Genomic DNA, 57,671 nt, shown 5'->3' with positions numbered 1-57,671 from the left:
CATATCGCTCCTCCCGTCGCTTCGGACCGCGCGGCAAGCCCCACCGCAACCCGTGCCGCAACCACCGCCACAGCCTCCCGCGCCCGACACCCCGCGGTAGCTCGTAAAAGGCGGCAATTGTTACTGATTGGTTTAATAACTTTGGCGATAATCACTTGCGCGTCTATTGCTATTGGAGCACGTTCGGTACCGCTAAATACCGTGCTGGATGCCCTGCTGGACAGGCCCGTAAGTGAACTAGATGCACACGCGGTTCTCGATTCACGCCTGCCGCGCACCGCCGCCGGGTTACTGGTGGGATGCGCGCTGGGCATGGCCGGCGCGGTGATGCAGGGCGTTGCCCGCAATCCCCTCGCTGATCCCGGCATCCTCGGCATTTCCGCCGGCTCCGCCTTCGCCGTCACGCTCGGCATTGGCCTCCTCAACTGGCATACCCCCTCGCATTACACCTGGCTGGCGATGCTGGGCGCGGCCCTCGCCACCGGATTAGTACTTGTTATCGGCACCCGCGGGGCCGGGCGCGCCGACCCCGTCCGCACCCTCCTCACCGGAGTCGCCCTCTCCGCTGTTCTGCAAGGTTTCACCACCGCATTGCGCCTCGCTAACCCGCGTACCTTCAACGAAACCCTCGTGTGGCAAGCCGGCACTCTGGAAGGTCGCGGCTGGGCGCCCCTGCTGGCGGCTCTCCCGTTCCTCGCGGTGGGCGTGGCAATCGCCGCGCTCATTTCCGGCCCGCTCAACGGCATCGCTTTGGGCGACGACGCCGCCGGCGGCCTAGGAATTCAGGTGGGCGCGGTGCGGCTGTGGGCCGCGCTGGCGGTAACGCTTCTGGCCGGAGGAGCGGTGGCCATCTGCGGGCCCATTGCTTTTATTGGGCTAATGGCTCCGCATCTGATTCGTAACCTGATTGGCCCAGACCAACGCTGGATACTCGGCCTATGCGCGCTGTGGGCCCCCATCATCCTCCTCACCGCCGATATTTTGGGCCGATTTATTCTCCCCAGCGGGGAGATGCCGGTGAGCGTGGTTGCGGCATTCGTCGGCGCGCCGGTCCTCATCGCCGTCGTGCGCCGGAAAGGAGCGCTTTCATGAGCCAGCGGCGTTTGCGCACCATCGCCTCCGCGCTCGCGCTCGCGGCGGCGGCCAGCTTGCTTGCCATGTGGGCACTGACCTTGGGAAGTCTGCAACTTAGTTTTGCGGATGTGGCGCGCTCATTCTTCGGGGCGGACGGCTTTGCGGCAGAAGTGGTGCGCGAATGGCGCGCCCCACGGGTGGTGGGATCTCTGGTGTTTGGCGCGGCGCTGGGAATCGCCGGCGCGCTTTTCCAAACCATCACCCGCAACCCTCTGGGCTCGCCGGACATTATCGGGTTTTCCGCCGGGTCCTACACCGGGGTAATCCTCGCTCGCACCATCCTCGCCGGCTCCTTCCTTTCCGATTCCCTGGGCGCCTTGCTGGGCGGTTTCGCCACCGCCGCCGGTGTTTACCTCCTCTCTTATCGCGGCGGAATTGCCGGCAGCCGCCTTATTGTGGTGGGAATCGGCGCCACCGCCATGCTTTCCTCGATCAACACCTGGCTACTCTTGCGTGCCCGCCAAGAAGTGGCGCTCGGGGCGGCCATGTGGGGCGCGGGAAGCATTAACCTCGCCAGCTGGTCAGATGTGGCCAGCCCCCTGGTCCTGCTCGCCGCGTCCATCCCGCTGCTGTGCGCGGCGCTACGGCCCTTGCGGCAACTAGAGTTGGGCGACGACGTCGCCGCCGCTCACGGACTGCGGGTTGAACCCACGCGCCTGGGAATTCTTGGGCTGGGCGTAGCGCTCACCGCGGCGGTCACCGCGGCGGCCGGCCCTATCTCCTTCGTGGCCCTGGCCGCTCCGCAGATTGCCCGGCGCACCGCCCGCGGGGCCGGAATCCCCATTTTCCATTCCGCGCTCACCGGCGCAATCATTCTTTTGGCCGCGGATATGATCGACCAACACGTGCCCGCTCAGCCCGTTCCCGCCGGCGCGGTCACGGTGATTTTCGGCGGGCTCTACCTGCTTTGGTACCTCATAGGGGAAGGACATCGGCGTGGTCGATAAAAGCTCAAGCACCGCGCGGCTTCGCGCCCACCAGCTCGAGTTGGGCTATGCGGAGCGTTGCGTGGTTCGCGGCGTGGAGGTGGAAATCCGCGGCGGCTCGTTCACCGCGATTGTGGGAGCGAACGGGTGCGGAAAATCCACCCTTCTGCGCGGCCTGGCGCGGCTCCTTACCCCGAGACGCGGAGCTGTTTTGCTCGACGGCGCCTCCATCTCGCATTTGAAAACCCGCGCGGTAGCTCAGCAAATTGGCCTTCTGCCGCAATCCCCGATCTCTCCAGAGGGGATTACCGTACGCGAGCTGGTGGCGCGCGGGCGCTATCCGCACCAGGGCCTTCTTTCCCGGGCCAGCGCTGAAGATGAGGCGGTGGTCAACCGCGCGATGGAAGTTACCGATACCGCCACGCTCGCCGACCGCCTCGTCGATGAACTTTCCGGCGGGCAGCGCCAGCGGGTGTGGGTGGCCACCGCTATCGCGCAAGACACCCCCATCATGCTCCTCGACGAACCCACAACCTTCTTGGACCTTGCCAACCAGATTGAACTTATGAACCTTTTTCGCGACCTCAACCAGCAGGGACGCACCATGGTGGCGGTACTTCACGAGCTCAACCAGGCCGCCCGCTACGCCACCGACGTGATTGCCATGAAGGACGGAGAGGTGGCGATAACGGGCACACCCGAGCAAGTTTTTACGGCCGCGAATCTCGCGGAGATTTTTGGATTGAACTGCCTGGTTATTGAGGATCCGGTAACCGGCGGTCCGCTCATCGTTCCCAGCGCCTAACATGGGCCTATGGCAGAAAAGTTCGAGCAAATAACCCCGCAGGTTGCCTTCCATGCCGAGGGCCCGGTCTGGAGTGAGGAGTGGGGCGGGCTACGGTTTGTAGATATGCTCGCCGGGGATCTGCTCACCATGGATCCTTCCGGTAGCGTCTCGCGGCTAGAAACCGGCGCGAGAATCGCCGCCTTTGTGCGCCCGCGTGCCGGCGGCGGTTACCTGCTTGCCACCGAACGGGGCCTGGCTCTGGCCGATTCCGCGTTCGCGGCCCCCGAGCAACGCCTTGAGCTCTTCACCTCCCCTGCCTATCGCCTCAACGAAGGCACCGTGGACCCGTGGGGATACGTTTACGCCGGATCAATGCCCTACCAGCGCAATGAGGAGACCGTCGGGACCGCAAAGCTCTGGCGCGTGTCTCCCGACTTTGAACCTCAGGTGATGCTCGACGCCGTCACCACCTCAAACGGCATCGCGTTCTCGCCCGACCTTTCGCGCGCTTACTACAACGACACCACCACCCGCGTCACCGATATTTTCGACGTCGATGCCGCCGGCAACCTCTGCAACCGCCGCCAGTTCCACGGTGCCGATGGCTTTTCTCCCGACGGGCTCACCGTCGATAGCGAGGGCAATATCTGGGTGGCCCTCAACCGCGCCGGAAAGATTCGCGTCTACTCGCCGCAGGCGGAAGTTCTGCAGGAATACCAGCTAGCGGGGGTGACGGGAACAACCGCCGTCACCTTGGGCGGAGCGGACGGGCGAGATGTTTTTGTGACCGTATCGCGCGAAAACGACGATTCCAAGGGGGCCGGGGCGGTGTGGTGGATGCGTTCGCCGACGCCGGCGCAACCCGTCGTGCCTTTCCCGGGCTAAAGCGTGCCGCCAGGCATTGCGTTGCCCGATGTGGGCCTGCCTGCGCGAGCGCGCGGTTTTCGATAGCGTGGGCTTTAGCATTTTCCGCGCCCGAGGGAGGTACCTTGGCTCACCGTCCTAGTTTTTTGCTGGTGCAAACACGCCCCGGCACCGAAGCGGCCTTCCGCGAGCGCCAGTCCGTTGCGCATATCGCCGGCCTCTCCCTCCCTCAATTAGCGGAGTGCCGCTTAGATGAAGAAGTGCTGCACGGCAACACCGGCATTGACTGGGAGGCCCTGAGCGCCGGTCACAAGGGGATACTGCTAGGAGGGAGTCCTTTCGACGCCGGGGCCGCCGTCAAGGATGATTTCCAGATCGCGGTTGAGACCGAGCTAGCGCGTTTACTGGATTTCGCCTTCCACCGCGATATCCCGTTCCTTGGCTTGTGCTACGGGGTGGGCGCCATCGGCACATATTTGGGCGGCGTCGTCGACACAACATACGGGGAGGACGCCGGGCCGGTGACGATTACCCTTACCGACGCCGCGCGCCGCGACCCTGTTTTTGCGGGTCTGCCGCGCGAGTTCACGGCCCTGGTGGGCCACCACGAGGCGCTACGCGAAACCCCGCCGGGAGCGGAGCTTTTGGCCACCGGCGAGGCGGCACCGGTGCAGGCTTTCCGCGCTGGGGAATGCATGTACGCCACGCAGTTCCACCCCGAGCTTGATGCCGACGCCATTATTTATCGGCTCGAGCTTTACGCGGACCGCGGCTATATGGATCTATCCCGCAAAGCCGAGATTTACGCGGTGATCCGCGCCGCGAACCTCACCCATTCGCATCGCGTGCTACGTAACTTCGCGCGCACCTTCGGCTAGGCGAGGCGGTTTTCGATCTCTTCGCCGGCCAGGAACGCGGCGAGATTGCGCGCCAGCAATTTCTCCCAGCCCACCGGGCGGTTACCCGCGATATGTGGAGTAATAAGGGTAGCTAGGTCCCACAGCTCGGAATCTTCCGGCAACGGCTCGGGGTCAGTGACGTCAAGCGCCGCGCCGGCAATCTCACCGTCTCGCAGTGCCTGTGCCAGTGCGGCCTGATCCACGGTGGCCCCGCGGCCCACATTAATCACATAGGCGCGGGCCGGAAGTGCGGCAAATACACCGGCGTCGAAAATACTCTTGGTTGCCTCGCTGGCGGGGAGGATATTCACCAAAACGTCGGTATCCGAAAGCACATCGTTGCGCGCCGGGCTTGGTTCTTCGCGCGTACCGGCAGCGTAAACCCGCACGCTCCCTTCCTCGCGATCGGAGCGAGCCAGCCCGCGTACCCGTGCCCCGAAGGCCTCAAGCTTGGGCGCGAGCTCGCGCCCAATATTGCCGTAGCCCCAGATGGTTACTCGCGCGTCAATCAATGTGGTCACCGAATCGGCGGTGTTCAGCTGCGGCTTTGGCGCCCCACGCTTCCACTGATGCCGCGCTTGGGCAGCGCGGCATTTCCCCAGGCCCCGTACGCAGTAAAGAATCATGGCCAGGGCGTGCTCGGAAACCGTCACGTCATGCAGGCCACTTCCCCCGGACACCACAACGCCCTCCGGGTAATCACCTTTCAGCGTTGCCTCGGCGCCCGCGGCCAGGCCCTGCACAAAGCGAAGCTGGGGAAGCTGGCGCGCCTGCGCGGCGAGGTCGCGATTAGCCCACACCACCAGGCCTTCCGCATCGCTGTGCTTGGCGGGAATAGGCGCGGCTACGTCATACCGCACGTAGCTCACGCCCTCAACGGCGATCGGTTCGACATCGGGCAATTCCTGCGGAACTAGTACCTTCACGGCAGTTTTCCTTTCCCTTGCTCTACCTAACCGGTAGAGCTTTGGTTAAGTTTTCGCGCCAGATCCAGGGGCGGGTTGTGTTCTAGCCTCGAAGCGGCGCCGATTCGACGATTCGCGAAACCGCCTCTTCCATTGCGGTAACGACTTCTTTGACGTGCTCGTCGGTGACGGTGCTCAGCGCCATCGAGCACGAGATCGCGTCAGTAACCTCATCGGAATACGGAAGGGCGAAGCCCACGCAGTGAAGTCCGAGGGTGTTCTCCTGATCATCAATTGAATAACCCCGCTCGCGGGTGCGCGCCAATTCTTCCTCTAACTGCGCGCGGTCAGTAATCGAATATTCGGTGAGAACGACCAATTCATCGGGTATGAGGTCGGGCCGGTAGGCCAAAACCGCTTTACCAAGGGAGGTGGCGGTGGTGGGCAAGCGCCGTCCAACCCGCGAATAGGTACGCATGACGCGATCGGATTGCTGGGTCAAGAGATAGACGACGTCGCCGTGGTCCACTCGACCCAAGTGGAAGGTCTCCTGCAACGATGAGGCAAGGTCAGCCAAGATTGGGCGAATGATCCGAACATAGGGATCGGCATCAATATAAGCAGTTCCGACGGTCAGGGCACGAATCCCCAGAGAGTATCCATCCGATCCGTTGTCGATAACCCACTCCGCTTGCCCCAGCGTCCGTAGCAACGCATACGTCGAAGAGCGCGGAGTTCCCAGAGCTTCGCATATCTCGGCCAGGCGTGGCGGATTCGCTTTCCGCTCCGCCAAGAGCTCTAAAAGCTCAATGGTTCGCGACGCCGATTTAACCGGCTTGACGCCTCCGCTCACTGACCTAGCGGCGACCTTTTCATCATTACTCATAGAACCCCCGACACCGTTGAAACTTAACCAACCCTATCACTAAAAGGGCTCGAAAAAACGACTCTCTTTTCGCGACCCTCACCCAAAGAACGGCACGGGCGAAAGGCGAAAAGTAAACCCGAGACGAAATCTCGCCAGATAAGCCTTAAGTCCCTGTCGCTATACCACTATCTTTGCTGTAATACTTATTGTACACATATGTAGACCCCAATCTACAAAATAGTTCGAAGAAGAACGGATTGAAATGGACTGGAAACCCACCGGCGTTATTCCCGCCTTAGTTACGCCGCTCGATCACGAGGGGAACCTCCTCGAGCAGGGCTTGCGCGATGTTCTCGATTACGTCATCAATAATGGCGTCCACGGCGTTTTCGTTCTCGGATCGTCAGGCGAAATCTACGGCCTGTCCGAGGAGCAGAAGCGCCGCGTTGTTGAAATCACAGTGGAGCATGTGAACGGCCGCGTACCCGTCTACGCTGGCGCCTCCGAGATCACCACCCGGGACTGTGTTCGCACCGCGCACATGATTCAGGAAGTTGGCGGAGTCACGGCCCTGTCCGTTTTGACGCCCTACTTCATGACGCCCACCCAGCCGGAGCTCATTGACCACTACCGCAACATTGCTTCGGAAACCGACTTGCCCATCCTGGTTTACTCCAACCCCGGACGCACCAAGGTTCCGGTCGCCCTGTCCACGGTTCTCAACCTCGCGGAAGTGCCGAACATCGTTGGAATTAAGGACTCCGCCGGCGATATGACTCTCACGTCAGATTATCTGCGTGAGGTACCCGATGACTTCTCGGTCATTATCGGGCGCGACACCCTTATTTTCCCGGGCCTGTGCATGGGCGCCGCCGGAGCTATTGCCTCCACGGCGAACATTGCACCGCGCCTGGTCTCTGAAATCTACAACTCCTTCCAAGCGGGAGATTTCGAACGCTCCTTGCGGCTTCAGAATGCCCTGACGCCGTTGCGCAACCTGGTGGATATCGCAACATTCCCGGTTGTGCTCAAGGAGGGTCTGCGCATGGCCGGCGTCGAAGCGGGCTACTGCTTTGCCCCCGCGCGCGAACTCGATCCGCGCTTCCGCCCTGCCCTGCAGGACGCCGTCGCGCAGGCGACCGCTATCGAGGATTTCGACGTCCTCTAACCCCCAAGTAAAAGAAACCAATCCACGATCTCAGTGCGGAGATAAAAATGCCATTACTCATTCTTGCGCTCGGAATTGCGCTCCTCCTGATCTTGATGATTGCTTTCAAGGTCAATGGATTCATTTCTCTGATCATTGTTTCCCTCGTCGTCGGTATCGCCCAGGGCATGCCGCTTCTCGACGATAAGGAAGCAGAAATAACCGGCCTGCTCAACGTTATTAAGGGTGGCGTTGGAGGCCAGACCGGAAAGCTCGTCCTCCTCCTCGGATTCGGCGCCATGCTCGGCGTATTCATGGCGGATATGGGCGCAGCCAACCGCCTGGCCACCACCCTGATCAACAAAGTTCGGCGTCAAGCACTCCCAGCTCGCGATCATTATCGTCGCGTTCCTGGTCGGCGTCGTCCTCTTCTGGGAGACCGCCTGGGTTATCCTCATCCCGATCGTCTTCGCCGTTTGCCGGTCGTACAAGATACCGGTGATGTGGTTGGCAATGCCGCTGGCTATTGCCCTTTCGACCATGCACTCCTTCCTCCCGCCGCACCCCGGCCCCTCGGCCGTTGCCGGCATCTACAACGCTTCTATCGGCCTGGCACTGCTGTGGGGTTTGATTATTTCTCTGCCGATCGGCACGGCTGTTGCGCTTATTTGGCCGCGCCTCGGCTTCGTCAAGAAGATCACCGCTAACCCGCCTGCCGGCCTCGCTTCGGACAAGGAGTGGACTGACGAAGAGATGCCCGGATTCTGGATGTCTCTGTTCATCACCGCAATGCCCGTACTCCTCATCGGCGGTCACGCGATCCTCGAGGTAACGCTCGGTAAGAACAACGCGGTAACGAAGGTCTTCTCCTTCATCGGCCACGACTGGTTCGCCCTGCTCCTCTCGCTCATGTTCGCGGTCCTTTACTTCACCTTGGTTCGCAAGGTTCCGATGGACACCATCATGGCGTCCTGCTCGAAGTCCGTGAAGTCGATCGCCATGATCGTGTTCATTATCGGTGGCGGCGGCGCCTTCGCCGCGGTGCTTCGCCAGGGCGGCATCTCCGACTACATCGTTGAGATCACCCAGTCCGTCAACCTCTCCCCGATCATCCTCGCCTGGGCCATCGCCGCGATTATGCGCGTTGCGCTTGGTTCGGCTTCAGTCGCCGTGGTGACCGCGGCCGGCATCGCCGCTCCGCTTATCGCCGCTGGCACCGTCAGCCCCGAGATCATGGTGCTCGCAACCGCCTGCGGTTCCGTTATGGCGTCGCACGTGAACGATCCTGGGTTCTGGATGTTCAAGGAATTCCTCGGCCTTTCGCTTAGCGATACGCTCAAGGTGCGCACTAGCTACACCACCGTTCTCTCGTGCCTGGGCCTCATTGGCTGCCTGATTATGGGCGCGATTGTTCCGGCGTAGTAGATCAACACTCATCACTATCGTCCGATAATTCGAAACCTATCTTCCGCATTTGAACGCGGTAACAATAGAAAGAGAGAAAAATGAAAATTGGATTCGTAGGCCTAGGAATCATGGGAAAGCCCATGGCGCTCAACCTCGTCAAGGCCGGTCACGAACTCTTCGTTAACGACAACAACGCGGAAAACATCCAGGCGCTCGTGGATGCGGGTGCAGTCAAGGTAGCGAACGGCAAGGAAGCGGCTGAGAACGCTGACCTCGTTATAACGATGCTTCCGAATTCGCCGCAGGTGAAGGAAGTGGCTCTCCAGGAAGACGGCATCGTCGCTGGCGCCCATGAAGGGTTGATCTACGTTGACATGTCCTCCATCGCCCCGCTCGCTGCCCGCGAAGTTGCCGAGGCCCTCGCCGAACACAATGTTCCGATGCTCGATGCGCCGGTCTCCGGCGGCGAACCGAAGGCCATTGACGGATCGCTGTCCGTGATGGTCGGCGGCGATGAGAAGGTATTCGAATCGGTAAAGGACGTCCTCAACGCCATGGCTGGATCGGTAACCTACGTTGGACCGATCGGCGCTGGCAACATTGCCAAGCTTGCTAACCAGGCTATCGTCGCCGTCAATATCGCCGTATGCGGTGAGGCCTTCACGCTCGCGCAGAAGGCCGGTGTCGATCCCGAGTCCGTGTACAACGCGATCCGCGGCGGCCTGGCCGGTTCCACCGTTATGGACGCCAAGGTTCCGATGATGCTGGCCCGCAACTTCAAGCCGGGCTTCCGCATCAACCTCCACATCAAGGATCTCAACAACGTCCTTGAGACGGGTCACGGCGTGGATTCCCCGCTTCCGCTCACCTCCTTGGTGCGCGACATGATGTCCGTGCTCAACGGTGATGGCCACGCTACCGAGGATCACTCCTCGCTGGTGCGCGTCTACGAGAAGCTCGCCAATATCGAGCTTCACCCCGGACTGCCCGAGGAAAAGTAAAATCCCCTCGCCAATGAATAATCGACCCCGACTTCATTGGCGAGGTAACCAAATCTGGAATTGTGTGGTGGCGGAGACGCATCCACGTCTCCGCCACCACACAACATAGTTTCTGTTTTCACTATCAAGATTCATTTGGGACCGGCACAGCCGCATTCAGTCCCACAGCAAACGCTTATAACGAAAGAGAAGACAATGACGTCAGTTCCCACAATCAAGAAAATTGATGTTTACCCTGTTGCCGGCCGCGATTGCATGGAGCTCAACCTATCCGGGGCTCACGGCCCGTATTTCACCCGCAACGTCGTCGTCATGGAGGATTCCTCCGGTAACGTCGGTGTAGGCGAGGTTCCCGGTGGCGAAAAGATCACCAAGACAATTGAAGACGCGAAGGACATCGTCCTCGGCCGGTCTCTGGCTGAACATAAGAACTTCCTCAACGAGGTGCACGCTCGGTTCGCGGATCGCGACTCGGGCGGTCGCGGGCTACAGACCTTCGACCTGCGCACCACGGTACATGCCGTTACCGCTCTGGAAGCGGCAACTCTCGATTTATTCGGCCAGTTCCTCGGAGTCCCCGTCACCGCCCTCTTGGGCGACGGCCAGCAGCGCGATCAAGTCCGTGCGCTCTCCTACCTCTTCTACGTAGGCGATCCGGACAAAACCGATCTCGAGTACTACCGCGAGAAGGACTCGGACGTTGATTGGTACCGTCTGCGCCACGAAGAGGCGCTCACCCCGGAAGCCATCGTCCGCATGGCGGAGGCCACTCACGATCTTTATGGCTTCGAAGATTTCAAGCTCAAGGGTGGCGTGCTCTCTGGCGAAGAGGAAATGAAGGCGATCGTAGCGCTGAAGGAGCGCTTCCCCAACGCGCGCATTACCCTCGATCCCAACGGCGCCTGGTCACTCAAAGAAGCGATTGAGCTGTGCAAGGACAAGGTTGGAATCCTCACCTACGCCGAAGATCCGTGCGGTGCGGAAGGCGGATTCTCGGGTCGCGAGATTCTCATGGAGTTCCGCCGAGCAACGGGACTTCCCACCGCGACCAACATGGTCAACACGGATTGGCGCCAGATGATGCATTCCATCATGTTGCAGTCGGTAGACATTCCGCTGGCCGATCCTCACTTCTGGACCATGAGCGGTTCGGTTGAGGTAGCCAAGCTGTGCCACGAGTTCGGCATGACGTGGGGTTGCCACTCCAACAACCACTTCGATATTTCCCTCGCGCAGATTGCCCATTGCGGCGCTTCCGCTCCCGGGGAATACAACGCTCTCGATACCCACTGGATTTGGCAGGAAGGCGTGGAACGTCTCACCAAGGAACCGCTCAAGATCGAAGGCGGCAAGCTCACCATCCCGAACAAGCCGGGTCTGGGTATCGAGCCGGATATGGATCAGATCCTCGCGGCTAACGAGCTGTACAAGGAGAAGATCGAGGGCGGCGGCGGCCGCGACGATTCGATCGGGATGCAGTACCTCATCCCCGGTTGGAAGTTCGACAATAAGAAGCCTGCCCTCGTGCGCTAAGCATCTTTGATGCTCCCCATAGGTATTAGGTAGCGTGTGGCGGTGAGAGGCTAAGGGCTCTCACCGCCATTTCGCACCCTGACGCCCCACTCACGAAACAAACGAAGGAATCACCGTGAAGATTTTGTGTGCTCCCGATAGCTTCAAAGAGTCTATGACAGCAGGCGAAGCCGCGAGCGCGCTCGCCGAAGGCGTTCGTCGCGTATTCCCGGAAGCTCAGTGCGTTGAGGTTCCGATGGCGGACGGCGGTGAGGGTTTCACCGTATCCCTGGCAGAAGCCCTCAACGCTGAGCTGGTGAAAGTGCCGGTGGTCGATGCGTTCGGCGCAGATGCGCGCGGAGAAATCGCCGCAACTAAGGATTTGGCCGTTTTCGAAATCGCCTCCGCGGTTGGCATCGGAATGGTGGAGGAAAAGGATCGCCGCATCCGCCAAATGTCGTCTGCCGGGGTGGGGATGCTTTTGCGGGCCGCCCTGGATCGCGGCGTTTCTGAAATTCTGATCGGCCTGGGCGGTTCCGGCACGAATGACGGCGGAGCAGGTATGCTTCGAGCACTCGGAGTCACATTCCTCGACGCCGCCGGCAACGAACTCAACGGTTCCCCCGAGGAAATGGAGAACCTCGAGAGCGTCGATGTTTCAAAGCTCGATCGCCGGGTATTCGATGTGAATATTCGGATTGCCTGCGACGTCGACAACCCGCTTATTGGCCCCAAGGGCGCCTCGGCGATTTTCGGGCCGCAAAAGGGGGCAAGCGAAGAGGACGTTGAGTTCCTCGACAGCGTGCTTGAGCGCCTTGCCACCGTCTCCGGCAAAGAGGACTACATAGAAATGGAAGGCGCCGGGGCAGCGGGAGGCCTCGGGTTTGCGCTCGTCGCCTTCCTGGGCGGAAAACTCGAGCGCGGTATCGACGTCGTCGTCGACACCGTGGAACTGCGCAAACACGCCGAGGGCTGCGACTTCGTATTTACGGGAGAAGGCGGGATCGACGAGCAGACCCTGATGGGTAAGACTCCGGCCGGAGTCGCCAACGTAGCGAAAGAGTTTGGAATCCCCGTCATTGCTTTCGCCGGGAAGCTCGGGAAAGGTGCCGATGTGCTGCTCGAGCACGGCTTTGACGCGATTGAGCCGATTGTGCAAAGAGTTTCAACCCTGGAGGAATGCCTCAGGGACGGCAAGAAGAACCTCGCGGACGCCGCTGAGAGAACCTGCCGGATCCTGAAAATCGGCGCAAATATGTAGCGCGTAGCTAACGCGGGGCTCGCCTACAGGAACGCGGCGCAATACTAAAAAGCGCCGGGCTCACACAAAAAATCGGAGCGGCTAAGTCTCAGCCGCTCCGATTTTTTGCTTAGGCTCACGCTCAAACGCCCCTCACGCTTTATTTGGCGCCGACCTCGAAGGTGTTGACCGTCCAGTCACGCAACTGCCCCGAGAGGGTTACGCCGAGGCCGGGACGCTCGGAGACGATCATGCGCCCATCCTTGATTTCCATATGCTCGTTGAAAAGCGGATCCAGCCAGGTGAAATGTTCCACCCACGGCTCGAGTGAATAGGTCGCGGCCAGGTGGGAGTGAATCTCCATGGCGAAGTGCGGCGCAAGCATTAGGCCAGCCTGTTCCGCAAATTTCGTGAGCTTCAGGAACTCGCTAATTCCACCAATTCGCGGGGCGTCGGGCTGGATGTAATCGCAGGAATGATGCTCAATGAGCTTCTCGTGCTCCGCCACCGAGGCGAGCATCTCTCCGGTGGCGATGGGAGTATCGATCACGCGAGCTAGCTCGGCGTGCCCTTCGTAGTCATAGGCATCGAGCGGCTCCTCAATCCACACCAGGTTGAAACGCTCAAGGAGCTTGCACATCCGCATACCGGTCGGGCGATCCCACTGCTGGTTCGCGTCGACCATAAGCGGGAAGTCGTCTCCCACGTGCTCTCGCATAGCCGCGGTGCGTTCCAAATCCACGCGGTGATCGGGGTGACCAACTTTGATCTTGATGCCACCGATCCCCGACTCAATGGATTTCGTGGCGTTGTCGAGCACTTCTTCAAGAGGCGAGGAGAGGAAGCCACCAGAGGTGTTGTAGGTCCGAATGGAATCGCGGTGGGCGCCAATGAGCTTGGAGAGCGGAAGGTCGGCGCGCTTAGCCTTGAGATCCCAGAGGCAGACGTCGATTGCCGCGATGGCTTGGACCGCCACGCCCGAGCGCCCCACCGACGCGCCAGCCCAGAGGAGCTTGACGCGAAGCTTATCGATATCGTTGGGATCCTCGCCGATCAGGTTGTCGGCGATTTCGGAGGCGTGCGCGAACTGCGCGGGGCCGCCGGCTCTCTTCGAGTAGGAAAAACCGACGCCGGAGTATCCGGCTTCGGTTTCGATTTCGCAGAAAAGGAAGTTCACTTCCGTCATCGGCTTCTGCCGGCCGGTGAACACTTTCGCATCGGAGATTCCGGTGCCCAGCGGAAGAACTACATGGGATAACTTGACGTGCTTGATTTTGTCGACTGACATACTGGCTCCTTCGACAGATGTCCGTAAATTGTCTTTATATTTACCCCGACATACACAAGCGTAGACAAATAGTTCCCTCTCTAGCAACAGCCAGTCGAGACGTTATCCTCTTTGAAATCGTCGCGTGAGCGCCAGAATTCCTTCTCGGTCATGGGCTGGCAGTTGGGGTGATTGCGCCGGTGGTGATCCAAGTAGCGCTCGTAGGCGGAATCGCCCATAAAATCGCGCCACATTTTTTGCGCTCGTCGCAACGCCGCTACGCAGCTCTTGAGAATCTTGCGCGACCACTCGCCCACTGTTACCGCCATCCGTCACCGTCGTTCTCCCGCTCTCGGCGGGTATTTCCCACTGCGAGCGCTAGTTTTTCGCGCCTTTCCGGGCGCGCCGCCCGCGCGCCGCACTCACTCCAGAATTGCATTTGGGGAGGCTCGGGGCAAGTATCACCCGAGCCTCCCCGCTACGCCAACGCCATCTAGCGCGAACGCTATCTAGCGCTAAACGCTATCGCGCGTTAGCTGAGGTTGGTATCTTCCTCGGTGATCGAGGAAAGCGGCACTTCGATGAGCTCACGCTTCTTCTCGTAGCCGTGTCCGTCGTCGGCGGCGCGCAACTTACGCGACACCGCGTCAGCGTCACCCACCACGTCGTACTCAGCCTGAACCTTCTTCTCGAGCTTGGTCGGGAAGAGGTGCTTGGGAGCGTAGTAGTTCGACTCAACGAACGGATCCTCAGACGAGTGGGTCTTACCCGACCGGATCGTCTTGAAGATACGAATGAAACCACACACGATAATGAAGGCAACCGTCACCAGGAACACCGCCGAGAGGGTGCCCTGGATCATGGTGTTGCGAACAATCGCGGACTGAATGCCAATCGCCTCGGTGTCGCCGGCAGCGCGGGCCGCCTCGAGCGCGTCCTTAGCAGCCGCGTGCTGGGTGAAGTAGCCAACCGCCTTGTCGGTGGAGAAGATCTTCTGCCACGACGCCGCGAAGGTCACGATCGTATCCCACAGGAACGGAATGAACGGAATCCACGCGTACTTCAGGTAACCCTTGTTCACCGTAATAACCGTGCATAGCAACAGCGCTATTGCGGCTATCAACTGGTTTGCCACACCGAATAGCGGGTAGAGGGTCTGAATTCCACCACGCGGGTCGGTGACGCCCATCAGCAGTAGCGAACCCCAGGCGGCCACGACGACGGCGGTGGTGATCCACGCCCCCACGCGCCAGCTCGGATCGCGGAACTTCGGGATCACGTTGCCAATCGCGTCGCCCAGCTGGAAGCGGGCCACACGGGTCACCGCGTCAACCGCGGAAAGAATGAAGAGCGCTTCGAACATAATCGCGAAGTGGTACCAGAAGCCCATCATCGCCTGTCCGCCACCGAGCTGGTGGAGAATATGCGAGATGGCGACGGCGAGCGTTGGCGCACCGCCGGTTCGCGAGGTAACCGAGGTTTCGCCTACGTCATGAGCAAGCTGCAGGAAGGCTTCGCCGCCCTCGTACACCTTCTCGTTTCCGTTCTCATCCCACGATTCCCAAATCGCCTTCGGGGCGTTGCCCTGCATATCGGTTACCTTGAGGTTCTCGACGGCGGCGCCGGTAATCTCGGCACGATGCTCAGGAGTGTTCTCCGTGTACTGCGAAACAACTTCTTCGCCGGCCAGCTTATCGATGGTGGCAACCGAGGTGTTCATACCGAAGTAAACGCCCATGTTCAGCGAGGCGGCGGCCGCGAGGGCCATAATCGCCACGAAGGATTCCATTAGCATGCCGCCGTAGCCAATCATGCGGACCATGGATTCCTTCTGGATCATCTTCGGCGTGGTACCGGAAGAAACCGTGGCGTGCATACCCGAAAGGGCGCCGCAGGCAATGGTGATGAACAGGAACGGGAAGAGCTCGCCGGCGAATACCGGGCCGTCTGTGTTAGAGGCGAACTCGGTGACGGCGGGCATCTGCACCAGCGGGCGAACAACCATAATTCCGATGGCCAGCACCACGATGGTGCCAACCTTCATGAAGGTGGAGAGGTAATCGCGCGGCGTGAGCAGGAGCCACACCGGCAAAACCGCGGCGAAGAAGCCGTAGACAACCATGCACCACACCAGCGTCGTCGGCGAAAGGTGCAAGAACTCCTGACCCCAGCTCGACTCAGCAACCCAGCGGCCACCGATAATGCAGGAAATCAGCACCGCGAAGCCGATAATCGACACCGCGGTAATGTGACCCGGACCAACGAAGCGCAGGTACAGGCCCATGCAGATAGCGATCGGAATCGTCATACCCACCGCGAAAACGCCCCAGGGCGAATCCGCCAGCGCGTTCACGCAGATCATGGCGAGAACGGCGAGCACGATCATGAGCATGATGAGGATCATGATGGCGGCCACCGCGCCGCCGACCTTGCCGATCTCATCAAGCGCCATCTGGCCCAGGGAGCGGCCACCGCGACGCATGGAGAAGGCGAGAACCAGCATGTCCTGGACGGCACCGGCCAGAAGCACACCGAAGATAATCCACAAAGTTCCGGGCAGGTAACCCATCTGGGCCGCGAGCACCGGGCCCACCAGCGGGCCAGCACCAGCGATGGCCGCAAAGTGGTGGCCGTAAAGAACCACGCGGTTAGTCGGGTCAAAATCCTTGCCATTGTTCACGCGCTCGGCCGGCGTTGCATTGAGGTCGAACGGACGCATGATTTTCTTTTGGATGTACAGTGCGTAGAAGCGGTAGCCAATCGCGTAGGTACATACCGAAGTCACCACGAACCACATGGTATTCACCTGCTCGCCCCGCGAAAGCGCGAGCATATACCAGCCAAGAACTCCTAGCGCGGTAACAACAACCCAAATCGCAATGCGCCACGGCGTCCACTTGGTGTGAGGGCGAGTACCCACCGGCACGCCGTCCCTATTGCGAATAATGTATTTTTCTTCCTCTGGCGAGAATTGCGGAACCGCTTTTTCATCGGCGGTTTTCACCATGTCGTCAGCCATTATTTCTCCTTCTATAGAACGCGCGATATTGGCAGAGTGCCGCCGTTCGTAGTCGAATGGCGAAACGCCGCCCACCCGCGTTTACCAGCTCAAGAGTTTGCGTTAACTTCTCGCGGAGGTACCGAGCATAAATTCGTCCTTGTCCAACCTGTCAACATCGACCGCGCACCAAGGTAGCGCCCACCCTTAAAAACCGATCTTTCAAGCAACGCTTTTGCGTTACAGAGGAAGATTAGCACGAATAAATAAGCGGAAAACAGACCCACTTTTCAACTGACGAGAGGGTAAAAACAATTCTTAGAAAATTGTTACAGTTCCTTTACAGGCGTCCGCGGCCCGGACGGTTTCCACGCCGCACACCCCCTCCACGCAACTCAAGACACGGCCAGGCATTCGGTGCCCTGCGTCACGTTAAAAGCATTATCTACCCGCGGCTTTTGGGCTTTAAGACCCGCGGACTGGAGCGTATTTTTTAACTTATTCTCGGAAATTCGGGCGGGCTCGCCCCGCGCTGTTTAGTCCTGCGCGGGGCGAATGAATGGGAAGGTAATGGTTTCCCGAATGCCCAAGCCAGTGAGCACCGTCAGCAAGCGATCGATGCCCATTCCCATTCCGCCGGTGGGCGGGAAACCCTGCTCGAGGGACTCAATGAAGTCCTCATCGAGCTGCATCGCTTCCGGATCGCCGTTCGCGGCGTCCAAGGACTGCTGGGTAAGGCGCTGGCGCTGGATAACCGGATCGGCCAGCTCGGAGTAGGCCGTGCCCAGCTCCATTCCGCGCACATACAAATCCCACTTCTCCGTGAGGCCCGGACGGGAGCGGTGCGGGCGGGTGAGCGGGGAGGTATCCTCCGGGAAGTCGTAAACGAACGTCGGCTCGTAAAGCTGATCGCCGTAGAGCTCCTCGAACAGCTCCTCCACAATCTTGCCCGGCACCCAGTAGGGCGCCACGCCAATATCATGCTTTTCAGCGATAGCCTCGAGCTTTTCCCGCGGCGTCTCCACCGTGATTTCTTCGCCCACGCACTCGGAAACCGTCCCGTACAAATCAATCTTGCGCCACTCGCCAGAAAGGTCGTACTCGGTGCCGTCGGCCAGGGTCACCTGCAGAGTTCCGAGGGTATCGAGCGCGGCCTGCTGAATAAGGTCGCGCGTCAGCTCGGCCATCACGTCATAGGTGGCGTAGGCCTGGTAGCACTCAAGCGCCGTAAATTCGGGAGAATGTGTGGAGTCCGCGCCCTCATTACGGAAATTGCGGCCAATCTCAAATACGCGGTCCACTCCGCCAACCACGGCGCGCTTGAGGTAAAGCTCAGTGGCAATGCGCAAGTAAAGATCCTGGTCATAGGCGTTAATGTGGGTAACGAACGGCCGCGCGGCAGCGCCTCCGTGCAAGGGCTGAAGGATCGGCGTCTCGATTTCCGTGTAGCCGCGCCGATCAAAGTTATTGCGCAGCGACTTCATAACGCCCGCGCGCAAAGTGACCATATTGCGCGCCGCGGGCCGGGTAATGAGGTCTAGATGCCGTAGCCGCACTCGCGACTCTTCAGAAAGCGAGACGTCTTCACCGGCGTCGTTCTTGTACACCTTGGGAAGCGGCCGGATCGCCTTGGACGCCATCTTCCACTCGCGCGCGAAAACGGACAGCTCGCCGCGCTTGGAGGTACCAACGTAACCCTCAACGAAGATGAAATCGCCCAGATCAACGTCCTGCTTGAAATCCGCAAGGCGCTCTTCGCCCACGTTTGCCAGCGAGAGAAGCACCTGGATGCGGTTGCCCGGCCCGTCCTGGATGGTGGCGAAAGCGATTTTCCCGCCGCTGCGCTGTAGCATCACGCGCCCAGCCAGACCGACCTTCGTCTCGGTCAGCTCTTCGCCGGCTTCCAGATCGCCGTACTGCTCGCGAATTTCCGGGATGGTGGTGGTGATGGCAAGCTCAACGGGGTACGGATCCGTCCCCTCATCCAGAAGGCGTTGCCGCTTCGCGAGGCGGTTCTGAATCTGCTCGGGCGCGTCCTCGCCAAGTACTCCGAGGTTCGCCGTTTCGGTCTGCGCCGCGGCGCCATTCACTTCATTCATGTCTTCGGGCTCGTTCCTAGTCACAGCTCTTAGGTTACCTTGTTGCGCTGGCAGGTTTCAGCGCGATTCTGCGCGCACCTGCGCGAATGGAATTCCGGAGGACTTCAAACCGAGTGAATTCTCGGGCACCTCTCCCGGCTCTTCGCCCAGTTCTATCGCCTGATTCTGAGCGTCCACAAACACCACCCGCGGCCGGTAGACGCGCGCGGTGCGATCGTCGAGCTGCGAGTAGCACATTATGATCACCAGGTCGCCCGCGCGCACCTGATGCGCAGCGGCACCGTTCATGTTGATAATCCCGCTCCCCCGCTCGCCGGGTATCGCGTAGGTAGTGATGCGGTTTCCGTTATCAACGTCGACGACGTCGACTGCCTCGCCCTCGAGAATATCGGCGGCATCGAGCAGATCGGCATCGATTGTTATCGAACCGACGTAGTTCAGATCCGCACCGGTGACGGTGGCGCGATGGATCTTTCCGGTCATCATGCGCCGCAGGCGAACCGGGCCGCGAACAAGCTCTGGCTTATCGTTCACGAAAGACGACCTCCATATTATCGATGAGGCGGGTCGGGCCCACGTACGCGGCGACAATGAGCAAGCCGGCGGCGGGCGCCGCGACCCCGTCTGCGCCAGCGAGGGACTGGAAGGTCTCAGGATCTACCAGCTCAAGGTAATCGACCCTCACGCCGTCGGCAGCGTCCAAGTATTCTCGCGCGACCCGAAGCGTCTGCTCCGGGCCCGCGCCCCGCGCGGCGGCGTCGCGCCCCACGCTGAGCGCCTGCGAAAGCGCCTGCGCCTGGATGCGCTCGTTCTCTGAAAGATAGGAATTGCGCGAGGAACGGGCCAGCCCGGACTCTTCGCGCACAATCGGAACCGCCCGGATTTCCAGGGGCATATCAAGGTCCGTCACCATGGTGCGAATGAGGGAGAGCTGCTGGGCGTCTTTCTGACCGAAGAAAGCGACGTCGGGGCGCGCCAAATTGAAGACTTTATTGACCACCTGGAGCACTCCCGCAAAATGCGTGGGCCGGGTGGTTCCTTCGAATAGCGTCGCGATGAGGCCCGGGTTGATGCGTACCAGCGGCTCGCGCGGATACATTTCTTCGTCGCTGGGAGCAAAGACGACGTCGCCTTCCGCGAGCACCGTCTCCAGAAGCGCCATATCTGCCTCGAGATCGCGCGGGTATGCGTCGAAGTCCTCATTGGGGGCGAACTGGAGCGGATTGACGTAAATCGAGACAATCACGTTCTCGCTCGACTCCCGCGCGGCGCGGACAAGCTGGAGGTGCCCCTGGTGCAGGGCACCCATAGTCATAACCAGCCCCACGCTACCGTGCATATCGGCTCGTTGTTCACGCAATTCTTTTTTGGTGCGAATCAGTTGTGCCACGCCGGCAATAGTAGCGCCCGGGCGCCGTTCGCGCCCAAAACGTAGCCGGCGAAACACTCGCGCGCGCTGGATTTAGCTTGAGGGCGAGCGCTGCCCGACCGCTCAAGCTAACTTTCGGGTGAGCCCTCAAGCGCCCGCAAGACTGCTTCAGCTTGCTCGGGGCGCAGAGCACGGCGCGCCCGCGCCCGCGTAGCGGTGGCCCGGGCGAGGCTCCGGTAAGTGGGCGGAATATCGGAAAAGTCTGTCGCGCTGGGCGCATCGGCGCTGGACGCGCCGGGGACTCCTTCGGCGTCGAGGGCGCCACCGCAGGGCATATCAGCGCTTGCGCTTTGACCGGAGCCGAGCGCGGCGAGAGCGTCGAGGGACTGCAAATGCTCGCGCACGGTGCCCGCGTCCCCGCGCACCACCGGACCGGTCAAGCCGGCCTCGCCGTTATTTAGGGCGCCGTCGAGAGCCGCGGAAAGCAGCGGGCGCAGGTAGGAGGCGGGTTGCGCAATCCCCGCCGCTCGCAAAATCCGCTGTGCCTGCGTTACCAGGGTGACCAGATGATTCGCGCCGTGGGCGAGTGCGGCGTGATAGAGAACGCGGTCCTCCTCTTCGACCAGCTCCGGCTCGCCTCCCATCTCGGAGACCAAAGCCTGCCCAATCGGCACGAGCATGGGCTCGCCGGTTACCGCAAAGGGACACCCCATAAGGTTCTTCAAATCAAGCGAGGTTCCGCTGAAGGTCATCGCGGGATGAATAGCAAGCGGCAAAGCTCCGAGCTGCGCGGCCGGATCGAGGATGCTAATCCCGTACCTGCCGGCCACGTGCACCACGAGTTGCCCCGGGCGCCACAGGCCGAGCTTCGCCGCTCCGGCCACCAGCGGACCAAGGGCGTCGTCGGGCACGGCGAGCAACACCATTTGCGAGCGCGCGATATTTTCCTCGACCGAAAGCGCCGCGACGCCCGGAAGCATAGCGTCGAGGCGGTCCTTGGAAGCCTCGGAAGAGGCGTAGGCGCCGACGATTGTGTGCCCGGCAAGCCGAAGCGCCGCACCGAGAACTGCCCCGACTTTACCGGCGGAAATAATTCCAATTTTCATGCGGCCCTTGCGGCGCGCGGGCTCGGGACAATCAGCGGCGTCGGCCGAAAAACCACTCACTTGGACGTGCGGTTGATTCGGTCTTCCACGGCTGAGACCAGCGTGGCGAGCGCGGGCACCGGAATTCCGGCGCGGCTGGCCGCCGCCACCACATCCGAGCCGAGCTCCTTCAGCTCACAATGCTTGCCGTCCGCAACATCGCGTGCCATTGAGGACGTCGCCTCTGGGTCCGACATTAGCAAGCCCTGCATAATGTCATTGTGCGAGGTCGGCAAGCCCATGAAAGTGGCAATGCGCGCCATCTCGTCCACCGCATGGCAGGTGACCTTCTGATTGCGTTCCATCGCCGAGCCGATCGGCAGATTGGTGGCTGCCGTCAGGAGTGCCATCAGGCTCTGCGAGCGTAGCTTGCGCCAAAGCACCTGCTCTTCAGTGCCGCCGAAGCTAACGTCGAGGCCACCCTCAAGAAGGGTGCGGGAAATCTCCCCGTCCATTGCGCTGTCGGGGAGCTCCAGGCGAACAAACTTTGAAGTTTGCTCGATGACACCCGGCGCTACGCGGGACGAAATGGTGCGAATCGATCCGCTCCAGGTGTCGTTATCGGTCAGATCGTGCACCGCTTTCGCGTGGGTGAAACCGTTGAAAAGGGCTCCCACTTCGGACGGATTTGCGGATTTAACAATGCGTGCAATCTCGGGCAGTGTGTAGCTCTTCGTGGTGAGCAGGACCTGCGCCCCTCGCGCGGGCTTAGTAACCGCGCGTACCTTGACGGTAAAGTTTCCGTACTTTTGGGAGCGGATGACGAGGCCGTCAGTATTAATAACGTCCGCGGTGCGGGGTGTGGCAACGATCGCCACATCCTGTCCGTTTTTGGCGAGCACTCCGGCCAAGAGTCCGCCAACTCCGCCGGGCCCGTAGATATGCAACATGGCTTCAGGTTAGCCGCGGCGCGCCGCGAATTGAAGAATACAGCGCGGAATATTGCCCAAGTCTCGCCTATCACCAGGGCCGCCGACTCGCTGATGATGGCCGTTTAGCCTTCTAGACATAGGCGCCACTCCATCCGCGGCTACTGACGGGCGCGTGCCTCTTTGCCGGCCGCGTTCTCCGCGGCGACGAGATCTCGCACATCTTCCAGGGCCAGATTCTGCTGCTCGACGGCAAACGAGCCGTTCGATACCATCGCAAATTTAATTGTGGCCAAACCAAGCTGGCGCTGGATTGGACCTTGCGCGGATACCAACGACTGATAGTGGTGATGGAATACGAGGGTCACCTGCTTACGCCACCACCTGCCATGCCTGAGCACGGCCACAATTGGAGTAATTGCCACACCGGCGCGTTTCCAACCAATTGGATCCACCCAGCGCGCCCCGCGCGGAGCCGCCACGAATCCGGCCATGGCAAACTCGCCAGTCAGCGCCTCGCGCAAGAAGGCGTCTCGATCCGCCACTCCCAGATCCGGCATGATCACCCACAGGCAAAGAAGGACCTCATCCAGGCTCCCGGCCGGAACCACCGCCACCTTTGCGTCTGCCAGCGAATCTAGAGATGCATCCGCCGTCGTGACCTCCAGCTTCCACCAACCGAATGGCTTCCACAGGGCCGGCTGGAAAATACGCACCGCATGCACTCGGTCGGGCAGAATCGTTTGGGTCGTGGTCGAGGTGAGGCCGCGACTCGACTCCAATCCATCCGGTGCTACCCGCACCCTCGCTCCCCAACTTTTATCGAGCGCGCTGAAAGCGCCGTAGAGCGCGCCGAGCCAGAGTAGCGCCAGCGCCCAGAAGCGAGGCGTCTCGTCCCAAAAAGTGAGGGCTAACATGAAGACCAGGCCAAGTAATCCGATAAAGAATCTGCCGCTGAGCACGCTGGACCCCGCCAACCGGCCAGTGCCGAGCCGGTAGATTTCCTGCTGATCCTCCGCGGTGGTCTCCCGTTCCTGCCAATTCTCGATCGCCGGCTTTTCCCCCGCGCGCACGCGCGCGGCGACGTCGAGAATATATGCGCGCAACTTTTCGCACGTTTCCACCGGGAGAAGACCGATGCTAACCGCCGAAAGTTGCATTCCACCCGGCGATACTTCAACGGTCCCCTGGCCCACGAGGCGGGCGATTATCGAGCGTTTGATGTCGACCGCCTGCACGCGATCCCAACGGAGCTGGTTATGCCGCTTGAATAGGATGCCAGAACGGATGTGAATGCCTCGATCAGTAAGCGCGAAACTGCGGGCGCGCCAGTTCGCCCAGCCCCAGATTAGGGTGAGAACGATGGCAATCGCGAGTCCGCCGACGATGTAAATACCAACACGGCTGGCAGTTTCGCGGGCGAAGTCGAACGTGCTACTCAGGCTGTCTGTGTCTTCGAGTTCGCGACTCAAATAGTAGGCCCCGAAACTGATCAGAAGCGCGAGCAGGCCCAGCACATTCTGCAAAGGCGTCCACTTGGACACGCGCTGCCAGGCGCTTTCCGGCACCGCATCCTCCCCGCCAGCGTCCGGCGAGCCCACATAAGCTTCATCAGCAGGCGAAGAGCTCAGCGAGGATGCTGATTCCGCGCCCCCAGCCAGCAGATTATCTGGCAACATTTCCGGAGCCCCTGCACTTCCGGCATTTCCCGCCGACGACATCAGTTCATTTTCCAGTGGCAGTGCTTCGTCTGAAGGACGCTTCGCTTCGCCGGGAGCAGCGTCGAATCGGCTTTCTGCCATTAGATTCCCTCCAGGCCAGCTTGCGCCATGCTAGTGAGCTTCGCGCGCAAGCGCTCTGCCTCTTCACGCGGCAGACCGGGGATTTCACCCATGCTCCCGGCGGAAGCCGTCTCCAGCGTCACCGATGCTAAGCCGAGTCGCTCTTCCACAGGACCGCTGGCTACCGTCACGGTTTGCATACGTCCGTAGGGAATCACCGCCAGCTTGCGGAACATAATCCCGCGGCAGATCAGGAGTTCCTCGGGTGTTTCAAAGTAGCCAATCGCCCGAGCTTGGCGCCCGGCCAGGGCGCAGTGCCACACCCCAGCCGCCAGTGCGAGTGCGGGGAAGATCCACGTCCACGCCACTTTCCACCACAGGCCGGCGCATAGGGCCAGGCCTATCGCCAGCAGTCCCCACCACAGGATGCGGGAAAAAATGCGCACCCGCGCGTATTTGACGGAAATTGCAGTAAATTGAACTTCTGGTGCAAGTGGCGTGTAAGTCATAAGCCGCAGTTTACCTACAGTTATTTATGCCGGCATCCGTCCCGAGTGGTATCCAAGAGCATTCCGCGTACGTGACTCACGCCGGCGCGGGGCGTCGCGCGGCCCGAGGCGGCGAGCATGCGCCGGCGATATGGCTTTCCCGTGCCCCAGGCCGGCATATAAGCGTTTTCCCGTGCCCCGGGCCGGCGTATACGCAATGGGTATCGCGGCACCGCTTCACTTCACCGTGGATATACGTGCACCTCCCTGCAGACATATGCACGCATAACCACACCAAAATGAAGCCACCCGCCGCAACAAAGCGGAGATCAGCGGCGAAGGCCCGCTGAGATGAAGCGAGGTTCTTTCTCCTCGCCCCTCCCCCGTCACTCAAGAAGGATGGAGATTGCCAGCGATCCGTACCGCGATGAGTGGAGATTTCTTTGGAAACTAGAGGAAATCTCAATCCCGCGAAAGATAGAATCCGCGGAGCTAATGGTCGCCGGCGATGCGCGCGGCGGCTGGGGTGGGCTCAGGGCCGCGATGCTTTCCGGGATCAGAGTCCTCGTCTCCATCGTCGGGCAGAATGCGGCACCAATGCTCGACCAGGTAACCGACGATTACCAAAACCAAGTTCGCGAGCGCCGTGAGCACCACGGCCAGGGTTTGCTCCCCCGTCCAGGCGGTTGCCAGTCCAGTGAAGTAGCCAATCGCGACCACACCGGACATCCCGGTGAGGAAAGATCCCACCCGGATCGCGGCTTGGGCGAAGGCCCACACTCGTGCCGCACCAATGCGATTGATGGAGGCTTCCTCATGTTTGCGCAGTTTCCGCACCTGCCAGCCGAACCAGGCGAGAGCCGCGGCGACACCCAAAATTGGGATAAAGCTGGCGAGAGGGATCGAGACCGGGGCGCGCTCTAATACACGCCGAGCAATTTCTCCGCACAGCAATCCAAGAAGGAGCGAGATAACTCCGGCCTGCCAGCTTGCCTGCTTCATGCGCCCGCCTCCCCAGTGGCCGGCGCCGTCACAGGCGCCACCGCCGGCGCCAACCCGTCGATAAGTTCCGAAATCGGCTCCCCCGCCAGGTACGCCTCAGGCTCGATTTCTGCCCAGGGCTCGAGCACAAAAAGACGCTCGTCCGCGCGCGGATGCGGGAGCGTGAGCCGCTCGTAATCGCTTCGCACACCCTCGATGGTTTCGATGTCCAGATCCAGGTAGCGCGCACCCCAGTGCTCATGGCGGACTCGCCCGCCCCGCACCTCGATTTCCTGCAATTTCGCGAGCAGTTCCAGCGGCGCCAGCGCCGTATCCAGGGTCAGCACCGCGTTTACATAGTTCGGTTGCGCGGCCTGGCCGGGCGCCAACACCGGAGTGGTTTGCACAAACTGCGAAACTCCAGTCACGTGCACCGGCAACCGGCGGATTTCTTCCATCGCCCAGTTCAGCGTCTGCACCGGATCGCCGAGGTTGGCCCCGAGACCAATCACCACATGTCGGATTGTGCCGCTCGCCAAAAGGGGACCGTCGCGGCGAATCGTCACCGCGGCATCGGCAAATTCTTGGCGCACCGGAGCCTCAGGCTTATGGACGGTCACCTCCACCGCCAGCGCACCGCGCGCAAGAACTTTCTGCGCGATGCGCTCAGCTAGGGTTTCGATGAGGTTCACCGCGCCCGAGCTAAGCACGCTTTCCGCATCGTCGGCCAAATCCGCGTAGGAAACCGTCTTTGCCACCTCGTCCCCGCTGGCCGCGCACCGGGCATCGATCAGCGCCTCGACGTCCGCGATAAAGGGAACGCACCGCTCTCGTTCCTCGGCGAAAACACCGTGGCTAGCCAGCACTCGTACCCCGGTGATTTTTACCGAGTCGAAGCTGAACCCGAAGCGGCTAGTTTCCATTGGATCGACTCTCTGCGCTGGCATCCGCCGCCGCGCCCATGCCAGGAACTTTCGTGGATGCATCCACATCCCGCGCGCCAGAGGCTTTCGTGGCCGCACCCGCATCTCGCGTACCAGGAACTCTCACGAATGCGCCCGCAGCCTGCAGGCGCGCCGCCACATCCGCGGCAGCCCGAGAACCGGGAACCTCGTGCACGCGCACAGCCCAAGCGCCTTTCTCGGCAAAGTATTGGGTGAGAGCGGCGGTCGCCGCATCGCGCGGATGGAGCGCGCTCGGTGTAACCGCGCTTGCCGAAGCGCCACCGAGCGCAACGCTACCCGCGCGCGCCTCGAATTCTGCCAGGAACCGCTTGCGGGAGACGCCAATAAGCACGGGGTAACCGAGCTCCAAAAAGCCATCAATTTTCGCCGCCAGCTCCCAGCCCTGCTTACTCGTTTTCGCAAACCCGAATCCCGGATCCAAAATAATCCGCATTGGATCAAGCCCAGCACGTAACGCCCTCTGAAGACTCTCGAGCACCTCGACGCAAACATCCTCCGCAACATCCTGGTAGCTCGCGCGCGAGTTCATATCCTGCGCATTTCCGCGCCCGTGCTGCAAGATGTACGCGGTGCCGAACTTCTCTCCTGCCTCGGCCGCGACCTCCAGCATCTGCGGATCGCCGTGCCCGCCGGTGACGTCATTGATAATCGCTGCCCCGCGCTCAGCCGCCAGCCGCGCGGTCTGCGCGTGGTAGGTATCCACCGACACCGGAATTTCCGCCGCCAATGTTTCGACGACGTCGCCTATCCGCTCCCATTCCTCTTGCCAGGAAAGCAGGGTGGCGCCGGGCCGGGTTGACTCCCCACCAATGTCGAGGATGTCCGCGCCTTGGGCGATAAGCTCGCGGCCGTGGGCGATCGCGGAGCTCGGGTCTGCCCATTTACCGCCGTCGGAAAATGAATCGGGCGTAACGTTCACGATTCCCATCACGCGGGTGGTGTTTCCACCAAAAATTTCCATTCCTAGCTTCCTTCGATAAGGCTCATGGCTTCGGCTCGGGTGCTTGAATTGCGCAACTGCCCGCGCACCGCTGAGGTCACGGTTTGCGCGCCGGGGCTCTTCACGCCCCGCATCGTCATGCACATGTGCTCGGCCTTTATCACTACCAGCGCGCCGGCCGCGCTCAGGCGGCTCATCAATGCTTCGGCAATTTGGGTGGTGAGGCGTTCTTGTACCTGCGGGCGGGCGGCGTATCCCTTGACCAGTCGGGCCAATTTAGACAGCCCGGTCACCTTGCCTTCCTTGCCGGGGATATAGGCGACCGAGGCGGTACCGAAAAACGGCAGGAGGTGGTGCTCGCACACCGAGTAAAACCCGATATCGCGCACGATCACCATTTCGTGGAACCCCACGTCGAACTGGGCATCAAGCACCGCATCCGGATCGTGGCCGATACCGGCAAAGACCTCGGACATTGCCCGGGCAATGCGCGCCGGGGTTTCCCGGAGTCCATCCCGCTCGGGGTCCTCGCCAATCGCTACCAGAATCTCGCGCACTGCCGCCGCGATCTTCGCTTCGCGTGCCGCGGTCGGCACCGCGCCCGGCGCGGCAACGCCCGCCGCGTCGCTCGCCACGTCCGCTTTATTCACGCCCGGTCACCCCCGGTCCTTGCGGGCCGCCCGCGGGCCCGGCGCTACCGCCTGAGGCGCCACCCCCTGCCTCGCTCGCTCCACCTAGCGTCCCGCCAGCCGTAGTGGCGCCAAGTTCGGGCGGGCGTAGCTTCTGATCCTCGGCGGCTTGGGCTTCGGTTTTCCCTTCCGGAAGCGGAATTGGCGCTTTCTCGGAAACCGGCCGGTTCGGATTGGACAGCCACACCTCCCGGGCCGGGGCCTTGCGCACACCAGCAAAGATTTCCGCCAGCTCGGCCTCCAGCACGGTTTCCTTTTCCAGCAACACCGCCGCCAAGCGGTCCAAAATATCCCGATTCTCGGTGATGATCTGCCAGGCCTCGGTGTGGGCCGATTCCATCAGCGCCCGCACTTCGGCGTCGACCGTGGCGGAAAGCTGCTCGGAATGGTTGCGCGCGGGAGCGAAAGGTTCAGCTTGCTCCTGCTCGGTGGGGACCAGCCGCACCGCACCAACCTGGCTACTCATGCCGTACTCGGTGACCATCTTGCGCGCGGTATCCGTGGCCTTCTGGATATCGTTCGAGGCTCCGGTGGACGGATCGTGGAAAATCACTTCCTCCGCCGTCAGGCCACCTAGCGCGTAGGTGAGCTGGTCAAGCAACTGGTTGCGCGTCACCGAATAACGATCCTCGGTCGGCATCACCATGGTGTAGCCCAGCGCGCGCCCACGCGGAAGAATCGTCACCTTGGTCACCGGATCGGTGTGGTTGAGTGCCGCGGCCGCAAGCGCGTGCCCGCCCTCGTGATAGGCCGTCATGCGCCGGTCCTCCGGGCTCATCACCCGCGAGCGACGCTGCGGACCGGCCATCACTCGGTCGGAGGCTTCGTCCACATCCGCATTGGTAATCATTTCGCGATTATCACGAGCGGTCAGCAGGGCCGCCTCGTTGAGGATATTCGCCAGGTCCGCGCCGGTAAATCCGGGCGTGCGCTTGGCCACCGCGGCCAGCTCCACATCCGGGGCAAGCGGCTTATCTTTCGCGTGCACCCGCAAAATCGCTTCGCGGCCCTTCTGGTCCGGCGCGTCCACCGCAATTTGGCGGTCAAAACGCCCCGGCCGGAGCAGCGCCTGATCAAGCACATCCGGCCGGTTCGTCGCGGCAATCAGCACCACCTGATCGCGATTATCGAAGCCGTCCATCTCCACCAAGAGCTGGTTGAGGGTCTGCTCGCGTTCGTCATTTCCGCCGCCCATGCCAATTCCGCGCCCGCGGCCAACGGCGTCGATCTCATCAATGAAGATGATCGACGGCGCCTTTTTCTTGGCGGCCTTAAACAGCTCACGCACGCGCGAGGCGCCCATGCCCACGTACAGCTCCACAAACTCGGAGGCCGAGATGGAGAAGAATGGCACGTCTGCTTCGCCGGCCACCGCCTTGGCGACCAGCGTTTTGCCGGTTCCGGGCGGGCCGTAGAGCAAAACGCCGCGGGGGATCTTCGCCCCCACCTTTTCGTAGCGCCCCGGATTCTTGAGGAAATCGACCACCTCGGAGACTTCCTGCACCGCCTCGTCCTCGCCGGCTACATCCGCGAAGGTCACGTCCGGCACCTCGGCTTCGGGGTTCCGATCGCGCAGGCCGAGCCCGCGCCCGGTCTGTTGCTGGCGGATAAACCACCAGAACACGCCCAGGATCAGCACCATCGGCAGGAACATAATAAGCATGGAGCTGAGCAACGACTGCTGCGGCACCACCGAGCTATAGCCGCGCTCAATTTCGGCGCTATTCAACAGCCGCGCCACTTGCTCGCCCTGCGGGTCGAGGTACTGGAACTGCACCTGCTTGCCCACGTCGCGCGTATTGCCGTCCGGAAGCACGGTTTCCGTGTTTTCCTTCAGCCACAGCTTCACGCGATTAGCGCCGTCGGTGACCTCCGCACGCTCAATTTGCGCACTCTTGAGTAACTCCATACCCTCGGAAGTGTTGACCGTCTTCCACTGCATGGAGCTGAACAGGTTAAATGCCAGCACGCCCACCAGCACCATCATGAGGAGTCCGCCCAGCGTACGGTTGCGCGACTTGCGGGCCTTCTCGCCCTTGTCGCGTTCACGCTGCCGTTCCTGGCGCTTTTGATGCACCTCAAGGTTCTTGGGTTTTTGGGCACGACGCCGACGCCGGGCTTCCTCGTAATCACTCGAGGTCTTTTTGCTCGGGCGGGGCTCCTGCGCGGCCGAGCCGTTCGCGGGGCCAGCCTCGGGGCTTTGCGCCGGGCCGGCGGCAGGGTCTTGCGCCTGGCCGGCCGCCGTGCCATCCCCCGAGGCGTGACGCCCACCCGAGGCTTCTTGCGGACCGCTGGCACGCCCGCCTATCCGAGTTTCCTGGGCACCGTTCCGCGTTTCTTGAGGTGAATCCTCGAACGCTTCGGGGTGTTCGCGCGGCGTGCCATCGTTCCTTTGGTCCACTTATCCTCCGTATACGTGCGGGGCCAGAGTGCCCACAAATGGCAGATGACGGAATTGTTCTGCCCAATCGAGCCCGTAACCAACCACAAATTCGTTAGGAATATCGAATCCCAAATAATCCACCGGCACCTCGATCTTGGCGGCATCCGGCTTGCGCAAAATAGCGGCAATCCGCACACTACCCGCGCCGCGAGCCATGAGGTTACGGCGCAACCAATCGAGGGTCAGACCAGAATCGATAACGTCCTCCACAATCAATACGTGACGGCCGGTTACGTCCGCGTCCAAGTCCTTGAGGATCTTGACCACGCCCGAGCTCTTGGTTCCCAGGCCGTAGCTGGAGACGGCCATCCAATCCATTTGCAGGGGTGAGTGAATCTTACGGGCGAGGTCCGACATCACCATGGCAGCGCCCTTCAAGACGCCAACCAGAAGAAGATCGCCGTCGTAATCGCGGTCAATTGCGGCCGCCATTTCATCCAGCTTCGCGTCAATCTGCTCTTCGGTAACAAGAATGTGTTCGAGCTTGTCGCCCATATCCTTTGCGTCCACGGACGCTCCTTTCAATTACCCGCTTCCGCGATCGCGGGAAGTCTCGGGCCTTCAGGTTACGTTGCTAGCCTATTCTCTCAAAACTCAAGCGAGGGCCGTTCCTCACCGCCCTCACACCCGGTAAGTCTGCCACGTGATAGCCGCCCGGGCCCGTGATGAGTTTCTCTAATGCCGCGCTATGGCGTGCGCTGAGCTCGCGTGCCCCGGCCTTTTGAGCCAAGGCACGTAGCACTCGGCTGCGCAATGCCCCCTCCAAGCTCAAGAGCCACGGGATGCTAACGGGGCGGGAGTCGGCAGAATCAAATGCGCAGTTTTCCTCGTATTTACCTAGCTCTTGCGCCGCGAGGGAGTCCAAGCAATCGGCGTCCTGGCGAAGTAGCGAGGCTGTTCTGGCCAGAGCCTCCACGGTTCCTGGGCCCAGCGCCTCCACCAGCGCGGGTAGCGCGCTGTGACGAATCGACGCCCGCGTAAGGGCAGAACCATCAGCGGATCTCCATGGCCCGCCCAGCTCATTCGTAGGATCGTCCACCCAACTGATCCCTTCCCGGCGCAGGGCCTGGCGAAGATCTGCGCGGCGAATCGCTAGGAGCGGGCGCAGGGCAAGAACCTCGGGATGCTCGGGAAGCGGCCCCGCCGGGGCCATCCCCGCCAGCGAGCGGGCTCCCGATCCGCGGCCCAGCCCCAGTAGCACGGTTTCCGCCTGGTCATCGAGGGTATGACCAAGTAGCACAGCCGCGCGCGGCGCATGACTCGCGCCCGGCGCATCCGCGAACTGGGGCGCCGCCCCGCCGGCGCCGGCCACCTCGCGCGCAATCGCGCTGTATCTGCCACTACGCGCCGCGCCTTCCGGCCCAGCGCCAGCGGTGGCGGCCACATTAATACTCGTTACCCGCGCTTCGCTGGCTCCCCATTCGAGCATGGTGTGCGCCACCCGCTCCGCCTCGCCGCGCGATCCGGGCCGGATGCCATGATCGACGGTCACCGTCGTCACCGGGTAGCCGGAGCGCTTGCCCACAAAAAGCGCGGCGTGAGCGAGGGCCATCGAGTCCGACCCGCCCGAAACCGCCACAATGAGGCGGCTTCCGGGGGCAAGCCCGTTTTGCTCGAGCAGGCTCGCCAAGCTCCGGCGCGCGTCGGCAAAAGCCTTCGGCGGGCCTCCCACTAGCGCTCCTCCCCCGCCTCGCCAATCACCCGGCGCACCCATTCTTCCGGCGCCGCGAGCTCGGCGGGAGTGGGGAAGTTTTCGCGCGAGTGCCAAATGCGGTTAAAGTTCTCGACGCCGGCGGCCTCAATTGCGCCGCGCACAAACTCCTTGCCTTGTGAGTACTGGCGTGCCTTCTGAGCAATCCCGGTTGCCTCGCGCAGGCGGGCGCCCTTCTTTTTCGCCTTGGCTTCGCGCTTGGCTGCAATCGCGCGTTCGAGCTGGCGGCGGGTAGGCAACTCCGCGCTCGGAAGCTCATTCATCACGTACTCCGCGTGACCTTCGAGCACGCTCATAAGCGCATTGATCGGCGCCAAATCAGAGGCGCCGTCGTTCACTACCTTGCCGATAAATCCGCGCAACTCTTCTTTTAGCCAGGGCGCCGCCTCAAACTGCGCGGCGTGCGTAAGCTCGTGGGCGGCGACCCATAGGCTCACATCCCTCCGGTTTAGGTCATATTCGGCCTCGAAAGCATAAATATTGGGCGCCACAAGGGTCAGCCGCTTGGCGTAGGGCTCGTACTGGCCCAGAATCGAGCGCGCCACAAATGAAAAACCAACCGGAATCACCGGGTTACTGCCGAGTTCGGAGACATCGCCGAACATTCGCTCGATCCCTGGCGCGGCTTCGTCAAGCCAGCCTTCCCGCGAAACCGCCCCTAGCGCGACGCCGGAGAGGTCGACGTCCAGGTGCGCCACCCGCGGAACGAGCCGCACGGCACGCTGCGCACCCTCAATCAGATCCGCATTCATCTGCCGCGCTGTGCCTAGCGGCGCCGCCGGGCCGCGGCCCGCTATCGTGCCCGCGAGGGAACGCGCGGCCTTGCGAACCGCACCCAGAAGCGCGGATTCGCCGGAGCGAAGCTGATGAGATGAATTCACGATAAGTCCTTTCGGCTACCTGGCGGCAGCACCAGCTGAGCTGCGGCGCGAGCGGCGCCAGCCGCGCGGATATGCGCACCGCTGGCGTTCGCCGCCGGCGCTCGCCGCGCTGGCGCTACCAAGTATTACGCCAAACCTGCCTTAGTTATTTCCACCGCCACCAGCACTCGGTTCGCGATACCCAGCTTCGCTTGGATTGACGCCAGCTGTGATTTGATCGTCGATTCGGATACGAAGCGCTCAGCGGCAATCTCCGCATTGGTTTTCCCGGCGGTCACCAGCCGCGCTACGGCAAGCTCATTTTCGGAAAGGAGGCCGAGCACGCGTTCGCGTTCCCGCCGGTTTCCGTTGTCAGCTTCGTAGGCGATGAAGCTCAAGATCTGCTTCGCCGCGCGTGCCGAAAGTGCGCCGTTGCCTTTCGCCACATTGCTGACCGCGCGGGCAAATTCGCGCGGATCGTCGTTTTTTAGCAAGAACCCGGCCGCGCCCGCCTCCGCGGCGCGGATTGCCTCGTCATTCGCGTCGAAAACGGTAACAACGATGACCTCGGGCGCGTGCGGCATCTCGCGGATTTTCTTTGTGGCGGTGATTCCGTCCATATTGCGCATTTGGATATCCATGAGCACTACGTCGGGGCGATGGGCGATTACCTTTTCCAGCGCTTCTTCCCCGCTCTCGGCTTCGCCCACCACGCGGATCTGCACTCCCACGTCTGCGCGCTCCAGCAGGCGCGCAATCGTCGCCCGCGCCAGAGCATCGTCGTCCACAATCAGAACCCGAATCTCTTTTCCCTGCACCCCGCTAATCTACCCGAGTGCACGACGCCGCCGCCCGGCCACCGCGTCGCTACGTTTATTTCCACGGCAGCCAGATATCGACGCTATAGCTATCCGCATCCTGCTTAACGCTATAGCGCCCGCCCACGGATTCCACGCACTCGCGGATAGAGCGGGAACGGGATGGTCCGGCGCTTCCGGGTCCGGCGCTTCCGGGGCGCGCCGCGGCCCGATTCGGCGCGCTTGGCGCTTGTCCGGTATTGGCGGCGTGAATAGTGAGCCCATCGCGCGGCCCGCCGCTGATTTTTAGCCGCAACGGCAAACCGGGCGAATGCTTCACCGAGTTCGTCAGCAGTTCTTCCACAATTCCGTAGGCGGCAGAGCTGAGGGCAGACGGTGCGGTAGAAGCACTGTCAATCACTACCGTCGAGGTGACCTGCAGTCCCGCTTCGGCAACCTCGTCTACCACCTGACCGATCTCGGTCAAGCCCGAGCGAGAGAAGAAATCACACAAAGAGGTCTGCGGATCGCGCATAACCGAAACCAGCGAGCGCAAATCATCGACGGCCTGCTGAGCAGTTTCGCGCACCGCACTCGCCTCCTGGGCAAGAGCGGGATTGTCCACGCCGGCCGCCAATTCCAGGCCGCCCGCCTGGAGGGTGACCAGGCTGAGCTTATGGCCAATCGAATCGTGAATATTGCGCGCAATGACGTCCCGTTCACGCTGGCGGAAGAGCTCCGTTGCCAAGCCCTCGGACCGCGCCTGTTCGGCCTGCGCCCGCTGGCCTTGTTTTTCGGCGCGCTTGCGCTGGCGTTCAGCGCGCTTGCGCTGTTGCTCGGCACGCTTGCGCTCGGCATCCGCGCGAGTTTTTTCGGCCTCTGCGCGGGTCTTTTCCGCTTCGGCGCGCTCCTGCTCGGTTTCCGCTAGCCCCTTCGCCAGGTCATACATTCCCCAGGCAATGGGAATCACTACCACAACCGCAAACGCGAACGCCACCCAGCCCAGATCGAGGTCCCCGCCTGTCGTGTCAGTTCCCACCCCGCGCAGGAACGAGGATTGTTCGGATTGTCCCACCAGATCGCGGGCAAACATAATCACGCAGAGAAGAATGTAAATCGCGCTTGCCAGAATTCTGCGCGATTTCGGTGCTTGGCGCAGGTAGGCCGGCAGCGCGAATCCCATCGCCGGCCCGCACGAGGTAACGAGTTGGGCCAACCCGAGAAGCTGTAGTGACTCGGTGGGGTTATGGTGACGACGCCGAACCAGAATCGGCACCGCCACCAATGCCGCGATGCTTAGGGAAAAATCCGCCGCAACCCAAAGCTGCTGCCAGCCTGAAAACTCTCCGCTTTTAATCCTGCCAAGGGCGGTACCCATACCGATAAATGCACAGAAAGCCGCCACCGGGACCCATGCCACGGCGTTTTCTTTTTCTTCTGGGCTTTCGTTCCACCCTTCCCGAGCCGTTTCGGGACCGGCTCCGTCCGACCCCGGCGTGGATGCCCCGCTCTGATTTGCCATAGCACAAACCTTACGGTCCGGCTCCGACACCGTTTTCATTCTTTTGGGTAGTCCTCTCTGACCGATCGGACGATTCGCGGCGGGCGGCGTCGTCGTTAGATTCAACAACGAAGCTAAAGGGCCACGCCCGCTTTCTCAAACAGACAGCATCGCAACGAAAGGTTTCACAGTGTCTGAGCAAACCAATTCCCACGCACCCTTCGAACCCGCCGGGCAGCCCAGCGAACAGCCCAGTAGCCAGCCGCAGAAAAAGAAGAGCTGGTTTGCGCGCCACAAGATCCTCACCGCCGTGCTTGCGGTGGTGGTGATTGGAATCATCGGCGCGATCGCCGGGGGCGGCGGGTCGAACGGTAAGTCCGGATCCACCTCTACGTCACAGTCCGGGCAGGCTCCCGCCGCCGGCCAGTCGGCGGATCAGCAGTCCGGCCAGGCCGGCGAAGAAGCACCCGCCGAGCAGAAAAAGGAAGCCGCGGCGGGGATTGGCCAGCCAGTCGCCGTCGGCGACCTTGAGGTGACGGCCAAGTCCGTGGAAACCGGCGTCACGCAGGTCGGTACGCCCGGATTCGGCAAGAAGCCGCAGGGCCAGTACGTCCTCATTCACGTCTCGATCAAGAACAACGGAAACGAGGCGGAGTCGTTCTCCGAAACCAACCAGAAGCTGATTGACGATCAGGGCCGCGAGCACTCCACGTCCGGTGATTGGGCATATATCGAGGACAACATCCTCTACAAGGACATCAACCCCGGCAACACGCTGGAAGGCACCATGCTCTACGACATTCCGGCCGATGCCACGCCGACCACTTTGCAGGTGGCCTCCGGCTGGACCCACAAGGCGGAGATTAGCCTGCGCTGACGCGATTGGCGAGCTAGGCGGGCGGGCGCCGCGCCAGCGCATGCCCGCGCGCAGGCGCTCGGGTCTCCTTAATCCGCGCAAGCGAGCCCGCCCGCAGGCGCGTAGCGAAATGTACACGGCGTCGTAAACCACCGCTTAGACTGGGCCTAAGCAGCAAAGGAGAGGCCGTGAACACACAACAAATGCTCAGCTCAACGGTGTGGTGGCACGTTTTCCCGCTCGGTGCGTGCGGCGCGCCCGTGCGCGACTTCGATCCCGCGAGCGCGCCCGTCGCCCGCCTACCGCGCCTGGAACCGTGGCTCGATTACATTATCCAACTCGGCGCCAACGGCCTCCTGCTCGGCCCGGTTTTCGCCTCGGTTTCTCACGGTTACGATACCCTCGACCATTTCCGGCTCGACCCGCGCCTGGGAACCAATGCGGATCTCGAGCGCCTCGTCGCCCTCGCCAACCAAAAGGGCATCCACGTGATGCTCGACGGCGTCTTTAACCACGTCTCGCGCGAGCATCCGCGGGTTGAGGAACTCGGGCTTCGCAACGCCGACGGCACGCTCCATAGTTGGGAGGGACACGGCGAGCTCATTACGCTCGATCACTCCAAACCAGAGGTGCGCGAGCTCGTGGTTGAGGCGATGAAATTCTGGCTCCAGCGCGGAATTGCTGGGTGGCGCCTCGACGTGGCCTATGCGGTGCCCACTGATTTTTGGCGGGAAGTGCTGGGCGAAGTGCGAAGCGCCTACCCGGACGTGCTTTTCCTAGGAGAGGTAATCCACGGGGACTACGCGGATTTCGTGGAGCAGTCCACCGTTGATACCCTCACCCAATACGAGCTGTGGAAATCCATTCAGTCTTCTATCCAATCGGCGAATTTCTGGGAACTGGACTGGAACCTGCAGCGCCACGCCCAATTCGTTGAGCATTTTGTTCCGAACACTTTTATTGGCAACCACGACGTCACCCGTATCGCCAATGAGCTGGGCGAAGAAGGCGCGATTTTGGCGGCCGCGATCCTCTTGACCCTGCCCGGGATGCCGTCCATTTACTACGGCGATGAGCAGGGCTTCCGCGGGGAAAAGCTCTCCGGCTTCAGCTCCGACGATCAACTTCGCCCGCCCCTGCCACCCGCCCCAGAGAATCTCTCTGAGCTGGGCAAACATATCGAAAATATCTATCGCGGGCTGATTGGCGTGCGCCGCCAGCACCCGTGGATAGCAAACGGGATACTAGAAGTCCTCGACAAGGACAATCCGCGCATCACCTATCGCGTCGCCGAGCGGGCTTCGCGCTCCGCAATTTCCGTTGCCGTCGAAGTGGAACCGTTCTACCGCGTCACGGTGACGGACGAAACCACCGGAGCCGTGCTTTTTGGGTGGAAGGGAACGCAACCGCGCGGCGGAGCGATCGACGGCGAAGCTCAGAACACAGGAAACTAGCCCGCCATGATTATTCTTCTTCCGCCTTCAGCCGGCAAAACCGCCCCGCCCGCTGGCAACGCGCCGCTGGATCTAAACCAGCTCGCTTTCCCCGAGTTCACGCGGTTACGCGAAGAACTCATTGACGAACTCGCCGCCGTCTCCGCCACCCCGGAGGGCATGCAGATCTTGAAAGCCGGTCCGAAAATAGCCGACGAGGTCCTCGAGCAGATCGAGCTAGCGGACTTGCCCACGGGCCCGGCCTATCAAGTTTTCAACGGCGTGCTCTACGCCGCCGCAAATTTCGCTAACCTCCAGCCGGCCCAGCTCGAGCGCGCGGGCGAAAGCGTTCTTATCGCCTCGGCGCTTTTCGGGATGCTACGTTTTTCCGATCCCATCCCGCGCTACCGCCTGGGTATGAGCAATCCCCTCCCGGGCGGAACTCCGAAAGCGCGCTGGGCGAAGCTGTGGTCCGCCCTCGACCCGGTGGCCGAAAACCAGCTGGTGATTGATGCCCGTTCCGCCGACTACGCGGGCTGGAAACCACCGGCCAGCGCCGAAGTGGTGAAAATCAATGCGGTGCGGTTGCGCGGGGACGGATCACAGCAAACGGTTTCCCATAGCGCCAAGTATTTCCGCGGGCTGATCGCTGGATTGGCTCTGCGCGAGCCGATTCCGCCGGAAGATCCGGAAGCCCTGGCCGAACTTGCGGGTAAGCTCACCGGTCGCCATACCCCCGGCGGCGGTTCGATAGTCGGCGTCGAACTTGATCCTCCTCAGCGGCGCGGTGCCCCGCGCGAATTGGTGATGGTGGAGGCGTAACGATACGCTTGCCCTCGTGCAATGCGATTATTTTGACGCGGGTATTTGCCGCTCGTGTGCGCTGATGAATGTGCCTTACGAGCGGCAACTCGCGGCGAAGCTCGAGCGCGCCCGCGCCGTGCTGGCGCCGTGGGCTCCGCGCTGGCTTCCCCCGGCCAGCTCGCCCGAATCACATTTTCGTAATAAAGCCAAAATGGTGGTGGGCGGAAGCGTTCAGGCTCCCACCCTGGGAATTCTCGACGCCGAAAAAACTGGCGTTGACCTGCGCGAATGCGGACTCTACGACGAGCGCATTGCGGCTACTTTTCCACCGCTGAGCGAGTTCATAACGCGCGCGAAGCTGGTGCCCTTCGACGTCCGCTCTGGGCGCGGGGAGCTGAAGAACATCCTGGTGTCGGTGGCGCCCAGCGGCGCCCTGATGATCCGCTTCGTGCTGCGCTCGACCGAATCGGTGGTGCGAATCAAGAAGCATTTGCCCTGGCTACGCGAGCGGATCCCGCAGGCGCTGGTAGTCACCGCGAACCTCCTGCCCGAGCGCGCCGCGCTGGTCGAGGGCACAGAAGAGATTTTCTTGACCGATGCCGAACAGCTCCCTATGCAACTGGGCCCCGATTTCGAGCTGTACTTGCGCCCGGGCTCGTTCTTCCAAACGAACACTGATATCGCTCGCGCGATGTACGCCCAGGCCCGCGCCTGGTGCGAGCAAAGCGTGGCGCGGCGCCCGGTGGCCATTTGGGACCTGTACTGCGGGGTGGGCGGATTTGCATTGAGCGTCGCCGGCCCGGGTCGAAATGTCTTGGGAGTGGAGATCAGTGAACCGGCTATCCGCGCGGCCAAGCGAGCGGCGGCCCGCGCTGGGCACGCCGAGCGAGCGGAGAGCGCCGCGTCCGGAAGCGTGCGCTTTATCGCGGGCGACGCGGCGCAAGCCGCACGCGAGGAAAGCGAAGCGCCCGATATCGTGATCGTGAATCCGCCCCGACGCGGACTGAAAGAGCTCGCGCCGTGGCTAGAGGAGCACCGGCCGCCATGGGCGATTTACTCTTCCTGCAATATCGCCACGCTGGCCACCGACCTGGAAGTCATGAAATCTTACGAAGCGCTCGAGGCGAGGCTTTTCGACATGTTCCCGCAAACGGAGCACATGGAGACCATGGCGCTGTTGCGCTTGCGAGCGTAGCGCTATGCTACGCCGCGTTGCGCCGCGCGCTGGAGCTCGGCCTGGCGCTACGCGCGCTTTAGCGATACGGAATAAGCGCGTTTTGCGCCGAACCTGCGCGGTCGCGCCGGGAGGCTTCAATCTGAGACATATTGCGACGCTGGGCTTCCCGCGCCATCGCGCGCAGGTAAGCGCGCAGTTGCTCAGCGCTCGGTGCCTGAATGGTAGAGCCATCGGCGGAGGTGGCAAAAATGCGTTGCTCGCGCGCCTTGCGGGCGAGCATTTGCGCTTGCTGTTCCTCGAGACGCGAGCGCGTCCGAGAGAGCTTACGCTGTAGCTTTTCAATCTCATCATTGAGGGCGAGAATGCGCGAGATACCCGCGAGGTTAATGCCCTCCTCCTGCGACATCCGCTGAATCTCTTGTAGCTTGTCGACATCGGCGAGGGAGTAGCGCCGCCCGCCGCCCTTGGTCCGCCGCGCCACCACAATTCCCAGCCGATCGTATTGCCGGAGGGTCTGCGCGTGCATTCCGGCAAGCTCCGCCGCCACTGAAATTGTTAGTAGCGCCGCGTCACGTCCAGCCATTCCCCCTCCTTCGTGCCCTTGAGTCTACCCTCATCAACTTTCAAAACATCTATTTTATTCCGGTTTTTCGCCATTTTTAGCGAGAATATAACGATGCCCGAAACCCTTGAGCTTCCCGAACGGCTCCTTCGACTCGCCCAAAATCTCGAAGCCTTCTTTGCGATAGAGCTTGAGCACCTTTTCGTTGCCGGCCATCACGTCCAGTAGATATCGCGGCGCACTCACCTCGCGCACCGCCGCGTCGATCAGCCGAGTCGCAATCCCATACCCGCGGTGGCTCTTCTTCACCGCCACGCACGAGAGGTAGGCATCCTCGGGGCGCACCTTAATCGGCGCGCTCATTTCGCGTTGCAGAATCCGCCCGCCCAGGTGACCGTGAACCAACCCCACGTGGCGCGCGAGCAGTTTCCCCTCGGGTTCTAGCGGACTCTTTCCCCCTAAAACGATCGCCACTGTTCCGACGACGTCGCCGCTCGCGCCGGTGCGCTCCACCGCCACGAGGAAGCGCTCGGGGCGCACGGCGTGGGCCAGGCCGTCAATGAGCTTCGAACGCGAGGAGCTAAGCGGCTTAAATTCGCTATAAAATGCCTCAACCAGGGTCTCCATAATCGCGCGCCGATCGTCTCCGCGCGCCGAGCGAATCTCAATAGCCACGCTTCCCCTTTCTTCAAAGCTACGCGCCACTGGGCCGTTTAGCCGCGCGCCGCTGCGGAGCGCGCGCCGAGCGGCTGGACCGCTTAGCTACGCGCCGCTGCGCCCCGTGCCGGTGCTACGAGCGCCCGCGCGGCGCCAACTCTGCGGCGCGGCGACCGCTTTCTAAAACAAGGAGTGCCGCGGCACATCACCACGACACTCCTTGATTGCTCTGGCCCTTTAGGCCTTCGCTAGATTTTCAAAATCCGCTCGAGGATCAGCCCCCGCCGTCGCGCGAGCAAACTCCTCGACCGCCGCGCGCGCCTCGTCCGACATTTTCTTCGGCACAATGACTTTCAGCCGCACGTAGAGATCTCCGTTGCCGAGGCCTTTTTTCGCTAGGCCCTTACCTCGCACCCGCAAAACCTTGTCGGTGGAGGAGCCGGCCGGGATCTTTAGCCGCACCGAGTTGCCGTTAATTGTCGGAACGCTCACGGTGGTGCCGAGTGCGGCCTCCGAGAAGGAAACCGGTAGATTCACATACACATCCGAGCCGTCTACTTCGTAGACCGGATGCGGCTCAACGTGAATCTTCACCCGAATGTCGCCATTCGGGCCGCCGTTCGATCCCTCGCCGCCCTTGCCAGCGATGCGAATGGTTTGTCCATCCGAAACCCCGGCGGGGATGCGGGCCGTCACGGACTTGCCCTGGCGAGTATTGATCTTCACCGTGGCACCCTCAACGGCTTGACGCAACGGCAAGGAAATCGAGGCCTGCATATCCTGGCCCTTCTGCGGGCGGCGCGAGCCGCCGAATCCGCCGAAGCCGGAAGCGTTGCCGCCCCCGAACAGCCCTGAGAACGCATTGGCAAAACCAGAATCGCCGCCGGCGCTGTAGTTCCAGCTCCTGGCCCCCGTCTGGCCGCCAGCCCCACCGAACATTGAGGAGAAGAGATCCTCAAAGCCGGCGTTTCCGCCGCTCGATCCCGCGCCACCGGCCCGGAACCTCGCTCCCCCGCCGCCGAGGGCGCGGATGGCATCATATTGTTTTCGATCCTCGGGATTGGAGAGAACCTGATACGCCTCGCCAACTCTCTTGAACTTTTCTTCGGCCTCCTTGGAGCCGTTATTGCGGTCCGGATGCCACTTTCGCGAAAGCTTGCGATAGGCCTTCTTGATGTCATCGGCTGAGGCATCTTTACTTACGCCCAGCTCTTTATAGAAATCCTTTTCGAGCCAATCTTGGCTAGCCGCCAAAGGTCCTCACCTCCCTTCTTGCTTCATATTTCGCGCGAGGGCTACACACCTCACGCGCATATCGATGCTCGTGCGTACGTCCCGCCTTATTCCGGTGAGACAACCGCGACGCGCGCCGGGCGAATGACCCTGTCCCCGAGTTTGTAACCCGGCTGGATCAGCGCCTTGACCTGCTCGGTTTCCACGTCCGCGGAGGTCTCATGCATAAGCGCCTCATGAACTTCCGGATCAAACGGATCGCCGACGGCGCCGTAGCGCGAGACTCCAAAGTTGGAGAACAGCGTCTTCTCGAATTTTTCAGCGATTAGGCTGGTTGCCCCGCCGTCTAGATCGTCATGGCTGCGAGCCAACTCGACGTCATCGAGCACCGGCAGCAGAGCCTCCACTACCTTGAGCACGCCATTATCGCGGTGGCGCTGGAACTCCGTCTTTGTGCGCTTGACGTAATTGTTGTATTCCTGCTCGGTGTTGTAGAGCGATGCCTGCGCCCGCTTGAGCTGATCCTCAAGATCGGAAATCGCATTCATCGCTCCCTCGAGCGGGTCATCAGCAATTTCCTGCTCGGCTTCGCTGGCCGCGCTTGCGCTGTCCGCGTTGCTGGCGCTGTCCGCGGTCGCGGTGCTCGCCTCGCTATCCGCATTGCCCGGGGCGCTGGCCGCGGCGCTCGCGTCGGCGCTGGCCTCGTCGCTCCGATTTACTTCTTCTTCGCTCACTTATTACCCTCCTCATCGTCCACGACCTCGGCATCAACGACGTCGTCATCAGAAGATTCGGAAGCGGCCGCGCCGGCCTGGCCAGCATCGGCCTGAGCGGCCTGCGCCTGCTGGTAAATTTCCTGGCCCAGCTTCTGCGAGGACTCATTGAGCTCGGTCAGAGCTGACTTCACCGCTTCGATATCGCTACCCTTGAGAGCTTCGGTCACCTTGTCGGCGGCCGCCTGCACCTCGGTCACGGTCGCGTCAGAGAGCTTGTCCTTGTTGTCCTTGATCAGCGACTGCACCGAGTAAACCGCCTGCTCAGCCTGGTTGCGAACGTCGGCTTCTTCCTTGGCCTTCTTATCGTCAGCGGCGTGAGCCTCGGCGTCCTTGACCATGCGATCAATTTCCTCATCGGACAGCTTCGAACCGCCGGTGATCGTCATCGACTGCTCCTTGTTCGTACCCTTGTCGCGAGCCGAAACGTGCACGATGCCGTTTGCGTCGATGTCGAAGGTGACCTCGATCTGCGGAATTCCGCGCGGGGCGGGGGCAATGCCGGTCAGATCGAAGGTGCCAAGAGGCTTGTTATCGCGGGTAAACTCGCGCTCGCCCTGGAACACCTGGATCGATACCGAAGGCTGGTTGTCCTCAGCCGTGGAGAAGGTCTCCGAATGCTTGGTCGGGATCGCGGTATTGCGCTCGATCAGCTTGGTCATAATGCCACCCTTGGTCTCGATACCGAGGGAAAGCGGGGTAACGTCAATCAGGAGCACGTCCTTGCGATCACCGGTAATAACGCCGGCCTGCAGAGCCGCGCCAACGGCCACCACTTCGTCCGGGTTGACGCCCTTATTAGGCTCCTTGCCACCGGTGAGCTCCTTGACCACTTCGGTCACCGCCGGCATACGGGTAGACCCGCCAACCAGCACCACGTGGTCGATATCGCTCACCGAAATCCCGGCATCGCGAATCACATTCTTGAACGGTGCCTTGGTGCGCTCGAGGAGATCCTTCGTCATATCCTCGAACTTGGCGCGCGAAAGCGACTCGTCCACATTCACCGGTCCGGCTTCCGTCATCGACAGGTAGGGCAGGGTGATCTGCGTGCTCGTCGCCGCCGACAGCTCAATCTTCGCCTTCTCCGCCGCTTCGCGCAGGCGCTGCATGGCGATCTTATCTCCCGAGACGTCTACGCCCGAGCCGGCCTTAACCTGGCCAACCAACCATTCAACAATGCGGTTATCCCAGTCGTCGCCGCCCAGCTTGTTATCGCCGCTGGTCGCCTTGACCTGGATGAAGGAGAAATCATCCTCATCCTTGCCCACTTCCAGCAACGACACGTCGAAAGTACCGCCGCCCAGGTCGAAGACCAGAATCGTCTCGTCTTCCTTACCCTTCTCGAGTCCGTAGGCGAGGGCAGCCGCCGTCGGCTCATTAACAATACGAGTCACGTTCAGACCGGCAATCGTGCCGGCATCCTTGGTGGCCTGGCGCTGGGCGTCATTGAAGTACGCCGGAACCGTAATAACGGCATCCTTTACTTCCTCGCCCAGGTAAGCCTCCGCATCCTTCTTCAGCTTCTGCAAAACAAACGCCGAAATCTGCTGCGGGTTGTAATCCTTACCGTCGATGGAGACCTTCCAGTCCTCACCCATGTGACGCTTGACCGAGGAAATCGTACGATCAACGTTCGTCACCGCCTGACGCTTGGCAACCTCGCCCACCAGAACATCGCCGTTCTTCGAAAAACCGACGACGGACGGAGTGGTGCGCGAACCTTCCGCGTTAGCAATTACCGTGGGCTCTCCGCCCTCCAGCACCGCCACAACCGAGTTCGTGGTTCCCAGATCGATACCAACTGCTCGTGCCATGTTAATCTCCTTTTCCCGCGCCCGCGGGCGCCACTTCCTGCGCCGCAGCGCTTACGCTTTCAACCGCCGAGGCGGCCACTGATTCATCCTCAAGTCTGTTCCATCGTCCGAACTTGTGTCCAGCCGACTCTCTTTTTCTTGAGTCCACCTAACTCAACTTTCGCCCCGGGAGCTTTATTCCCGAAAATTCCGTTGTAACGTAGGTCACGGCTTCGGGCACGCAGATTCCCCGCCAAGGGGCGCGAGATTTCGCCATTTCCCCCTAAGATAGGGACATGAGTTTGAGCATCGGTGTGGATGTAGGCGGCACCAAAATCGCCGCTGGCGTAGTTGATGAAACTGGAGAAATTGTGGAGCGCGTGCGCTACAGCACGCCCGCAACCGACGTCGAGGCGATCGCGGAAACCATCGCCAACGCGGTGCGCGACCTCGCCGGCGCGGGCGTCACCAGCGTGGGAATCGGCGCTGCCGGCTATGTTTCCTCCGACCGCTCCACCGTGCTTTTCGCCCCAAACCTTTCCTGGCGCAATGAGCCGCTCGGGCAACGCGTCTCCGAGCTGGCCGGAGTGAACGTCGTCGTCGAAAATGACGCCAACGCAGCGGCTTGGGGCGAGTACCGGTTCGGCGCCGCGGCTCACACGCAGTCAGCCGCCGTCGTCACCATCGGCACCGGCGTGGGCGGCGGCATTATCACCGGCGGCCACCTGGTGCGCGGGCGCGGCGGATTCGGGGGCGAGTTCGGCCACCTCAACGTGATCCCCGACGGCCCGCTCTGCGGTTGCGGCTCGCGCGGTTGCTGGGAGGCGCTCGCCTCGGGCACCGCGCTCACCCGCTACGCCGTGGAGCGCACGACGGCCGACCCGCGCGGCGGCGCCGCAATCCTGGCGTACGGAAACGGCGAGGCCACCGGGCTGGCGGTCACGCAGGCGGCGCACGACGGCGACGCTATGGCGCTGGGCATTTTTGATACCGTCGCGCACTACACCGCGGTGGGGATCGCGGACCTCGTCACCCTTCTCGATCCGGAAATGGTGGTGCTGGCCGGCGGCGTTTCTGAGGCAGGCAATATCCTGCTCGATCCGGTAGTGGAAAAACTGCCGGACGTTCTTCCGGTCTCGGATTTCCGGCCCGCTCCCCCGGTGCGGCTAGCCACCCTGGGCAACGACGCGGGAATTATTGGCGCTGCCGACCTGGCAAGAGAGGGATAGGCGAGGAAGCGCGGGGCCGAGCCTTGGCGGGCGGGCGCGGCCAGGCTGCTCGCATTTCGTGTCCTGGCCGCCGCTCGCCCGCGCTCGCCGCGCGCCTACTCGCCGCGCTGGAGCTCGATAATCCCCTCCTGTACGCGGTCGCGATGAGCCGCAATTTCCGGCCGCGCGGGTAGACCGTAGGCGGCGTTGACCTGGTCGCATAGCACTTTGGTAGCCTCGGGAGACATATCCGGCTTCCCCAGAATCACAGACTCTTCGAAAGTGGAGAGAATGTGATCCATAATGTGCTGCAGACCGCCGTCGCCGCCACCCAGGTGGAAGGCCTTAAACGGCCCTACCGACGCCCAGCGAATTCCGAGTGACGCCTCAATCAGCGTGTCCAAATCCGGCGCATCAATGACACCTTCCTGCACCAGATAGATCATCTCGCGGATGATCGCCCACTGCAGACGGTTCCCCGCAAAACCTGGAATTTCCTTCTTTAGCTGGATCGGGGTTTTCCCATACGCGGCGTAGATCTCCATGGCGCGAGCGACTGTCTGAGCGGAGGTGCGCTCGCCGCCCACAACTTCGACCAGCGGAATCTCGTGTGGAGGATTAAAGGGGTGCCCAATAATAATCCGAGCCGCCACCGCATCATCCACATTCTTCGCAATTACCGAAGCGGGAATAGCAGACGATGAAGACGCAAGTATTACTCCATCCCCGGTAATTTCGCCCAGCTCAGCGAAGGTTTCTTGCTTCCAGTCCACGCGCTCCGGGCCGTTTTCCTGAATCAGCTCAGCACCCTGCGCTAGCTCCGCGAGGTCTGCGGCAATTTCTAGCTGGTGGCCGGTTTGCGCGGCAAATTTTTCCGCAACTTCGGCAATATCCGGGCGGGGGTCGAAAACCACCACACGCGAACCGGCTTCAGCAAATAGCCGCGCCCAAGACTGGCCGATAACTCCGACACCCAGAATCCCTACGTTGCTTGGGATATTCATGTTTTTTCCTCCGCTGGATAGCTTTCCGCGACTCCGATGGCGCGCCGCTCGACGCGCTCAGCCCGATACGCGCGGCTTAACGTGCGCCGCTCGACGCGCTCGGCCCGATGCGCGGCGCTCAGACGCGCCGCGCGCAACCTGACGCCCGTTTTCGCGGCTTTGTAAACCACGCCACAACTAAGGCTACCCCGGTCTCCGATCAGGCACTTCACTTTGCGGTGGTTATGCGTGCACTTATCTGCGGGGACGTGCACCTATGACTGCAACAAAGTGAAGCGAAGCGGCGGTAGTCGGGTTGTACATCGAGCGGTAGTCGACTTGCGCATCAAGATAGCGTTGCAAAAGCCCAAATCACGGGGGTCGCTCTGCGGTACCGCGTGGAGGCGCGCTCGTACTGAGGTCTAGCAGCAGGGAGGATTCGCCTCGCCACGCGTTGGCTCGTGCAGGAGGGGGTCAATTCGCCGCTGGGTTCTCTCGCGCCGCGGGACCCGGCAAAACCTAGACGTTCAGCGGCGGGGCGAAGCGCTCAGCGGCGGCGAGATCCGCGGATCCATAGCGGCGCGGCGGAGAGCACCAGCACACCAGAAATGAAGAACGCCGGCGCATAGCCTGCGGCATCGGTGATCAGCCCGGCGATAATCGGTCCCAGAATCTGCCCTAAATCACCGCAGGCCTGGAACGCTGCCAAGACGTTTCCACCATTTCGAGCACCGACAATATCGGCTATTGCGCCCTGATTATTCGGCTGCACGAAGCCCGAACCGAAACCGGCTAGAACCGCTAGAACAATCAGTGCTGTCCACGGCACCCAGCCCATGAAGAGGGTAAACGCTCCCGAGCAACACAGGCCGAAAAGCAATCCCGGCGGGCGTCCCACCCGGTCGGAAATCCGCCCGGAGTTCATGAGGGCTAGGCCGTTACCCACGGCGAAAACCGCCAGGATAACCGCCGACAACCACTTCGGCGCGCCCGCGATAGAAGCCGCGAATAGCGGTACCAGCGAGGACCGGACACCGATATTCGTCCAGCCTTGCACAAACTGCGTATAACAACAGCGCAGGTAGTTGCCAGAATGGAAAGCTTCGCGCAGGGTTATTCTGCCGCGCGGCGCGGAACCAGCGCCGCACTTGCCGCTTTCGCCCGGGGCACCACTTTCGCGGCCCGCACCACTAGCGCCCGGTGCACCATTAGCGCCCGGCGCGGTCCGGTGAATATGCCGCGTCTCCCACGCCACCACGCCGGCGGCGATGAGTAACGTTCCGGCATAGATAATGAATGGCGCCCGCATTCCCAGCGGTGCAAGGAATGCACCAAGAGCGGGCCCGATAATTCCGCCAATCAGAAATGCGCCGGAATACGCGGCCGATGCTCGCCCGCGAGCGCCGGTTGGTGCGTAGCGAATAATAAGTGCCAAGGCGGCCACGGAGAAGAGCACCGAACCAAGCCCACCCAAGCCGCGGACCAGCATAAGCACCCAGTAGCTCGGAGCAAAAGCGGAGGCCAGAGACGAGGCCGCCACGATGAGGATTCCCGCGATATACGCTTTTCGTTCACCGAATCGAGTGCTCGCGGGCCCCGCCCCGGCCGCACCCAAGAGTCGGAAGAAAGCAAAAATCGAGACCACCGCATTGGCAGCGGTAACCGATACCCCGAAGCTTTTCGCATAAGCGGGCAGAACCGGCGCCACGATGCCATAGCCAATGGCAACAAAGAACGCGGCACTCACCAGTACCCAAATTTCACGCGGAAGCCTCACGCCGTTACCCTAGCTCAGGCCAATCAGCTCTTCGCGCAACCGGCGAAATCATGTCGGAAATGTCCCCTACAGTTTCGTTTATGAGTCAAAACGCAAGAGATTTCAAAGCGAACCCCTCCGATCACGATTACCAGTCCATTACGGAGGTCGAAAGCTACGCGGAAGCGGAACACATTGTGGACACCCTTTCCGACGCCGGCTTCCCCATCCAGAATGCGCGCATAGTAGGTGTGAACCTCGAATCGGTGGAGCAGGTCACGGGCCGCATGACCACCGGCAAGGCCGCTGGAATTGGCGCGCTCAACGGCGCCCTTTGGGGTATTTTCATTGGCCTGTTCTGGGTGCTTTTCATGCCCGTCTTCGCTTGGAAGGCGCTCCTCATGGGCGCAATTGTGGGCGCCGTGCTGGGCGCGATTTTGGCTGCCGTAGGCCAGGGCATGCAGGGCGGACGGCGCGATTTCGCCTCGGTTCGCACCACCCGGGCCAATAGCTACGAGATCCAGATTCGCTCGGCGTTCGTCAACCAGGCATATTCGGCGCTCGCGAGCGCGGGTATCCAGACGTATTAAGAGGCGGACGACGGCGCTAGGCTAAAAACATGGTTCAGCACTTTGACACTCCGACACCGATCACCAAACTTTCGGACGGAACCATCAAGCAACGCAACCCGTTTTCCGGCACCCAGGTATGGACAGTTCCCGGGCGCGCTAATCGGCCAATAAAAACCGACGCCAACGAGTCGGGGCCGATCCAGAGCGAAGAGGGCAAGCACTGCGCATTTTGCGCGGATCGCGTTCTCGAGACCCCGCCGGAGAAAGCGCGAATCGATAACCGCGCGCATATCACCTACGATTCGCCGGTGGACAATCTGGCCGATCCGTGGGAGTTCCGCCGGATTCCGAACCTCTTCGAAATCGTGCCCTACTCCTACTGGACACAGAATTACGGTTACGCGATGCCGTCGAGTAGCCGTGACCATATGGAGCGTTACGTAGCGGATCCGGCAGGCCGGGCGCATGTGCTATCGGTGCAACGGCAGAAGTCGCTGGCGTCCCACATGGAGGAAAGCACCTGGAACGAGCTCGATGAGCGGGAAAAGCTCGAGCTAGCCGAACCGTTCTTTGGCGGCGGTCATGATCTGATCGTGGCGCATGACCACTACATGCCCGGCGCAACCGATCGTTCACAGCGCTTTAGCTCCGGGACCATGACGCCCGAACAGCACTACGCCTACATGAAGCTCACCGCGGACTCGATGCAGCGCCTTTACGAGCAAAACCGCTACGTGAAGTACGTGCAGGTGTTCCAAAACTGGCTCAAACCCGCGGGAGCCTCTTTCTCCCATCTGCACAAGCAGCTAGTTTCCATCGACTCGCGCTCGGTGAACCAGCAGTACGAGATCCCGCGAATCCGCGAAAACCCCAACTTCTTCAATGAGTGGGGCCCGGACTACGCCGGTTACCAGAATCTAGTGATTGCGGAGAACGAGCACGCGGTTGCGTACGCTGGCTACGGGCATCGCTACCCCACACTCGAGATTTGGTCGCGTAGCGAGGAGAACCAACCCTTCGATCTGACCGAATCCGAGTTCCGGGATATGTCTGACCTCGTGCATGCCATGCACGCGGCCACCGGCCCCGATATCCCCTCCAATGAGGAGTGGTACGCAAAGTCCATTGATATGGATGTGCCCTGCCCCTGGCGTGTACTCCTGAAATGGCGGGTATCCACACTGGCCGGATTCGAAGGCGGCACCAAGATTTACGTCAATACGATCGACCCATGGAGCCTGCGCGACCGCGTGGTACCGCGTCTGCTTGAGCTTCGCGCCGAAGGAAAGCTAGCCTCCGGCATCTCGATCGCTACCGAATGCCGGTGCGACGTCAATTCGCTCAGGTACGCGCGCGGGTACGTCGGTTAGCCAGGCGAAAGCCCAAGGAGGTTGCGGTGAAAACTCTAAAGCTCAAGAACGGCGCGGAAGTTCCCACGCTCGGCCTGGGGACGTGGTTCCTCGGCGATAGCGCGGCCACCCGCGAACGCGAAATCGAGGCGCTCCGCATCGGCATCGAGGCCGGCGCGACGCTCATCGACACGGCAGAAATGTACGGTTCAGGGCGGAGCGAGGATCTGGTAAGCGAGGCGATTTTGCCTTTCCGGCGCGAGGATCTCTATCTCGTCTCGAAAGTTCTGCCCAGCAACGCCGATTCGAGCAGCCTTCCCCGCGCGCTAGACGCGTCGCTGGAGCGGCTCGGCACCGATTACCTGGACCTCTACCTGTATCACTGGCGCGGCGGGGTACCGCTGGAGGAAACCGTCGAAGCTCTGGAGGATGCGCGCGTGGCGGGGAAAATTGCCGCGTGGGGCGTCTCGAATTTCGACGACGACGACGTTGCCGAGCTCCTGGACATACCGGCTGCGCAAGCCTGCGTCACCAACCAGGTGCTCTATAACCTCGGGGCCCGAGAGGCGGAGTGGGCAGTAATTCCTGCTTGTGTCCAGGAAGACATGGCGATTATGGCCTACGCTCCGACCGGGCAAAAAGAATCGCGGCTCACCACCAATCCGGTGGTCGAAGAGATCGCCACCGAAATTGGTGCTACGCCCATGCAAATCCTGATCGCCTGGACGCTCGCCCAGCCGCGCGTGATCTCCATTCCCCGCACCGGGAATCCTGACCATATGCGCGAGAATGTGGCAGCCGCGGAGATTAGCCTAAACGCCGAGCAACTCGGCCGGCTCAATCTGGAGTTCCCGCCGCCCAGCCGGCCGGTAACGCTCGGGGTGATTTAGCGCCGCGCCAGAAAGGTAACTTCGCGCCGGCGCCAGCTATGTGAGCTCGCGCCGCGCGAGCAAAGCGAGTTAGCGGCGCGCGCAAAGCGGACTCGCGCGGCGCTAGAAGCTCGCCTTAAAATTCTGGCGCGCCAGGGTGAATCCCACCGATTCGAAGATGCTCCGAGCATGAGTGTTGGGAGCCGCGAGCGGAACTGACATAAAGCGCACTCCGCGGAAGCTCATTGCCGATGCTACTTGCGCCAGCGCCGCGCGCGAGTAGCTACGCCCGCGGAATTCTTCGTAGACCACCAGGCTCCACACGCGTACGCGCGGGCCATCTGGCTGGGCCCACAGTCCGCCGGCGTTGCGGCCGTTCATCACGATCGAGTACAGCTCGTGGCCGGGGGTAGAGACGCCGTCGGGAAGTTGACGAAGTGCGCGCTTCAAGGCGCGGTCTTGTAACTCTTCGAAGCTTTTGCCCGGATGCGTGCCGCGCTGCTGCTCGGCGAGCTCGCCGGAGGTGATGTCCAGGAATTCGCGCAGTTCGCGGCTCGTCATATTGCGCAGGGTGACGTCCGGAGTGCCGTCCGGCACCACCGCGAGCGAGGGTAGCGTGGCCACAAGCTCTACCGAAACGAGGCGCGAATCTGCCGCCGCCACGAGCGGATCGGCGGCTACCGAGCCGGTGAAGGTCGAGACGTTCACTTCGCTCCCGCCAGTGGCCTCGCGTAAGAGCTCCATCCAGCCCGGCGCCTGCTCGCTCACGCGCGCGTCGCGGATGGAGAGCTTCTTTCCCTCGGCGAGCCACACCCATTCGGTGAGGTCATCGTTGACGAAAGCCCTGTTACCCAGGGGTAGCCCAACGCGGAATTCGCCGCGCAACTCGGACGCGTAACTCGGCGCCGAAACAGAGTCCAGCAAGCCGGCGGTTTGGCGGATCTGCGTGCAGTGCTCGACGGCACGCTGTGCCCACCGCTCCACGTCCTTGGAAGAGATTTCTTGGGCCATGGCCGCAATTCTACTACCCCGGGGCTTTAGGCCCACAGCCTCCCGTCAGCCATTCGCAGCACTTTATCGCCCACTGCCTCGGCTTCCTCCTCATTGTGTGTGACGTAAATCGCCGTGGTCCCAGATTCGGTGAGACGGTCGCGGATAAACCCAGAGAGTTCGCGGCGTAGGTCGGTATCGAGCGCGGAGAGCGGCTCGTCCAAAAGTAGCGCGCGCGGGCCAGGCGCCATGGAGCGCGCCAGCGCCACGCGTTGCGCCTGCCCACCCGAGAGCGTGGTGATCGCGCGGTCCGCTAGGCCAGCGAGCCCCATGATGTCCAGCCAGCGCTCCACCTCGCCGCGCACCCGATGCCGCGGCATTTTGCGCTCGATCCCGTAGGCTATATTCGCGCCCACGCTACGGGTTGGAAACAGCTGGCCGTCCTGAAACACCATCCCGACCCCGCGCTTATGAGTCGGCACCACGGAAATATCCTCGCCGTCAATCGCGACCATTCCGCGAGTCTTCTCCAGTCCCGCAATCCCGCGAAGCAGGCTGGACTTGCCCGATCCAGAGGCGCCCAGTAGCGCCAGTATCTGCCCGCTTTCAACCGCGAGTTCCACCCCGCGCACCGCGTCATATCCATCCGGGTAGCGCACCCAAAAGTCACGAAGCTCGATCATCGCTTTGCCTTTCCTTCGCTGTAGCGCTGCCGAGCGGAGCGCTCCGCTCGGCGCTGGCGCGTGGTGCACTCCGCGCGTGGCTAGGCCGCGTAGCCAGCGCAACGCCCGGCGTTGCGCCGCCCAACGAATCGCACAGCGCCATAATCCCGCCCGTCACCACGCCAAGCACGGTCGACGCGGCCATCGCCATGCCGTAGTTCCCAGCGCCCGGGCGATTAATTAGCCGCTCAATGAGGAGCGGGAGGGTCTGGTTTTGCCCGGCGGCGAGGAAAGAGGTCGCCCCAAATTCCCCTAGCGCCACCGCAAAACCGAATCCGATTGCCACGCCGAGCGAGCGCAGAGCCATGCGCCCGTCCACGTTGAGGAGCGTCCGCCACGGCCCGGCGCCGAGGGTGGCGCTGGCCTCGCGCAACCGCGGATTTATCGAACGGAGCACCGGAAGCATCGCGCGGGTGACCAGCGGAAGCGCCACCACCGCCTGTACCGCGGGCACGAGGATCTGCGTATTTTCCAGCGTCAGGCGCAACGTAATAAATGTTCCGAAACCGAGCGTCACCGCGGAAATCCCCAGCGGCATCAAAGACAGCCCCTCCAAGCCGGCCTGTGCGAGTTTCCCCGGGCGGGAAAATACTCGCCGCGAGAGCACCACCGCCAGGATCACCCCTGCACCGACGGACACCACCGTGGCCAAAGCCGCGGCCCAAAGCGAGTTCCCCAGCGCGTCAAGCGCGGTAGTTCCGCCTGCCGTGGATCGTGCCAGCTCGCGATAATTATCGAGCGTCCACTGCCCGCCGCGGCGAAGCGAATTGATCGCCAGGCTCGCAATCGGCGCGGCGATGAGGAAAACCGCCGTCGCTCCCGTCACCACCAAGGCCGGAATCGCTCCGCGCGTTGGCCGGCGTAGCGGCCGCCGCGCAATCGCGAGGGGCGCCCGACTACGGAAATATCCGGCCGCCGCCACCGCGCAAAGCACCACGAGCAACTGCAGGGCGGAGTAGATCGCCGCCGCTTCCAGATCAAGGAAGGTGTTGGTTTGGGTGTAGATCTCGGTTTCCAGAGTGCCGAAGCCCGGCGTTCCCAGCGTTCGCACCAGCGCGTAGGCGGTGGAACAAAACAGGAAAACGATCGCCGCGCTGGAGACAATCGCCGGCGCGAGCTCGGGTAGCGTGACCGTGAAGAACGCTCGCGCGGGCGATGCACCGAGGGTGCGAGCGGCGTCGTCGTGCAGGGGGAGGCCCTCCCACAGGGAACCGACGGTGCGGGTGACGACGGCGTAGTTGAAGAACGCCATCGCGAGGACCACGGCCCAGGAGGTTTTGTCGATTCCGAGGAAACCGTACGGGCCCGCGTCGCCGAGCAGGGCGCGGAAGGCCACGCCCACTACCACCGTGGGAAGCACGAAGGGGACCACCGAGAGGGCACGGACGGCGCGGCGGCCCGGGAAACGCAGGCGGTAGAGCACGTATGCGCCGGGCACGCCGAGCAAAACCGAGAGCGCGGTGCCGGCGCCGGCCATCCACACCGTGTGCCAGAGGACGTTCCAGGTGCGCGCGCTAGCAAGAACCCGCGTCAGCGCTTCGCCTGCACCGATGCCTTTGGCGAGCATGGCCGCCACGGGCCAGACGAAGAAAATCAGGAGAAACGCGAGCGGAACTAGCGCCGCGGCGAGGAGAGTAGCGGTGCGCCAGCGCCGAGTCACCGCCCGGCAACCTCACGCCACTGCTTGATCCACTCTTCGCGGTTTTGGCCGAACTCCTTCGGATCCATTTCGATGGGGTTGGCTACCGGCGGCGCGTACTGCTCCCAGTTTTCCGGCAGCGGAACGTCCGCGACGGGGTACATGTACATATTCGCGGGGATCGCCTGCTGGAACTCCTCGGAGAGCATGAAATCGATGAACTTCTGCGCGCCCTCAGGGTTCGCCGCGCCGCGGAGCACGCCCGCGTACTCGGTCTGGCGGATGCAGGTGGTGTCCACGACCCCGGTCGCGCCCTTTTCTTCTGCGGGCGAGCTGGCGTAGGAGACCACGAGCGGGTATTTTCCGCTACCTTCGGTGCCGGTGAAGTCACTGTAGTAGGCGTCCGACCAGCTCTCATCGACCAGCGTGCCGCCGTCCAGGAGCGCCTTCCAGTAATCGCCGAAGCCGTTTTCCCCTGTCACGTAAATCGTCGAGGCGAGAAAAGCGAGGCCGGGCGAGGAGCTGGCGGGGTTGGTGGTCACCAAAAGCTTGGCGTATTCCGGGCGGGACAGGTCGGAGAAGCTGGTGGGCACCGGCATATTTTGCGCTTCAAACCAGGCGGTGTCGTAATTGACGCAAACTTCCCCGTGATCGATCGGGGTGAGCTTGCCGTCCAGCGCCTGCGCACCTTCGGGGAGGGCGGGCGAGGAGTAGTCAACGAGCGTGTTCTTGTCGAGGGCCTGATAGGCGCTGAAGGTGTCGATACCGTAGACCGCGTCCGCGCCGGGCTTTCCGTTCGCGAGGACGAGCTGGTTCACCACCGTTCCCGCGTCGCCGGGCGCGGTGGTGACGACTTTGTAGCCCGTTTGGTCTTCAAATTTCTTGATGAGCTCTTGCGGGACGTTGAAGGAATCGTGCGTCATTACGGTGACGACGCCCGCGCTGGCGTTGGCACTAGCGCTAGCTCCAGTACCCGATGCGTCCGCGGTTTTGCCCGACTGAGCGCTATTTGAACAGCCGGCCAGCGCCAGAAGTCCGGCGGATAGAAGGGCGCCAACTGCACGCAAAGCTTTGGCTACACCCGAGTTGTTAGTTTTCATCTTCCTTTTCCTCCGAGTTATTTACCGGAGGGCCCCAATCTACGTTGGTGGCGCCGCGTCTACGCCCGCCCCAAACGATGCAATTGAGGGAGAGATCTCGACTCCCTTCGCCGGCATAACCCGGATCAGGTTCGAGGGTCTGCGAGAATCGCACTCTCAGCGCTACTGCGCTCCCCTGTCGTTTTGTCCCTCCAGCTTAGCTTCTCTCGTCGCGCATTGCGACGCACTGGCCAACTCGCGGTAGCGATGCCTGGCTTCGCGGTCATGCCGGGCTCGCGTTAGCGATGCCTCGCTCCGCTGTCATGCCCGAAACCTTCCCGCGCGCGCCGCAACCTTTCGCGCCCGCTCCTCTGCGAGCCGCCGCGCCCTATTGCGCGATTCAACTTCCCCTAGCCACGAGGTTCCAATTCCGCGAAGCGCATTTTGACGCACCATGAAATACGAGATCGCCCGCTGTAAATCGCCATTATTGAGCTCGGCGACCGAAGCGTCACGCAGCCGGCCAATGACCGCGTCCAAATCAGGAAACAATCCCGCGAGCCAAGCCGGCACCGCAACCTTTTGCCGCCTCCAAGAGCGCGCCACTCGCGAGCGTTCCGCTCGCGTTGCACACGCGGAACGGCACCCGCCCAGCGCTAATCGCGTAGAGAACCGAGCGCCAGCCCGCCCAGCTCTAAGCGCTGACGGAGGCGTCCACCGTGCCCTTCGCCGGGCCGTACCACTGAGCGGCCTTGCGCTGGAAAAGCTGGGAAACAAGCGCCGCCACACCCGCGGAAACCACGGAGAAAATCATGGCGTCGACCAGGGGCGTATCCAGATCCTCGACGTCCGGGATGTCCTTCCCCGAGACGGCCTCCCAGGTCACATCCACAATTTTGTTCGCAACCACGCCCGCCGCGAGGCCCACGCCGGCGCTCACGATCTTCCATCCAATATCCACAATGTCCTCCGTCATTCGATCATTCGCGCGGCGCACCGCCAGCCGGGCCGCGCCTCACGCAGTTAAAGCTACCGTGTTCGCGCGGAGTTTTCCGCACGACGCCGTAGCTAGGCCTTGTCCGCTTCCCCGAAGCGCAAATCCTCCCGCAATTCGTCCACCAGCAGCTCGTCCGAATCGACCCGGCCGGTCCGATACCCATTGCGGGAGAGCATGTGGGCCGAAATCGGCGAGGTCATGAGCTGGAACAGGATCACCAGGATCAGCGTCCAGGTGACCGAGACTTCGCGCACGAAGCACATGGCGCCGAGGAGGCACACAATCAACGAGAGCACCTGCGGCTTGGTGGAAATATGGAGCCGCGCCATCATGTCCTCGTAGCGGAAAATGCCGATCGAAGCGATAAAGGTGAGGGTGCACCCGGCGAGCAGAAGCGAGGCGCCCAAAATATCCCAGAACAGTGCCATTATCTGCCCTCCTCAACTTTCGCGGAATTATCGTCGACGACGCCGCTCGCGCCGCGCTCGGCCGCACCCGCCGCGCTGATTGCATCCGCGCCATCCGCGCCGGCGCTAGCTACATCCACGCCCGTGCCGGGCGCCACGTCATCATCGAGCTCGTCATCTTCGCCGTCGTCCCCGGCACCCGCAACGTCCGGGTTA

General features: G+C 61.9%; 55 protein-coding genes, 1 pseudogene and 1 riboswitch (2 of these 57 only partly in view). Of the genes and pseudogenes, 19 read left to right on the top strand and 37 right to left on the bottom strand.

Annotated elements, in window-relative coordinates; genetic code table 11:
• From BN2664_RS08240 to BN2664_RS08220, 5 genes are all read left to right on the top strand, one after another.
• Nucleotides 1–1,092: the 3' portion of a FecCD family ABC transporter permease gene (locus tag BN2664_RS08240; RefSeq protein ID WP_007000665.1), read on the top strand. Its footprint begins 12 nt before the window's first position; 1,092 of the gene's 1,104 nt are visible here — the last part of the coding sequence; the start codon falls outside the window, past its left edge; its stop codon occupies nt 1,090–1,092.
• Nucleotides 1,089–2,081: a FecCD family ABC transporter permease gene (locus BN2664_RS08235; protein ID WP_058120670.1), complete on the top strand. Its 993-nt coding sequence runs from the start codon at nt 1,089–1,091 to the stop codon at nt 2,079–2,081. Before BN2664_RS08240 ends, BN2664_RS08235 begins: the two co-directional genes overlap by 4 nt.
• Nucleotides 2,071–2,865, top strand: a complete 795-nt coding sequence (locus tag BN2664_RS08230; RefSeq protein ID WP_007000667.1) for an ABC transporter ATP-binding protein — start codon at nt 2,071–2,073, stop codon at nt 2,863–2,865. The genes BN2664_RS08235 and BN2664_RS08230 overlap by 11 nt, the downstream gene beginning before the upstream one ends.
• 9 nt (nt 2,866–2,874) lie before the next feature.
• A complete protein-coding gene (locus tag BN2664_RS08225; protein WP_007000668.1) occupies nt 2,875–3,732 on the top strand; it encodes an SMP-30/gluconolactonase/LRE family protein in 858 nt (285 codons plus the stop codon).
• Nucleotides 3,733–3,863: 131 nt separating this feature from the next.
• A complete protein-coding gene (locus tag BN2664_RS08220) occupies nt 3,864–4,589 on the top strand; it encodes a glutamine amidotransferase-related protein (protein ID WP_197408657.1) in 726 nt (241 codons plus the stop codon).
• On the opposite strand, the gene BN2664_RS08215 is transcribed toward BN2664_RS08220, so the two are convergent.
• The gene (locus BN2664_RS08215) at nt 4,586–5,536 is read right to left on the bottom strand and encodes an NAD(P)-dependent oxidoreductase (protein WP_007000670.1); all 951 of its coding nucleotides are present in this window, start codon (nt 5,534–5,536) and stop codon (nt 4,586–4,588) included. The genes BN2664_RS08220 and BN2664_RS08215 overlap by 4 nt on opposite strands.
• Nucleotides 5,537–5,618: 82 nt before the next feature.
• Nucleotides 5,619–6,401 (bottom strand): IclR family transcriptional regulator, encoded by a 783-nt coding sequence (locus tag BN2664_RS08210; RefSeq protein WP_007000671.1) that lies wholly within the window; start codon nt 6,399–6,401, stop codon nt 5,619–5,621.
• A 244-nt stretch (nt 6,402–6,645) separates the two neighbouring features.
• Here BN2664_RS08210 and dapA point away from each other — a divergent pair, with 244 nt between their 5' ends.
• The 6 genes and pseudogenes from dapA (at nt 6,646) to BN2664_RS08185 (ending at nt 12,711) form a co-directional block, all read left to right on the top strand.
• Nucleotides 6,646–7,551, top strand: a complete 906-nt coding sequence (dapA, locus tag BN2664_RS08205; protein WP_007000672.1) for a 4-hydroxy-tetrahydrodipicolinate synthase — start codon at nt 6,646–6,648, stop codon at nt 7,549–7,551.
• A gap of 47 nt (nt 7,552–7,598) precedes the next feature.
• Nucleotides 7,599–7,844 (top strand): annotated as a pseudogene (locus BN2664_RS09400) (GntT/GntP/DsdX family permease); the annotation flags it as partial.
• Between the two features lie 79 nt (nt 7,845–7,923).
• On the top strand, nt 7,924–8,952 hold the full coding sequence (locus BN2664_RS08200; RefSeq protein WP_331456645.1) for a gluconate:H+ symporter: 1,029 nt from the start codon (nt 7,924–7,926) through the stop codon (nt 8,950–8,952).
• Nucleotides 8,953–9,035: 83 nt separating this feature from the next.
• Nucleotides 9,036–9,938, top strand: coding sequence for a 2-hydroxy-3-oxopropionate reductase (gene garR, locus BN2664_RS08195; RefSeq protein ID WP_007000674.1), 903 nt, complete (start codon nt 9,036–9,038; stop codon nt 9,936–9,938).
• A gap of 195 nt (nt 9,939–10,133) precedes the next feature.
• On the top strand, nt 10,134–11,471 hold the full coding sequence (locus BN2664_RS08190; protein WP_007000675.1) for an enolase C-terminal domain-like protein: 1,338 nt from the start codon (nt 10,134–10,136) through the stop codon (nt 11,469–11,471).
• 115 nt (nt 11,472–11,586) lie between these two features.
• Complete coding sequence (locus tag BN2664_RS08185; RefSeq protein ID WP_007000676.1) at nt 11,587–12,711, top strand: glycerate kinase; 1,125 nt, start codon at nt 11,587–11,589, stop codon at nt 12,709–12,711.
• A gap of 139 nt (nt 12,712–12,850) precedes the next feature.
• Here BN2664_RS08185 and BN2664_RS08180 read toward each other — a convergent pair whose 3' ends face one another.
• The 20 genes from BN2664_RS08180 to BN2664_RS08085 form a co-directional block, all read right to left on the bottom strand.
• The gene (locus tag BN2664_RS08180) at nt 12,851–13,978 is read right to left on the bottom strand and encodes an L-talarate/galactarate dehydratase (protein ID WP_007000677.1); all 1,128 of its coding nucleotides are present in this window, start codon (nt 13,976–13,978) and stop codon (nt 12,851–12,853) included.
• Between the two features lie 80 nt (nt 13,979–14,058).
• A complete protein-coding gene (locus tag BN2664_RS08175; RefSeq protein ID WP_040316948.1) occupies nt 14,059–14,286 on the bottom strand; it encodes a YbdD/YjiX family protein in 228 nt (75 codons plus the stop codon).
• Nucleotides 14,287–14,489: 203 nt separating this feature from the next.
• A complete protein-coding gene (locus BN2664_RS08170; RefSeq protein WP_007000679.1) occupies nt 14,490–16,976 on the bottom strand; it encodes a carbon starvation CstA family protein in 2,487 nt (828 codons plus the stop codon).
• A gap of 515 nt (nt 16,977–17,491) precedes the next feature.
• Nucleotides 17,492–19,054, bottom strand: coding sequence for a lysine--tRNA ligase (gene lysS, locus BN2664_RS08165; protein WP_007000680.1), 1,563 nt, complete (start codon nt 19,052–19,054; stop codon nt 17,492–17,494).
• A gap of 57 nt (nt 19,055–19,111) precedes the next feature.
• Nucleotides 19,112–19,540 carry an aspartate 1-decarboxylase gene (panD, locus tag BN2664_RS08160; protein WP_040317142.1) on the bottom strand — a complete coding sequence of 143 codons (429 nt, stop codon included), beginning with the start codon at nt 19,538–19,540 and terminating at the stop codon, nt 19,112–19,114.
• A 37-nt stretch (nt 19,541–19,577) separates the two neighbouring features.
• Nucleotides 19,578–20,444, bottom strand: a complete 867-nt coding sequence (gene panC, locus BN2664_RS08155; RefSeq protein ID WP_308663059.1) for a pantoate--beta-alanine ligase — start codon at nt 20,442–20,444, stop codon at nt 19,578–19,580.
• Between the two features lie 107 nt (nt 20,445–20,551).
• A complete protein-coding gene (locus BN2664_RS08150; RefSeq protein ID WP_040317144.1) occupies nt 20,552–21,529 on the bottom strand; it encodes a Rossmann-like and DUF2520 domain-containing protein in 978 nt (325 codons plus the stop codon).
• A 56-nt stretch (nt 21,530–21,585) separates the two neighbouring features.
• Complete coding sequence (locus tag BN2664_RS08145; protein WP_007000684.1) at nt 21,586–22,458, bottom strand: ketopantoate reductase family protein; 873 nt, start codon at nt 22,456–22,458, stop codon at nt 21,586–21,588.
• A 140-nt stretch (nt 22,459–22,598) separates the two neighbouring features.
• Nucleotides 22,599–24,239: a PH domain-containing protein gene (locus BN2664_RS08140; protein ID WP_007000685.1), complete on the bottom strand. Its 1,641-nt coding sequence runs from the start codon at nt 24,237–24,239 to the stop codon at nt 22,599–22,601.
• The gene (locus BN2664_RS08135; RefSeq protein WP_007000686.1) at nt 24,239–24,727 is read right to left on the bottom strand and encodes a PH domain-containing protein; all 489 of its coding nucleotides are present in this window, start codon (nt 24,725–24,727) and stop codon (nt 24,239–24,241) included. The genes BN2664_RS08140 and BN2664_RS08135 overlap by 1 nt, the downstream gene beginning before the upstream one ends.
• 471 nt (nt 24,728–25,198) lie before the next feature.
• Nucleotides 25,199–25,708, bottom strand: coding sequence for a DUF3180 domain-containing protein (locus BN2664_RS08130; RefSeq protein WP_007000687.1), 510 nt, complete (start codon nt 25,706–25,708; stop codon nt 25,199–25,201).
• On the bottom strand, nt 25,705–26,610 hold the full coding sequence (gene folK / locus BN2664_RS08125) for a 2-amino-4-hydroxy-6-hydroxymethyldihydropteridine diphosphokinase (RefSeq protein ID WP_007000688.1): 906 nt from the start codon (nt 26,608–26,610) through the stop codon (nt 25,705–25,707). The genes BN2664_RS08130 and folK overlap by 4 nt, the downstream gene beginning before the upstream one ends.
• Complete coding sequence (gene folP / locus BN2664_RS08120) at nt 26,600–27,613, bottom strand: dihydropteroate synthase (RefSeq protein ID WP_007000689.1); 1,014 nt, start codon at nt 27,611–27,613, stop codon at nt 26,600–26,602. The genes folK and folP overlap by 11 nt, the downstream gene beginning before the upstream one ends.
• Nucleotides 27,614–27,615: 2 nt before the next feature.
• On the bottom strand, nt 27,616–28,188 hold the full coding sequence (gene folE, locus BN2664_RS08115) for a GTP cyclohydrolase I FolE (protein WP_040317146.1): 573 nt from the start codon (nt 28,186–28,188) through the stop codon (nt 27,616–27,618).
• 46 nt (nt 28,189–28,234) lie between these two features.
• A complete protein-coding gene (gene ftsH, locus BN2664_RS08110; protein ID WP_007000691.1) occupies nt 28,235–30,682 on the bottom strand; it encodes an ATP-dependent zinc metalloprotease FtsH in 2,448 nt (815 codons plus the stop codon).
• On the bottom strand, nt 30,683–31,234 hold the full coding sequence (hpt, locus tag BN2664_RS08105) for a hypoxanthine phosphoribosyltransferase (RefSeq protein ID WP_007000692.1): 552 nt from the start codon (nt 31,232–31,234) through the stop codon (nt 30,683–30,685).
• A gap of 64 nt (nt 31,235–31,298) precedes the next feature.
• Nucleotides 31,299–32,396, bottom strand: a complete 1,098-nt coding sequence (gene tilS, locus BN2664_RS08100; protein ID WP_007000693.1) for a tRNA lysidine(34) synthetase TilS — start codon at nt 32,394–32,396, stop codon at nt 31,299–31,301.
• On the bottom strand, nt 32,396–33,316 hold the full coding sequence (locus BN2664_RS08095; protein WP_007000694.1) for a zinc-dependent metalloprotease: 921 nt from the start codon (nt 33,314–33,316) through the stop codon (nt 32,396–32,398). Before BN2664_RS08095 ends, tilS begins: the two co-directional genes overlap by 1 nt.
• Before the next feature lie 125 nt (nt 33,317–33,441).
• A complete protein-coding gene (locus tag BN2664_RS08090; RefSeq protein WP_007000695.1) occupies nt 33,442–34,113 on the bottom strand; it encodes a response regulator in 672 nt (223 codons plus the stop codon).
• A gap of 55 nt (nt 34,114–34,168) precedes the next feature.
• Nucleotides 34,169–35,614 carry a sensor histidine kinase gene (locus BN2664_RS08085; RefSeq protein ID WP_051014094.1) on the bottom strand — a complete coding sequence of 482 codons (1,446 nt, stop codon included), beginning with the start codon at nt 35,612–35,614 and terminating at the stop codon, nt 34,169–34,171.
• A 169-nt stretch (nt 35,615–35,783) separates the two neighbouring features.
• Between BN2664_RS08085 and BN2664_RS08080 the strand changes: the two genes are divergently transcribed.
• From BN2664_RS08080 to BN2664_RS08065, 4 genes are all read left to right on the top strand, one after another.
• Nucleotides 35,784–36,470: a DUF4352 domain-containing protein gene (locus tag BN2664_RS08080; RefSeq protein ID WP_007000697.1), complete on the top strand. Its 687-nt coding sequence runs from the start codon at nt 35,784–35,786 to the stop codon at nt 36,468–36,470.
• Nucleotides 36,471–36,637: 167 nt separating this feature from the next.
• Nucleotides 36,638–37,903, top strand: a complete 1,266-nt coding sequence (locus BN2664_RS08075; protein WP_007000698.1) for an alpha-amylase family protein — start codon at nt 36,638–36,640, stop codon at nt 37,901–37,903.
• A 6-nt stretch (nt 37,904–37,909) separates the two neighbouring features.
• Nucleotides 37,910–38,704: a YaaA family protein gene (locus BN2664_RS08070; RefSeq protein ID WP_007000699.1), complete on the top strand. Its 795-nt coding sequence runs from the start codon at nt 37,910–37,912 to the stop codon at nt 38,702–38,704.
• Between the two features lie 16 nt (nt 38,705–38,720).
• Nucleotides 38,721–39,881, top strand: coding sequence for a methyltransferase domain-containing protein (locus BN2664_RS08065; RefSeq protein ID WP_040316950.1), 1,161 nt, complete (start codon nt 38,721–38,723; stop codon nt 39,879–39,881).
• Between the two features lie 58 nt (nt 39,882–39,939).
• Here BN2664_RS08065 and BN2664_RS08060 read toward each other — a convergent pair whose 3' ends face one another.
• From BN2664_RS08060 to dnaK, 5 genes are all read right to left on the bottom strand, one after another.
• On the bottom strand, nt 39,940–40,446 hold the full coding sequence (locus BN2664_RS08060; protein ID WP_007000701.1) for a heat shock protein transcriptional repressor HspR: 507 nt from the start codon (nt 40,444–40,446) through the stop codon (nt 39,940–39,942).
• Between the two features lie 54 nt (nt 40,447–40,500).
• Entirely contained in the window at nt 40,501–41,100 is a 600-nt protein-coding gene (locus BN2664_RS08055) for a GNAT family N-acetyltransferase (RefSeq protein WP_007000702.1), read from the bottom strand.
• 219 nt (nt 41,101–41,319) lie between these two features.
• A complete protein-coding gene (locus BN2664_RS08050; RefSeq protein WP_007000703.1) occupies nt 41,320–42,336 on the bottom strand; it encodes a DnaJ C-terminal domain-containing protein in 1,017 nt (338 codons plus the stop codon).
• Nucleotides 42,337–42,422: 86 nt separating this feature from the next.
• A complete protein-coding gene (locus tag BN2664_RS08045) occupies nt 42,423–43,049 on the bottom strand; it encodes a nucleotide exchange factor GrpE (RefSeq protein WP_007000704.1) in 627 nt (208 codons plus the stop codon).
• Complete coding sequence (gene dnaK, locus BN2664_RS08040) at nt 43,046–44,905, bottom strand: molecular chaperone DnaK (RefSeq protein ID WP_007000705.1); 1,860 nt, start codon at nt 44,903–44,905, stop codon at nt 43,046–43,048. The genes BN2664_RS08045 and dnaK overlap by 4 nt, the downstream gene beginning before the upstream one ends.
• 275 nt (nt 44,906–45,180) lie before the next feature.
• On the opposite strand from dnaK, the gene BN2664_RS08035 reads away from it, so the two are divergent.
• A complete protein-coding gene (locus tag BN2664_RS08035) occupies nt 45,181–46,113 on the top strand; it encodes an ROK family glucokinase (RefSeq protein ID WP_007000706.1) in 933 nt (310 codons plus the stop codon).
• Nucleotides 46,114–46,208: 95 nt separating this feature from the next.
• Here BN2664_RS08035 and BN2664_RS08030 read toward each other — a convergent pair whose 3' ends face one another.
• Nucleotides 46,209–47,096: a 3-hydroxyacyl-CoA dehydrogenase NAD-binding domain-containing protein gene (locus BN2664_RS08030; protein WP_007000707.1), complete on the bottom strand. Its 888-nt coding sequence runs from the start codon at nt 47,094–47,096 to the stop codon at nt 46,209–46,211.
• Between the two features lie 526 nt (nt 47,097–47,622).
• The gene (locus tag BN2664_RS08025; RefSeq protein WP_007000708.1) at nt 47,623–48,852 is read right to left on the bottom strand and encodes an MFS transporter; all 1,230 of its coding nucleotides are present in this window, start codon (nt 48,850–48,852) and stop codon (nt 47,623–47,625) included.
• Nucleotides 48,853–48,932: 80 nt separating this feature from the next.
• Here BN2664_RS08025 and BN2664_RS08020 point away from each other — a divergent pair, with 80 nt between their 5' ends.
• Genes BN2664_RS08020 through BN2664_RS08010 form a run of 3 tightly spaced genes read left to right on the top strand, consistent with a single transcriptional unit; the run spans nt 48,933 to nt 51,642 of the window.
• A complete protein-coding gene (locus BN2664_RS08020) occupies nt 48,933–49,421 on the top strand; it encodes a general stress protein (RefSeq protein WP_155856449.1) in 489 nt (162 codons plus the stop codon).
• Nucleotides 49,422–49,450: 29 nt separating this feature from the next.
• Nucleotides 49,451–50,773, top strand: a complete 1,323-nt coding sequence (locus BN2664_RS08015; RefSeq protein WP_007000710.1) for a DUF4921 family protein — start codon at nt 49,451–49,453, stop codon at nt 50,771–50,773.
• Between the two features lie 26 nt (nt 50,774–50,799).
• Nucleotides 50,800–51,642, top strand: a complete 843-nt coding sequence (locus BN2664_RS08010; protein ID WP_007000711.1) for an aldo/keto reductase — start codon at nt 50,800–50,802, stop codon at nt 51,640–51,642.
• A gap of 102 nt (nt 51,643–51,744) precedes the next feature.
• Here BN2664_RS08010 and BN2664_RS08005 read toward each other — a convergent pair whose 3' ends face one another.
• The 8 genes from BN2664_RS08005 to BN2664_RS07970 form a co-directional block, all read right to left on the bottom strand.
• On the bottom strand, nt 51,745–52,632 hold the full coding sequence (locus BN2664_RS08005; RefSeq protein WP_007000712.1) for a GNAT family N-acetyltransferase: 888 nt from the start codon (nt 52,630–52,632) through the stop codon (nt 51,745–51,747).
• Nucleotides 52,633–52,658: 26 nt separating this feature from the next.
• On the bottom strand, nt 52,659–53,294 hold the full coding sequence (locus BN2664_RS08000; protein ID WP_007000713.1) for an ABC transporter ATP-binding protein: 636 nt from the start codon (nt 53,292–53,294) through the stop codon (nt 52,659–52,661).
• Nucleotides 53,278–54,993, bottom strand: coding sequence for an ABC transporter permease (locus tag BN2664_RS07995; RefSeq protein ID WP_007000714.1), 1,716 nt, complete (start codon nt 54,991–54,993; stop codon nt 53,278–53,280). The genes BN2664_RS08000 and BN2664_RS07995 overlap by 17 nt, the downstream gene beginning before the upstream one ends.
• Nucleotides 54,990–56,072, bottom strand: coding sequence for a thiamine ABC transporter substrate-binding protein (locus BN2664_RS07990; RefSeq protein WP_007000715.1), 1,083 nt, complete (start codon nt 56,070–56,072; stop codon nt 54,990–54,992). Before BN2664_RS07990 ends, BN2664_RS07995 begins: the two co-directional genes overlap by 4 nt.
• An 85-nt stretch (nt 56,073–56,157) precedes the next feature.
• Nucleotides 56,158–56,259, bottom strand: a riboswitch (TPP riboswitch).
• A 113-nt stretch (nt 56,260–56,372) separates the two neighbouring features.
• Nucleotides 56,373–56,624, bottom strand: coding sequence for a hypothetical protein (locus BN2664_RS09305; RefSeq protein WP_155856450.1), 252 nt, complete (start codon nt 56,622–56,624; stop codon nt 56,373–56,375).
• 121 nt (nt 56,625–56,745) lie between these two features.
• Entirely contained in the window at nt 56,746–57,027 is a 282-nt protein-coding gene (locus tag BN2664_RS07980; protein ID WP_231723464.1) for a DUF4235 domain-containing protein, read from the bottom strand.
• A 92-nt stretch (nt 57,028–57,119) separates the two neighbouring features.
• Entirely contained in the window at nt 57,120–57,476 is a 357-nt protein-coding gene (mnhG, locus tag BN2664_RS07975) for a monovalent cation/H(+) antiporter subunit G (RefSeq protein WP_007000717.1), read from the bottom strand.
• Nucleotides 57,476–57,671 carry the final stretch of an MrpF/PhaF family protein gene (locus BN2664_RS07970; RefSeq protein ID WP_007000718.1) on the bottom strand. It continues 359 nt past the right edge of the window, so the window shows 196 of its 555 coding nt (coding positions 360–555); its start codon lies off the right edge, out of view; it ends in the stop codon at nt 57,476–57,478. The genes mnhG and BN2664_RS07970 overlap by 1 nt, the downstream gene beginning before the upstream one ends.

This window comes from Actinobaculum massiliense (assembly GCF_001457435.1).
GTDB lineage: Bacteria > Actinomycetota > Actinomycetes > Actinomycetales > Actinomycetaceae > Actinobaculum > Actinobaculum massiliense.
Note: the sequence above shows the minus strand (reverse complement) of the source record. Positions and strands in the feature narration are given on the sequence as shown.

What these genes read in the sequence shown, in the direction of transcription:
- BN2664_RS08015 (WP_007000710.1), top strand. Translation starts at nt 49,451, where the DNA reads ATGGTTCAGCACTTTGACACTCCGACACCGATCACCAAACTTTCGGAC.
- folP (WP_007000689.1), bottom strand. Translation starts at nt 27,613, where the DNA reads ATGGAAATTTTTGGTGGAAACACCACCCGCGTGATGGGAATCGTGAAC.
- BN2664_RS08225 (WP_007000668.1), top strand. Translation starts at nt 2,875, where the DNA reads ATGGCAGAAAAGTTCGAGCAAATAACCCCGCAGGTTGCCTTCCATGCC.
- BN2664_RS08030 (WP_007000707.1), bottom strand. Translation starts at nt 47,096, where the DNA reads ATGAATATCCCAAGCAACGTAGGGATTCTGGGTGTCGGAGTTATCGGC.
- BN2664_RS08005 (WP_007000712.1), bottom strand. Translation starts at nt 52,632, where the DNA reads ATGGCCCAAGAAATCTCTTCCAAGGACGTGGAGCGGTGGGCACAGCGT.
- BN2664_RS08140 (WP_007000685.1), bottom strand. Translation starts at nt 24,239, where the DNA reads ATGGCAGAAAGCCGATTCGACGCTGCTCCCGGCGAAGCGAAGCGTCCT.
- BN2664_RS08020 (WP_155856449.1), top strand. Translation starts at nt 48,933, where the DNA reads ATGAGTCAAAACGCAAGAGATTTCAAAGCGAACCCCTCCGATCACGAT.
- BN2664_RS08130 (WP_007000687.1), bottom strand. Translation starts at nt 25,708, where the DNA reads ATGAAGCAGGCAAGCTGGCAGGCCGGAGTTATCTCGCTCCTTCTTGGA.
- BN2664_RS08210 (WP_007000671.1), bottom strand. Translation starts at nt 6,401, where the DNA reads ATGAGTAATGATGAAAAGGTCGCCGCTAGGTCAGTGAGCGGAGGCGTC.
- BN2664_RS08190 (WP_007000675.1), top strand. Translation starts at nt 10,134, where the DNA reads ATGACGTCAGTTCCCACAATCAAGAAAATTGATGTTTACCCTGTTGCC.
- BN2664_RS08085 (WP_051014094.1), bottom strand. Translation starts at nt 35,614, where the DNA reads ATGGCAAATCAGAGCGGGGCATCCACGCCGGGGTCGGACGGAGCCGGT.
- BN2664_RS08000 (WP_007000713.1), bottom strand. Translation starts at nt 53,294, where the DNA reads ATGATCGAGCTTCGTGACTTTTGGGTGCGCTACCCGGATGGATATGAC.
- dnaK (WP_007000705.1), bottom strand. Translation starts at nt 44,905, where the DNA reads ATGGCACGAGCAGTTGGTATCGATCTGGGAACCACGAACTCGGTTGTG.
- BN2664_RS08150 (WP_040317144.1), bottom strand. Translation starts at nt 21,529, where the DNA reads ATGAAAATTGGAATTATTTCCGCCGGTAAAGTCGGGGCAGTTCTCGGT.
- garR (WP_007000674.1), top strand. Translation starts at nt 9,036, where the DNA reads ATGAAAATTGGATTCGTAGGCCTAGGAATCATGGGAAAGCCCATGGCG.
- BN2664_RS08175 (WP_040316948.1), bottom strand. Translation starts at nt 14,286, where the DNA reads ATGGCGGTAACAGTGGGCGAGTGGTCGCGCAAGATTCTCAAGAGCTGC.
- BN2664_RS07990 (WP_007000715.1), bottom strand. Translation starts at nt 56,072, where the DNA reads ATGAAAACTAACAACTCGGGTGTAGCCAAAGCTTTGCGTGCAGTTGGC.
- dapA (WP_007000672.1), top strand. Translation starts at nt 6,646, where the DNA reads ATGGACTGGAAACCCACCGGCGTTATTCCCGCCTTAGTTACGCCGCTC.
- panD (WP_040317142.1), bottom strand. Translation starts at nt 19,540, where the DNA reads ATGATGACCGGAAAGATCCATCGCGCCACCGTCACCGGTGCGGATCTG.
- mnhG (WP_007000717.1), bottom strand. Translation starts at nt 57,476, where the DNA reads ATGGCACTGTTCTGGGATATTTTGGGCGCCTCGCTTCTGCTCGCCGGG.
- BN2664_RS08170 (WP_007000679.1), bottom strand. Translation starts at nt 16,976, where the DNA reads ATGGCTGACGACATGGTGAAAACCGCCGATGAAAAAGCGGTTCCGCAA.
- BN2664_RS08070 (WP_007000699.1), top strand. Translation starts at nt 37,910, where the DNA reads ATGATTATTCTTCTTCCGCCTTCAGCCGGCAAAACCGCCCCGCCCGCT.
- BN2664_RS08145 (WP_007000684.1), bottom strand. Translation starts at nt 22,458, where the DNA reads ATGTTGCATATCTACGGGCCCGGCGGAGTTGGCGGACTCTTGGCCGGA.
- BN2664_RS07980 (WP_231723464.1), bottom strand. Translation starts at nt 57,027, where the DNA reads ATGACGGAGGACATTGTGGATATTGGATGGAAGATCGTGAGCGCCGGC.
- BN2664_RS08180 (WP_007000677.1), bottom strand. Translation starts at nt 13,978, where the DNA reads ATGTCAGTCGACAAAATCAAGCACGTCAAGTTATCCCATGTAGTTCTT.
- BN2664_RS08060 (WP_007000701.1), bottom strand. Translation starts at nt 40,446, where the DNA reads ATGGCTGGACGTGACGCGGCGCTACTAACAATTTCAGTGGCGGCGGAG.
- BN2664_RS08135 (WP_007000686.1), bottom strand. Translation starts at nt 24,727, where the DNA reads ATGACTTACACGCCACTTGCACCAGAAGTTCAATTTACTGCAATTTCC.
- folK (WP_007000688.1), bottom strand. Translation starts at nt 26,610, where the DNA reads ATGGAAACTAGCCGCTTCGGGTTCAGCTTCGACTCGGTAAAAATCACC.
- BN2664_RS08035 (WP_007000706.1), top strand. Translation starts at nt 45,181, where the DNA reads ATGAGTTTGAGCATCGGTGTGGATGTAGGCGGCACCAAAATCGCCGCT.
- lysS (WP_007000680.1), bottom strand. Translation starts at nt 19,054, where the DNA reads ATGAATGAAGTGAATGGCGCCGCGGCGCAGACCGAAACGGCGAACCTC.
- BN2664_RS08235 (WP_058120670.1), top strand. Translation starts at nt 1,089, where the DNA reads ATGAGCCAGCGGCGTTTGCGCACCATCGCCTCCGCGCTCGCGCTCGCG.